This is a genomic window from Clostridium sp. UBA7791, assembly GCF_002480755.1.
GTDB lineage: Bacteria > Bacillota > Clostridia > Clostridiales > Clostridiaceae > Clostridium_J > Clostridium_J sulfidigenes.
Window position 1 is genome coordinate 414,560 of sequence record NZ_DLCT01000013.1, and the last position, 57,671, is coordinate 472,230.

General features: G+C 31.4%; 57 protein-coding genes and 4 pseudogenes (2 of these 61 running past the window's edge). 8 read left to right on the top strand and 53 right to left on the bottom strand.

Annotation, left to right across the window (positions count from 1 at the left end; translation table 11 throughout):
* Together B3Z56_RS17350 and rsgA are read right to left on the bottom strand one after the other, a co-directional pair.
* On the bottom strand, positions 1-858 hold the 5' portion of the coding sequence (locus tag B3Z56_RS17350; protein ID WP_346879269.1) for a GNAT family N-acetyltransferase. It extends 291 nt beyond the left edge of the window; the window shows 858 of its 1,149 coding nt (coding positions 1-858); its start codon is at positions 856-858; its stop codon lies off the left edge, out of view.
* Positions 815-1,888: a ribosome small subunit-dependent GTPase A gene (gene rsgA / locus B3Z56_RS17355; protein ID WP_346879270.1), complete on the bottom strand. Its 1,074-nt coding sequence runs from the start codon at positions 1,886-1,888 to the stop codon at positions 815-817. The genes B3Z56_RS17350 and rsgA overlap by 44 nt, the downstream gene beginning before the upstream one ends.
* A gap of 825 nt (positions 1,889-2,713) precedes the next feature.
* On the opposite strand from rsgA, the gene B3Z56_RS17360 reads away from it, so the two are divergent.
* Positions 2,714-3,577: an AraC family transcriptional regulator gene (locus B3Z56_RS17360; RefSeq protein WP_346879271.1), complete on the top strand. Its 864-nt coding sequence runs from the start codon at positions 2,714-2,716 to the stop codon at positions 3,575-3,577.
* 400 nt (positions 3,578-3,977) lie between these two features.
* Here the strand turns inward: B3Z56_RS17360 and B3Z56_RS17365 are convergent, their stop codons facing one another.
* Positions 3,978-4,262 (bottom strand): hypothetical protein, encoded by a 285-nt coding sequence (locus B3Z56_RS17365; RefSeq protein ID WP_346879272.1) that lies wholly within the window; start codon positions 4,260-4,262, stop codon positions 3,978-3,980.
* Between the two features lie 637 nt (positions 4,263-4,899).
* On the opposite strand from B3Z56_RS17365, the gene B3Z56_RS17370 reads away from it, so the two are divergent.
* The gene (locus B3Z56_RS17370; RefSeq protein ID WP_346879273.1) at positions 4,900-5,400 is read left to right on the top strand and encodes a DUF4489 domain-containing protein; all 501 of its coding nucleotides are present in this window, start codon (positions 4,900-4,902) and stop codon (positions 5,398-5,400) included.
* Positions 5,401-5,896: 496 nt separating this feature from the next.
* On the opposite strand, the gene B3Z56_RS17375 is transcribed toward B3Z56_RS17370, so the two are convergent.
* Together B3Z56_RS17375 and B3Z56_RS17380 are read right to left on the bottom strand one after the other, a co-directional pair.
* Entirely contained in the window at positions 5,897-6,241 is a 345-nt protein-coding gene (locus B3Z56_RS17375) for a DUF1048 domain-containing protein (protein ID WP_346877193.1), read from the bottom strand.
* Positions 6,221-6,435, bottom strand: a pseudogene (locus B3Z56_RS17380) (DUF1048 domain-containing protein); the annotation flags it as partial. The gene B3Z56_RS17375 and the pseudogene B3Z56_RS17380, both read right to left, overlap by 21 nt.
* Before the next feature lie 463 nt (positions 6,436-6,898).
* On the opposite strand from B3Z56_RS17380, the gene B3Z56_RS17385 reads away from it, so the two are divergent.
* Positions 6,899-7,441 carry a nitroreductase family protein gene (locus B3Z56_RS17385; protein ID WP_346877070.1) on the top strand — a complete coding sequence of 181 codons (543 nt, stop codon included), beginning with the start codon at positions 6,899-6,901 and terminating at the stop codon, positions 7,439-7,441.
* A 75-nt stretch (positions 7,442-7,516) separates the two neighbouring features.
* On the opposite strand, the gene B3Z56_RS17390 is transcribed toward B3Z56_RS17385, so the two are convergent.
* Entirely contained in the window at positions 7,517-8,731 is a 1,215-nt protein-coding gene (locus B3Z56_RS17390; protein WP_346879274.1) for an FAD-dependent oxidoreductase, read from the bottom strand.
* A 543-nt stretch (positions 8,732-9,274) separates the two neighbouring features.
* Here B3Z56_RS17390 and B3Z56_RS17395 point away from each other — a divergent pair.
* Positions 9,275-9,766: pseudogene (locus tag B3Z56_RS17395) on the top strand (cupin domain-containing protein); the annotation flags it as partial.
* Between the two features lie 270 nt (positions 9,767-10,036).
* Here B3Z56_RS17395 and B3Z56_RS17400 read toward each other — a convergent pair.
* Positions 10,037-11,407 (bottom strand): hypothetical protein, encoded by a 1,371-nt coding sequence (locus B3Z56_RS17400; protein ID WP_346879275.1) that lies wholly within the window; start codon positions 11,405-11,407, stop codon positions 10,037-10,039.
* Between the two features lie 16 nt (positions 11,408-11,423).
* Positions 11,424-11,798, bottom strand: coding sequence for a hypothetical protein (locus B3Z56_RS17405; RefSeq protein WP_346846369.1), 375 nt, complete (start codon positions 11,796-11,798; stop codon positions 11,424-11,426).
* Between the two features lie 244 nt (positions 11,799-12,042).
* On the opposite strand from B3Z56_RS17405, the gene B3Z56_RS17410 reads away from it, so the two are divergent.
* Positions 12,043-13,920, top strand: a complete 1,878-nt coding sequence (locus B3Z56_RS17410) for a S8 family peptidase (protein WP_346846368.1) — start codon at positions 12,043-12,045, stop codon at positions 13,918-13,920.
* Between the two features lie 168 nt (positions 13,921-14,088).
* Here B3Z56_RS17410 and B3Z56_RS17415 read toward each other — a convergent pair whose 3' ends face one another.
* The 3 genes from B3Z56_RS17415 to B3Z56_RS17425 form a co-directional block, all read right to left on the bottom strand.
* Positions 14,089-14,250: a hypothetical protein gene (locus B3Z56_RS17415; protein ID WP_346877074.1), complete on the bottom strand. Its 162-nt coding sequence runs from the start codon at positions 14,248-14,250 to the stop codon at positions 14,089-14,091.
* 157 nt (positions 14,251-14,407) lie between these two features.
* Positions 14,408-16,021, bottom strand: coding sequence for a tetronasin resistance protein (locus B3Z56_RS17420; RefSeq protein ID WP_346879276.1), 1,614 nt, complete (start codon positions 16,019-16,021; stop codon positions 14,408-14,410).
* Between the two features lie 22 nt (positions 16,022-16,043).
* On the bottom strand, positions 16,044-16,925 hold the full coding sequence (locus tag B3Z56_RS17425) for an ABC transporter ATP-binding protein (RefSeq protein ID WP_346879277.1): 882 nt from the start codon (positions 16,923-16,925) through the stop codon (positions 16,044-16,046).
* Positions 16,926-17,250: 325 nt separating this feature from the next.
* On the opposite strand from B3Z56_RS17425, the gene B3Z56_RS17430 reads away from it, so the two are divergent.
* Positions 17,251-17,847: a TetR/AcrR family transcriptional regulator gene (locus tag B3Z56_RS17430; RefSeq protein WP_346879278.1), complete on the top strand. Its 597-nt coding sequence runs from the start codon at positions 17,251-17,253 to the stop codon at positions 17,845-17,847.
* A 334-nt stretch (positions 17,848-18,181) separates the two neighbouring features.
* Here B3Z56_RS17430 and B3Z56_RS17435 read toward each other — a convergent pair whose 3' ends face one another.
* The 6 genes from B3Z56_RS17435 to B3Z56_RS17455 form a co-directional block, all read right to left on the bottom strand.
* Positions 18,182-18,532 (bottom strand): DUF1048 domain-containing protein, encoded by a 351-nt coding sequence (locus B3Z56_RS17435; RefSeq protein ID WP_312061154.1) that lies wholly within the window; start codon positions 18,530-18,532, stop codon positions 18,182-18,184.
* A gap of 9 nt (positions 18,533-18,541) precedes the next feature.
* The gene (locus B3Z56_RS17440) at positions 18,542-18,889 is read right to left on the bottom strand and encodes a DUF1048 domain-containing protein (RefSeq protein WP_346879279.1); all 348 of its coding nucleotides are present in this window, start codon (positions 18,887-18,889) and stop codon (positions 18,542-18,544) included.
* On the bottom strand, positions 18,889-19,212 hold the full coding sequence (locus B3Z56_RS17445) for a PadR family transcriptional regulator (RefSeq protein ID WP_346877078.1): 324 nt from the start codon (positions 19,210-19,212) through the stop codon (positions 18,889-18,891). Before B3Z56_RS17445 ends, B3Z56_RS17440 begins: the two co-directional genes overlap by 1 nt.
* A gap of 188 nt (positions 19,213-19,400) precedes the next feature.
* Entirely contained in the window at positions 19,401-19,598 is a 198-nt protein-coding gene (locus B3Z56_RS18050) for a helicase-related protein (RefSeq protein WP_414632292.1), read from the bottom strand.
* A 159-nt stretch (positions 19,599-19,757) separates the two neighbouring features.
* A complete protein-coding gene (locus B3Z56_RS17450) occupies positions 19,758-19,934 on the bottom strand; it encodes a (2Fe-2S)-binding protein (RefSeq protein WP_346879360.1) in 177 nt (58 codons plus the stop codon).
* A 106-nt stretch (positions 19,935-20,040) separates the two neighbouring features.
* A complete protein-coding gene (locus B3Z56_RS17455; RefSeq protein WP_346879280.1) occupies positions 20,041-21,027 on the bottom strand; it encodes a DNA/RNA non-specific endonuclease in 987 nt (328 codons plus the stop codon).
* A 238-nt stretch (positions 21,028-21,265) separates the two neighbouring features.
* Here B3Z56_RS17455 and B3Z56_RS17460 point away from each other — a divergent pair, with 238 nt between their 5' ends.
* Positions 21,266-22,228 (top strand): hypothetical protein, encoded by a 963-nt coding sequence (locus B3Z56_RS17460; RefSeq protein WP_346879281.1) that lies wholly within the window; start codon positions 21,266-21,268, stop codon positions 22,226-22,228.
* 216 nt (positions 22,229-22,444) lie between these two features.
* Here the strand turns inward: B3Z56_RS17460 and B3Z56_RS18055 are convergent.
* From B3Z56_RS18055 to B3Z56_RS17500, 8 genes and pseudogenes are all read right to left on the bottom strand, one after another.
* A pseudogene (locus tag B3Z56_RS18055) lies at positions 22,445-22,561 on the bottom strand (recombinase); the annotation flags it as partial.
* Positions 22,562-22,822: 261 nt separating this feature from the next.
* Complete coding sequence (locus tag B3Z56_RS17465) at positions 22,823-23,857, bottom strand: Cfr family 23S rRNA (adenine(2503)-C(8))-methyltransferase (RefSeq protein ID WP_346879282.1); 1,035 nt, start codon at positions 23,855-23,857, stop codon at positions 22,823-22,825.
* 162 nt (positions 23,858-24,019) lie between these two features.
* On the bottom strand, positions 24,020-25,498 hold the full coding sequence (locus tag B3Z56_RS17470; RefSeq protein ID WP_346879361.1) for an Lsa family ABC-F type ribosomal protection protein: 1,479 nt from the start codon (positions 25,496-25,498) through the stop codon (positions 24,020-24,022).
* Positions 25,499-25,998: 500 nt separating this feature from the next.
* On the bottom strand, positions 25,999-26,214 hold the full coding sequence (locus B3Z56_RS17475) for a hypothetical protein (protein ID WP_346879283.1): 216 nt from the start codon (positions 26,212-26,214) through the stop codon (positions 25,999-26,001).
* A 287-nt stretch (positions 26,215-26,501) separates the two neighbouring features.
* Positions 26,502-27,062: a DUF1801 domain-containing protein gene (locus B3Z56_RS17480; RefSeq protein ID WP_346879284.1), complete on the bottom strand. Its 561-nt coding sequence runs from the start codon at positions 27,060-27,062 to the stop codon at positions 26,502-26,504.
* A gap of 144 nt (positions 27,063-27,206) precedes the next feature.
* A complete protein-coding gene (locus B3Z56_RS17485) occupies positions 27,207-27,791 on the bottom strand; it encodes a sugar O-acetyltransferase (RefSeq protein WP_346879285.1) in 585 nt (194 codons plus the stop codon).
* 286 nt (positions 27,792-28,077) lie between these two features.
* The gene (locus B3Z56_RS17490) at positions 28,078-29,196 is read right to left on the bottom strand and encodes a hypothetical protein (protein ID WP_346879286.1); all 1,119 of its coding nucleotides are present in this window, start codon (positions 29,194-29,196) and stop codon (positions 28,078-28,080) included.
* 314 nt (positions 29,197-29,510) lie between these two features.
* Positions 29,511-32,701: pseudogene (locus B3Z56_RS17500) on the bottom strand (type I restriction endonuclease subunit R).
* A gap of 541 nt (positions 32,702-33,242) precedes the next feature.
* On the opposite strand from B3Z56_RS17500, the gene B3Z56_RS17505 reads away from it, so the two are divergent.
* Positions 33,243-33,578: a helix-turn-helix domain-containing protein gene (locus B3Z56_RS17505; RefSeq protein ID WP_346879289.1), complete on the top strand. Its 336-nt coding sequence runs from the start codon at positions 33,243-33,245 to the stop codon at positions 33,576-33,578.
* Positions 33,579-33,597: 19 nt separating this feature from the next.
* Here the strand turns inward: B3Z56_RS17505 and B3Z56_RS17510 are convergent, their stop codons facing one another.
* The 28 genes from B3Z56_RS17510 to B3Z56_RS17645 all read right to left on the bottom strand — a co-directional run.
* A complete protein-coding gene (locus B3Z56_RS17510; protein WP_346879290.1) occupies positions 33,598-33,789 on the bottom strand; it encodes a hypothetical protein in 192 nt (63 codons plus the stop codon).
* 2 nt (positions 33,790-33,791) lie between these two features.
* Positions 33,792-33,962 carry a hypothetical protein gene (locus tag B3Z56_RS17515; RefSeq protein ID WP_346877102.1) on the bottom strand — a complete coding sequence of 57 codons (171 nt, stop codon included), beginning with the start codon at positions 33,960-33,962 and terminating at the stop codon, positions 33,792-33,794.
* Between the two features lie 580 nt (positions 33,963-34,542).
* Complete coding sequence (locus tag B3Z56_RS17520; protein WP_346879291.1) at positions 34,543-35,178, bottom strand: hypothetical protein; 636 nt, start codon at positions 35,176-35,178, stop codon at positions 34,543-34,545.
* 318 nt (positions 35,179-35,496) lie between these two features.
* Positions 35,497-36,039, bottom strand: a complete 543-nt coding sequence (locus B3Z56_RS17525) for a hypothetical protein (RefSeq protein WP_346879292.1) — start codon at positions 36,037-36,039, stop codon at positions 35,497-35,499.
* A gap of 31 nt (positions 36,040-36,070) precedes the next feature.
* Positions 36,071-37,054, bottom strand: coding sequence for a DUF6731 family protein (locus tag B3Z56_RS17530; RefSeq protein WP_346879293.1), 984 nt, complete (start codon positions 37,052-37,054; stop codon positions 36,071-36,073).
* Positions 37,055-37,280: 226 nt separating this feature from the next.
* Complete coding sequence (locus tag B3Z56_RS17535) at positions 37,281-37,454, bottom strand: hypothetical protein (RefSeq protein WP_346879294.1); 174 nt, start codon at positions 37,452-37,454, stop codon at positions 37,281-37,283.
* 74 nt (positions 37,455-37,528) lie between these two features.
* Positions 37,529-38,302 (bottom strand): N-acetylmuramoyl-L-alanine amidase, encoded by a 774-nt coding sequence (locus B3Z56_RS17540; protein WP_346879295.1) that lies wholly within the window; start codon positions 38,300-38,302, stop codon positions 37,529-37,531.
* Positions 38,303-38,353: 51 nt separating this feature from the next.
* Positions 38,354-38,635 carry a phage holin family protein gene (locus B3Z56_RS17545; RefSeq protein WP_150844902.1) on the bottom strand — a complete coding sequence of 94 codons (282 nt, stop codon included), beginning with the start codon at positions 38,633-38,635 and terminating at the stop codon, positions 38,354-38,356.
* A 15-nt stretch (positions 38,636-38,650) separates the two neighbouring features.
* The gene (locus B3Z56_RS17550) at positions 38,651-38,881 is read right to left on the bottom strand and encodes a hemolysin XhlA family protein (RefSeq protein ID WP_150844901.1); all 231 of its coding nucleotides are present in this window, start codon (positions 38,879-38,881) and stop codon (positions 38,651-38,653) included.
* An 88-nt stretch (positions 38,882-38,969) separates the two neighbouring features.
* Entirely contained in the window at positions 38,970-39,494 is a 525-nt protein-coding gene (locus tag B3Z56_RS17555) for a hypothetical protein (RefSeq protein WP_346848483.1), read from the bottom strand.
* 178 nt (positions 39,495-39,672) lie between these two features.
* The gene (locus tag B3Z56_RS17560; RefSeq protein ID WP_346879296.1) at positions 39,673-45,426 is read right to left on the bottom strand and encodes a hypothetical protein; all 5,754 of its coding nucleotides are present in this window, start codon (positions 45,424-45,426) and stop codon (positions 39,673-39,675) included.
* A 37-nt stretch (positions 45,427-45,463) separates the two neighbouring features.
* Entirely contained in the window at positions 45,464-45,847 is a 384-nt protein-coding gene (locus tag B3Z56_RS17565; protein ID WP_346879297.1) for a hypothetical protein, read from the bottom strand.
* Positions 45,837-46,082: a hypothetical protein gene (locus B3Z56_RS17570; protein ID WP_346879298.1), complete on the bottom strand. Its 246-nt coding sequence runs from the start codon at positions 46,080-46,082 to the stop codon at positions 45,837-45,839. Before B3Z56_RS17570 ends, B3Z56_RS17565 begins: the two co-directional genes overlap by 11 nt.
* Positions 46,083-46,096: 14 nt before the next feature.
* Positions 46,097-46,441 carry a DUF6711 family protein gene (locus B3Z56_RS17575; protein ID WP_346879299.1) on the bottom strand — a complete coding sequence of 115 codons (345 nt, stop codon included), beginning with the start codon at positions 46,439-46,441 and terminating at the stop codon, positions 46,097-46,099.
* Positions 46,442-46,454: 13 nt separating this feature from the next.
* Positions 46,455-50,693, bottom strand: coding sequence for a hypothetical protein (locus tag B3Z56_RS17580; protein WP_346879300.1), 4,239 nt, complete (start codon positions 50,691-50,693; stop codon positions 46,455-46,457).
* The gene (locus B3Z56_RS17585; protein WP_346879301.1) at positions 50,690-50,998 is read right to left on the bottom strand and encodes a hypothetical protein; all 309 of its coding nucleotides are present in this window, start codon (positions 50,996-50,998) and stop codon (positions 50,690-50,692) included. The genes B3Z56_RS17580 and B3Z56_RS17585 overlap by 4 nt, the downstream gene beginning before the upstream one ends.
* A gap of 128 nt (positions 50,999-51,126) precedes the next feature.
* Positions 51,127-51,522: a DUF6096 family protein gene (locus tag B3Z56_RS17590; RefSeq protein WP_346879302.1), complete on the bottom strand. Its 396-nt coding sequence runs from the start codon at positions 51,520-51,522 to the stop codon at positions 51,127-51,129.
* Between the two features lie 63 nt (positions 51,523-51,585).
* Complete coding sequence (locus tag B3Z56_RS17595; protein WP_346879303.1) at positions 51,586-52,002, bottom strand: phage tail tube protein; 417 nt, start codon at positions 52,000-52,002, stop codon at positions 51,586-51,588.
* Positions 52,003-52,018: 16 nt separating this feature from the next.
* Positions 52,019-52,375, bottom strand: coding sequence for a hypothetical protein (locus B3Z56_RS17600; RefSeq protein ID WP_346879304.1), 357 nt, complete (start codon positions 52,373-52,375; stop codon positions 52,019-52,021).
* Entirely contained in the window at positions 52,372-52,842 is a 471-nt protein-coding gene (locus B3Z56_RS17605; protein ID WP_346879305.1) for an HK97-gp10 family putative phage morphogenesis protein, read from the bottom strand. The genes B3Z56_RS17600 and B3Z56_RS17605 overlap by 4 nt, the downstream gene beginning before the upstream one ends.
* Positions 52,839-53,204, bottom strand: coding sequence for a hypothetical protein (locus tag B3Z56_RS17610; protein WP_346879306.1), 366 nt, complete (start codon positions 53,202-53,204; stop codon positions 52,839-52,841). Before B3Z56_RS17610 ends, B3Z56_RS17605 begins: the two co-directional genes overlap by 4 nt.
* Complete coding sequence (locus B3Z56_RS17615; protein WP_346879307.1) at positions 53,188-53,493, bottom strand: phage head-tail connector protein; 306 nt, start codon at positions 53,491-53,493, stop codon at positions 53,188-53,190. The genes B3Z56_RS17610 and B3Z56_RS17615 overlap by 17 nt, the downstream gene beginning before the upstream one ends.
* A gap of 25 nt (positions 53,494-53,518) precedes the next feature.
* Positions 53,519-53,791: a Rho termination factor N-terminal domain-containing protein gene (locus tag B3Z56_RS17620; RefSeq protein ID WP_346879308.1), complete on the bottom strand. Its 273-nt coding sequence runs from the start codon at positions 53,789-53,791 to the stop codon at positions 53,519-53,521.
* Positions 53,792-53,804: 13 nt separating this feature from the next.
* Positions 53,805-54,779, bottom strand: a complete 975-nt coding sequence (locus tag B3Z56_RS17625; RefSeq protein WP_346877123.1) for a major capsid protein — start codon at positions 54,777-54,779, stop codon at positions 53,805-53,807.
* A gap of 20 nt (positions 54,780-54,799) precedes the next feature.
* Positions 54,800-55,435 carry a DUF4355 domain-containing protein gene (locus tag B3Z56_RS17630; protein ID WP_346879309.1) on the bottom strand — a complete coding sequence of 212 codons (636 nt, stop codon included), beginning with the start codon at positions 55,433-55,435 and terminating at the stop codon, positions 54,800-54,802.
* A gap of 168 nt (positions 55,436-55,603) precedes the next feature.
* Complete coding sequence (locus B3Z56_RS17635) at positions 55,604-56,317, bottom strand: hypothetical protein (protein WP_346879310.1); 714 nt, start codon at positions 56,315-56,317, stop codon at positions 55,604-55,606.
* Between the two features lie 89 nt (positions 56,318-56,406).
* Entirely contained in the window at positions 56,407-56,571 is a 165-nt protein-coding gene (locus tag B3Z56_RS17640; protein WP_346879311.1) for a hypothetical protein, read from the bottom strand.
* On the bottom strand, positions 56,564-57,671 hold the 3' portion of the coding sequence (locus tag B3Z56_RS17645; RefSeq protein ID WP_346879312.1) for a minor capsid protein. 449 nt of this gene lie beyond the right edge of the window; only the last 1,108 of its 1,557 coding nucleotides appear in the window; its start codon lies off the right edge, out of view; its stop codon occupies positions 56,564-56,566. The genes B3Z56_RS17640 and B3Z56_RS17645 overlap by 8 nt, the downstream gene beginning before the upstream one ends.

The following is a 57,671-nucleotide window of genomic DNA, read 5'->3' on the forward strand; positions in this document are numbered from 1 at the left end:
GTATAAATCATACCACCCAAAATATACTTTAATATTCTTTTTTTGCTGGAATCCAACTTTTTCAGCTAATTTATAGGATTGAATATTATTATCCCAACAGTGCCAACCTACATTTTTTATATTGTTATTTTTACAATGATTTAAAGCAGCAATAACCACTTGTGTGCAATATCCTTTTTTTCTATAATCCTCTTCTGTTTCTACTCCTAGTTCACATCTCTCTTCAACTACACAGTCAGCTATACATCTGCTTACAACACCACCATCAATTATATATACATACCCAAATCCCTTTTCTAAAAAATTATCAATGGAAGACCAGTTTTCAATTATACTTTCTCTTACATCATCAATTTCTTTCAAATTACTATCTAGCAACATTTCTCTATCTATTTTTTTTACCTTTTCCGATACTTCCACATTATGAAATTTATCTATTTCTAGTTCTAGGTATCTTCTATCATCCTCCATTGGATATAGAGAATTAAATATATCTTTAAATGAATTTTTCCATTCCTTTGAAGAATAAAAAACTATATAATCTACCTTACTTTTTTCTAATGCTTTTTTAAAAATATCATCTTTCAATACATTATTTAACTCACAATTAAAGTCATCATCTTTTGCATTTCCTGCGAAATACATACCCTCGGGACTTATTATTAATGCTGTTGTTGGATTGTCCACATTGTTAACAAAAATCCTGCCTGGATTGATTTTATTTATAACACTGAAAATTGATAAATTATATTCTAAATCTATAAATAAATCCGTAACCTTATTAAAATCAGCTCTATTAAGTTCTACTACCATACTACATACATCCCCTCTTACTTTTCCTACTTTTAAATATTTCATATTGCCTTTTTTCTTTACTTAACCTTTTTATCTCACCTAACTGCTTCATATAACTTTCAAATCTTTCTTGACTTATGATACCATCTTCTATAGCTTGTTTTATTGCACAGCCTGGCTCTTTATCATGGTTGCAATTCTTAAACTTGCAATTTTCTGATAACCTAGCTACATCCTTAAAACTCTCTTCAACTCCATTTTGATCACCCCAAAGCTGAAGCTCTCTAAGCCCTGGAGTATCAATTATCATTGCACCAGAATCATGATAAAATAGTTCCTTGCTAGTTGTTGTATGTCTACCTTTTCCATTAGCTGAACTAACAGAGCCTGTTTTCTGTTTTTCTTCTCCAAGTAAATAATTAATAATAGTTGATTTTCCTACTCCTGAAGAACCAAAGAATACTACTGTTTTACCATATGATAGGTACTCCTTAAAAACCTCCATGCCTATATTACTTATAGCACTAATGCAGTAAATAGGTATTCCTATTGCAATATCATTTACTTTTGTTTTATATTCATCAATTTTATTACATGCATCTGCTTTATTTAGAATGATTACTGGATTTACTCCACTGTTATATGCTAATGTAATATATCTTTCTATTCTTGTGATATTAAAGTTTCCATCAAGCCCACTTACAATGAAAGCTGTATCTATATTTGAAGCTACAACCTGCTCCTCAATGTGCCCTCCTACTATTATTCCATTTCTAATCTTTCTTCCACCAGATATAGGTTGTTTTCTTGCAAAACAATTCTTTCTAGGCAAAACACCTTGAATTATTCCTTTGGTGCTGCCTTCTATTAACTGAACAGCTACCCAATCACCAATTGCTGGCAAGTCTTTACTGTATGCTACATTATATCTAAATTTACCTGCAAGCTTTGCAGCTATTATACCTTTTTCATAATGTAGTAAATAGTTATTTTTCTGCTGTGAAACTATTCTTCCAGCAATAAGACCTTTATTAAAATACACTCTAAATTCTTCTTCAAAATAATTATTCCAACCTAATTTTTCTAAATTCATAAAATCTTCCTTTCATCACAATAACTTATATCACTAAGCCTAATTCGTAAATTATTACAATATCACGGCTTTATTGAACCTTCATTTATTTTAATTCCATAATATAAAACATTATTATAAGTGTTAGAACAAATTAGTTTGATCCGTCTTCTAAAAAAGGATACAAAAATCCCGCAAAGAGAATAGACCTCCTGCGGGATAATAAATTTATAGGCATAAAAAAAACACGATAACCTGCATCGCGTTAACCACCAAAATTATTTAGGCCGAACGGTTATACTCATAACATCAGCAAAAGGCAACATGAATAAATGGCATCTTCATCCATTTTAAAAACCCTTTTGCTCTATATTTAATTAGTTCAAAACCACCTCAAATACTGCTGTCATAATAACACTCCCTTCGACTTCATATTAAATTAAGCTATAGTAAAATATTAATTCATTATTTTTCCAATGTCAATACAATTTTTATATAAAGGTAATATTTAGTAATTTTTCAATCTAACAGTAAACTGTGATTTATGCCGATGACAAGGTGCTAATTGGGTATAAAGTTACTTGATTCATAAATATGCTGTACCTAATACAAATGTATAATACTTCTCATTGATCTTGGGAATCAATATATTTATAGTCAATTTCAACAAATGATAGCAGATAAAAAAATATTCATTCCTTTATCAGTAAAATCAACCCTTATGATAGTGCATGTTTCTATGACTTAGTTATTGATATAGGTCCAATTCGATATTTTTTATGTAAAAAAAGTCGAGCATGAAAAAAGCAGCTTTGATATTATGTAGATATGGAAGGTGAGAAGATAATGTTAAAAGATTTAAATAAAGTAATTGATTATATTGAAGATCATTTAACTGATGACCTATCTCTTGAAATAATTTCTATTTATGCTGGTGTTTCTGATTATCATTTTAGGAAAATTTTCTTTTATCTTTCAGAGATGACGCTTAGTGAATATATTAAAAATCGAAAGTTATCTGAAGCTAGTATGAATTTATTACATGGAGAAAAAGTTACTGATGTTGCTTTAAAATACGGTTATCAATCAATAGATGGTTTTACTCGAGCCTTTAAAAAATGGTGTGGTTTTTTACCCTCAGAAGTTATGAAAAATGGTATCAGTAAAACTTTCCCTAAACTTTCATTTATTATAACAGTTAAAGGAGGAATTAATATGGAATTTAGAATTGAAGACAAACCCGCATTTAATTTAGTAGGTGTAAGCAAAAGAATCCCTATGCAATTTGAAGGTGTTAATAATGAAATTGTGAAGCTTGCACAAAGCATCACTGAAGAACAAAGGAAAGAAATGCATTCTCTTCAAAACATTGAGCCCTATGAAATAGTCAATGCTTCTTATGAGGCTGACGCTAATTTCTTAAAAGAAGAAGGAGATTTAACTCACTTGATAGGTGTTTTAACAACTACAAATCAAGTGAGTGATCAATTAGAAAAAGTGCCTGTAGATGCATATACTTGGGCAATCTTCCCAAACGAAGGTCCATTTCCATCGACTCTACAAAATACAATGGCAAAAGTATACTCTGAATGGCTTCTATCATCCGATTATGAAGTAATTAATGCCCCTACATTTTCTTTTACTAAAATGGATAGAGACAAAAAAGATTATGCTTATAGTGAAGTTTGGATTCCTGTTCGGAAGAGATAAAAACTAAAAAATTTAAAATCTATCCTATCAACTACCCTATTACATTCAGGGTAGTTGATATATTACCGCTCGGATTCTTTGGGAGCCCTTGCATGGGTGGTTGTAAAAAATATTATTATTCTTAAAAAAGGCTTACGATTAAAAGTAAGCGTTTTTACTATTAAATAACAATGAATGTTATTTATGAAATTATGACCTAATAAAATTAGTTTTATTATCAATAGAAGTCATGCAATAAAGTATTTATTTCAGCTATCCTATCTCTTACTAATTTTAAATCCTTTAAGTATTTAGGTTGTCTCATTCCTAAAACGTTTAAAAACATTAATTTTTCAAATGATATTATTAAAAATTCATCTTTTTCAATTGCGTCCTCTGAAAGAAACTTATAATCAAACAATCAAATACTTTTCCACATTTCAAATTCATATTTACAAACTCCAAAGTCATCGTATATTTCCTTTACATTATTAGGATACTTAAATGATAGTAATTCATAATCTTCTTGTGTTATGACAAAATCAATGTCTTTACCTGATTCTCTTATCTTATAATATTCCTTAGCTTTTCCACCTATCAATAAAGGATTTGATGAAAACTGAAAGTTTAGCTTATTAAGATTAATATCTAAATCCTCTATATTTAAACAATTTTCTAATAATACTCTTGTAAAATCATTTTTCATAATTGTTTAATACCCCCTGTATTTTGCCTTGATTCATTATAAGAGCGATTATATAGATTAAGTAATTTAATTTCAAATGATAAAAGTATGCTGAACTACTCCATGAATTTATCAGCTTCAACATTGGTTATATTTCACATTTCTTCTAAAGATCTATTGACTATGTGATATTTTTAAGATAATATAAATTGCATCTTTAAAATATGAATTTAGTAAGTAATATTATCTTATAATGAAGACTTATTAACTAAAATAAATTATGAAACTTAACTATAAAACAAGAGCTTACATTTTGGAATAAATCATAACAAGTATCAAGAGCTTGCCCCTAACAATCTTTACAAGCGCCGCAGGTTATATTATTTTCCTTCGAAAATACTCACTACTTTTGCATATTTATATACCTCCATAAAAAATCCTCTTAGACTGTACTATTTAATTTTCAAAGAACATATTTAACTCAATTCGCTTACTAAAAGCAAATATTCATAAAAAATAATCACTATTATTCATTTATTTGATATCCTGTATTATAAGAATTTTCTAATAAATACTAAATCAGCCTACTCTTAAAAAATTCACATTAATTCTAAGTTGTATTATTAATATTTTTCAATATGCTAGGAGGAAATAATCTATGAATCCAATGTCAGAAGTTGATTTAAATTATGCTCAAAGTTGTAACTGTGACTCCCAATGTCCAGTTGATTTAAAATGCGGTGAACCTGGTCAAGTAGTACTACCTGGCTCACTAGTAGGAACTACCGCTACTGTTGCTACTCTCACCATAGATACTTCTAAATTCTGTAATCCATGTACAAAACTTGAATTTACAAGCAATCTAATTGGAGTAGGTTTTTCCGGAACCTTAATATTTCAATTATTTAAATTCTGTGATAATCAACAGCCACTCCCAATAGGAGGACCATTTTCTTTTACAGTAGCGACGCCATCTCTTATTGCTAGGACGTTCACATTCTTTTTATGTGATTGCGATTCATGTTTAAATGAATGTTGCACCTATGCTGTAATAGTTACAGTCGGTGAAGGTGATGAAGGTGCTATTACAGGTAATATTGGCGTTTTCGCTGCAAGACTATCATCCGTTACTGTAGATAATCCAAAACAAGACTGTTAACTAAATGTAAATTAGAACTTAAATAAATTTCTTTAATCTATTAAATCTATTACATGAAGTTTCCTTTTTATATCTTATGTGTATAATTTACATGATCACTTGCAGGCTAGATAATATACTTACGTATTGAATCTGACCTGCATTTTTAGTCATAATCTTAAATATCTCATCAAATTCCCTACATCTAAAATAATCTATATACATTTCATACAAAACTTATGGTGGCAAATCATATTTTTATTAATATTAAAACAACTTTAATTCGTAATTTGTATAGTCAGCTTAACAACACTTTCAACATGTGTTACCACATTATTCTTATACAATTATACAAAAGGTTATTAATATAATACTCTTTTAGATTAATCTATCCCTATGAGTAAGAACTATACTTAATACAAAGTTAAATTATAATTTTATATATATTCTCATGGCAAAGATATAAAATACAACTATTATCGTTATACATCAAGCAAGGGTAACCCATATCTCTCTTTTACTTTGTTTTATCCGTAACCTTTTTCATGACCTTGTTAACTTCTTGGTCAACAGATTCTTTATAGATGTCAGCGTAGGTTTTTGAATCTTTGATTAAATTGTCGCAGAAAGCCGCTACGTCACTGCCCGTCACTTCGATGATGCCTTTCCCAAAGGCCACACCCTCTTCAAAAAGATCAATAATCCCGGAGAGTAAATCTATCCCGTCGGTTAACTCAACAGGTCCAACCTTAAAAAGATATTTTTGAATCTCTTTATAAACAATCTGAAAATCTTTCGGTAGCGCTTTAACACGCGCTACGTGCACCCGCCACTCTTTTTTGCCTTTGATGTCGTCACCCAGAACATCTTTTACACTCCGACCGTCCACATCCGTTTCTTCGAGCAGGCCAAGCACACCGTCAAGAATTGGCATTAGGTTGCGACCAGTGAAATCCGAGTGTTGCCAAAGATTAACCTTATTTTTTCCCATGCCTCTTGATAATTAGCCGGTAGCTTTTTAGCTCTCGATTCAAAAATTTTCATTTCTTTAGTCATGTTGTTTCCCGTAATATTTTCCAAATAAATCACCTCTTAACTATCTAGTATTACTGATATTTTGTATTACTTACTACCACTATGTAGTATCACGCAGTAGTAGTGTCAATATGATATTTTATTTTTTGTGTTTATTTTTACGAGTGAGATTTAAAATAGTACTAAGATAAATTCCATCTTAAATTTATATCAGCGTCTAAAATTTCTAATCTAACTGCTAAGGACAATTCTGCCTAGCATTATTTATCAACATATTATAATTTTAGCTACATAAGTTATACCATTTTTTTCAATAACCTAAATACTATCTGTAGTTCTTTTATTATTTATAGTTTTACTTAAAGTATAAAAAGTACATATTCACACATACTAAAATACATAAGGACGGCTCTTTTCATAAATTCGAGCTTTAGATTATCATTTTGTAAATTTAAAATTATTGTAATAAGGAAGGTGAATAATAATGGACTTTTATAAAGTAATTGAAAACAGAACAAGCAATAAGAGCTACAAGTCAACTCCTATACCCACAGAAAAATTAGATAAAATTATCAATGCTGCTTTAATGGCACCTTCATGGAAAAATAAAACTTGTTATCGATTTATTTTTATCAATGAACAAAATTTAAGAGAGCAAATCTCCAATACAATTATAAACAAAACTGACAAAACATCAAATGCACTTAAACAAGCGCCAATCATTGCTGTTATAGTTGCAGACCCATCGGAAAGTGGTGATGTTGATAATAAATCATATTTTATGTTGGATTGCGGTATTGCTATGGAACATCTGGTATTGGCAGCAACAAATGAAGGTTATGGAACTTGCTGGGTAGGTTCTTTCGAGGAAGAAGCAGTGCGTAAGATTTTAGATATTCCTGAAAAATTCAAAGTAGTTGCAATGACTCCAATTGGTGAAACCAATGAAGATGATGAACATTATCCACCAAAGGATATCTCACAACATATTTATTACAACAGCTGGAATAATACAAACAGGCAATAATACATTCTTTTCTTTCATAGAAATAGTTTGTGCAACGCCTATTACAAGTTCTGCATCAATAGGGTTGCACAAATTTTAATGTTCAAATCTATCTACTTTAAACAGGTTCAGATCTTTATCTACTTCTCCAGAATATAATTTACTTAACATCATTCCACCTAGCATAGCAAATAATATTCCATTCGCCCCATAACCCAAATAATACCATAATTTAGAATTAGTAGGCTCTTCACCTATAAAACCCAAATTATCTTGAGTAGATGCAAATGCTCCACAATATTTATATTCTATATCTATATTTAAGTTTGGAAATAAGCTTTTTAGTCTTTGTTCTAATATTTCATAACTTTTACTACATAACTTTTCATTATATATATCTGGTATAAAGTTTATATCCTCTCCTCCAATTATTAACCTGTTATCTCTAGTTGTTCTAAAGTAATTATAAGGAACTCTGTTATCTCTAATAACTATGTCTTTATAAATTTCCTCAATGTTATCTATTGGCCTAGTTGCAATATTAAATGTAGTAGTCTTAGTTCCAAATGTCCTTTTAGTGAAAAGTTCTGTATTATACCCTGTAGCTATAATAACAATTTTCCCTTTAACTTTATAACCGTATACAGTTTCTACGGTAACACTATCATTACTATATTTAGCATCTATAACCTCTGTGTTTTCATATGCTCTTAATCCCTCTTTACAACTGACCTCAATTAGATGATGAGTAAATTTATAGGGATCAAATACAGCTCCTCCACCTTTACCTAATACACCTGCCTTTACATCAAATAAAAAAGGATTATTATCTTCATCAATAAATTCTACGGGTAATCCAACCTCTTTTCTAATATAATACTCTTCTTCCATCTCCTTCTTTTCTAATTTCTTAGCTGTATATAAAAAACTATCTACTCTTTTATAATCACACCTATTACCATATCTATCTATAAACTCTTGAATTTCATCCAATGCCTTTAGTCCTAACTTATATGATTTTATTATATTCTCCATACTCGTATATGCCTTTAGCTCCATAGCATTACTATCAAGCTCATATTCAAGTAATGAGGTTGTTATACTAGTACTGCCGTGACCTATTCTTGATTTCTCTAAAATAACACAATTAATATTACTTTTACTAAAATAGTATCCTAAAATTGCCCCTGTGACTCCTCCACCTATTATTATTACTTCTGTCTCTATATCCTCTGTTAAATACTCATACTGTTTTATCGTTTTATTAATTCTTGTAAATATACAATCTCCTTGGACATATTGTGTATTCATAATAACCACCTATCTCTTACATATAATTTTAATTGATATTTTTTAATCCACTCCTCATTTTTTCGTAAATAATCTTCTAATTTTTTTAATATCTCTATATTTTCAGAAACATGAATAATTCATATAACTAACTATAAAATAACGTATTTTATTAGACATACTACAATCCTTTCTTAACCATTCATACTTTGTAGCCTTATTATTTCCTAAAGTTTATGCTTATATCCAAGAAATACTAAGCATATATGACAAATTTAGTTTTAAAATTTGTTAATCAAAGTATACTCTCCTCAGATAGTAAAATAGTTGTAGTAGAGAAAAAGTAACGATATTCTCGTACAAGAGATATATTAATGAGAAGTAAATTATGACAAGAAAAAAAATACAACTAATAGAAAATATACATAATCAGAAATTCATGAACTTTCTAATTTTAGTGCTATGACCTTGTTGCATAGTATTCCTGTGAATCAAGCACATTTTCCAAACTTGGAGAATACTATAATGTTATAGTTCTATGAAAGGAATAAAAATATGTATCCTAATGAATATATCCCTTATACTGATGAAATTGATTATGAATCAAGATTTAATTTTTTAAGATCTGAATATACTAATAGTTTTATTGAATTGAAGGATTATGGACCAGAACCCTTTGTAGTAAATATTGATGAGGCTACTAAGCAAAATGATACTTTTCGTACTGCTTTATGGACTGGAACTCATTTGCAACTTACCTTGATGAGTATTCCTATTGGAGGAGAAATAGGTTTAGAGATTCACCCTAATCTTGATCAATTCATACGTATTGAAGAAGGTGAAGGACTTGTTAAAATGGGCGACAGAAAAGATAACTTAGATTTTCAAAAAGAGGTCTATGATGATTTTGCCTTCATCATACCAGCTGGTAAATGGCATAATCTAATCAATACAGGTAATACACCAATTAAATTGTACTCTATTTATGCTCCACCTCAGCATCCACGTGATACAGTTCATATAACTAAAGCTGATGCAGACGCTGCTGAAAAGTAAAACAATAACTCCCTTAAAGAGAGACAAAGAAACCTTAGGCTAATCAGAAATTTATCTTAAGTGAGCTTTCTCAGTATACTTGCACAATGGGAAAACCCGCTTGCTTATATAAGTAAACTGGCAAAGTTTTTCAAAACTTGGATACTTAAAAGTAGGCATAAAACCATATATAAACAAAATGCGGTAACTCATTTTTATTGAGCTATCGCATTTAACTTAAATTATCTTATTTAACCAATATTTCTATTGAAATAACTAAGTAGTAAAATATTAATTCATCTTCATAGAAATATTTTTACCATTAGCTAGTAATGTTTTTTCATTAACAGCTATATATAGAACTTCATTATCTAAGTTCTTATCTTCAACAATTTCTATAGATTTTTCTTCTTTATGTGCCATCATCAATGTTTTATCTTTTACAATAAAGTATTTCAATATATGGTCATTTAGATTGTCATCTATAAAATTCTTTTCACTTATATTTGATATATCTAATGTGTCCACAATAGGCCTATATTCATCAATGCTATCCTTTATATTATTTAATGCAAGTGACATTAACCATTTAAGAAATTCTTCAACATCCCATGTTAAGTTATAAGCTCTAACATCAAATACAACATTATTAACTACCCATAAATATGTAGAGTAATATTTAGTTTTAAACATAGCAGAATATTGTCCTAAAAATTCTGGTCCTTTTTCAAAAGGATTTTCACATAATTCTGTAACTGAACCTAATGATAGAAATCTATTTAAAGATATATTATTATCTTTACTTGAAACAAAAACTCTAACCATTATGTTTTCTTTGTCATTACTTATTTTCCATAGCTTAACTACCTCATCTAATCCAGGTAACAAGTCTTCATAATCCAATTTCCAATTTTGTTCCTTTAAGTATGGATACTCACATGGATTAGGCCATTCACAAACAACAAATTTATCTAACATTTCATTATTTCCCTTATGAACATATCCTATTTTTTCTGAAAACTCTCTAGTAAACTGTAAATCAGTAATCTCATCTATTCCCGTATTGTAGCCTAATCTTTTTACACCATCATAATAGGCTATATTTCTTGTATCTCCATGTGCTTTTGTTTGATCAATTGACTTTAGAATATATTTATTAACATCTTCATTTCCAGTATGTGGACCAGCACAGCAATCTCCTATGTTTTTGCTTGATTCTATATAGCAAAAAGCATGATTTCCAAAGGATGTTCTCCTAGGGTCATTAGAATTTAGAATTTTAGCATCACCAGTACTCCCATAAAACGGATTATTACACATTCCTCTTCCTTTTAAATTTGTTTCATTTATATATCCAAAAGGATTCATAAAACAATATTTTGAGTTATAACCATATTGCTTCAAATTACACTGAAGGTAAGCAGCCTCATCATAACAATTACTTATAGAATACATATCATTATGAGCTTTTTGATAAGCATTATAATGAAAAGTGATATCATTAAAATCTCCGTTCACATAAATAAAGTGTGGCGCACCACTATAAATATCATAGCTAGGTGGAGAACTGAAACAACATCTAACCACATCCTCTACTGTTACAGCGGATATATTACTTGATAAAGTAGATTCTTTTTCTTTTATATCTGAATTTATTTTCATTGAGTTTCCACACCCTTTATTCCTTTTTTAAAGAACACTTGCATCCACTTGAATGTGAGAAGTTAACATACATTTGTTCATCATCACCATTTAATTTTATAGTAACATAACCATTATCATCACTATCAACAGAGCAATAGAAGTTATCCTTGCATGTAAATGTAACTCCTGCTGAGGTAACAAATTTAATCCACCAATAATCAAATGGAGAAGCAGCTCCGGTTGTATATGTAAAGTCCATATTTTCAGTCTTTTCATTATTAGGTATGTTAATAAAAGTAGTAGATTCTTCCTTACTTTCTTCATTACCTCTCCTATGTCTTAAAAAAATTGATGCGATAGGAGTCCCCCATTTGTTTTCAACCTTAACGTGTCCTGTATGATCTGTCATTTAAAAATACCTCCTTATATCTCTTTATAAAATTTAGTTTTAAAGGTCTATACTACATAAAAATATATCTTGTTACTTCCTTATATTTTTATAACCCATGAGTGTAGCATTACTATCTTCTGCTATAGTTAAATTTTTATTCAATAATCTTATATTAACTCTATATTTATTTAATTTGTAACTACTTTAAGTCTCATTGAATAATATGAATAGATAGATATTTGGGGGAGTTGTAATTTTATAAATGAATACTCTAAGTACATCCAGAGAAATTAATCTGTGTAGAGAGGCCTACATTAGCGAAGATTATGTAACTTTATTCATTAAGTATACAGGAGACTTTAATACCCTGGTTAAAGAACTAGAATACGTATGCGCTGTTAAAGTATCTGAGGGTGCCTACATTGCTTCTGTGAGAACTGCTAATTATACTGACTTCATAAATAGATTTAATAATATACTTAACATAGATTTTAGTTTTCCTTACACCTTGTCAGCTATAGAACCAGTAGAAGCTGCTAATATAACCCAATTTCACGGAGAAACCTATTTAAATCTTACAGGGAAAGGTACAGTAGCTGCAATTATAGATACGGGTATAGATTATTTAAATCCTCAATTTCAAAACCCTGATGGAACTACAAGAATTATAGGTATATGGGATCAAACTATTGAAAGTAATAATAATGATGACCCTATAGCATTTTTTGGCACTGTTTATAGCCAAAATGAAATTAATAGAGCTATTCAAGTATCAAATCAAGGTGGGAATCCTTATGATATAGTTCCTTCAAGAGATGAGTTAGGACATGGTACAAATGTAGCTGGTTTAGTTGGTGCGAGAGGGTTAAATAATGTTATAGGCAGTGCTCCTGAATGTGAATTTTTAATTGTAAAACTTAAGGAATTTAAAACTAGTAATCTTAAATTAGCGGGAATCAATGATAGAAGAAGCACACCGATTTTTGAAGGTATTGATATTTATATTGCAATGAGGTTTGTAATAAATTACAATCCATCACCTTCGACAAAACCTATGAGTATTCTGATCTCTGCAGGAACAAATTGGGGTGGACATGAAGGTATTACATCCATAGAAGAAGATATTAACTTTTTTTCAACAAGAAAGGGACTTATCTTCGTAACTAACACTGGTAATCAAGGAGCTAGCTTAACACATGGTTATGGTAGATTTCTAAAAAGTAATACAATTCAAAACTTGGAGATTATTGTAGGTTCTAATGAAAATAATTTAGTTCTCATGTTCTGGGTTCAAAGACCTGATGTAATATCTATTGAAATAATTTCTCCTAGTGGTGAAATTGCAAAGCCTATACAATCTGGACTTGTTTCTAGTAAGTTTGAGCAAGTTAATTTAATTCTTGAAAATAGTATAATTAACATCGCTTTTTTTAACCCTGAATTTGCTAGTGGAAATGAATCTATATATATAACTATTAAAAATGCCAAAGCTGGACTTTGGCAGTTAAGACTCAAAGGAGATTATATAGTTAATGGAGTATATAATCTGTGGTTGCCTCAAAGGCCACTTATACAATTAACTACTAGAGTAATAAATCCTAACCCATACATCACACTTCAAGCACCAGCTAATGCCCAAAAATCTATAACTACCTCTTTCTATAATCAAAATAATAATACTATAGCTGCAGAATCAGGTCGAGGATTTACTGCGGATAATAGAGTAAAACCTAACTTAACTACAGGTGGAGTTATGGCTTTAACTACAGGACTAAATAATGAAACCATCTTACTTTCTGGTGGCTCTGTAGCTGGTGCTGTACTGTGCGGTGCCACACTTCTTCTACTAGAATGGGGAATCATCCTGGGAAATGACCCTAACATATATGGCCCTACCTCTATTTCTTATTTCACAAGGGGTACTAGTAAAAGGTCTGGTGATATATATCCTAATCCTCAATGGGGCTATGGCATATTAAATCTTCAAGGCTCTTTCGAAAACCTTAGATCATCTCCATTAATTAGACCTTATGATGCACTCAATACTCAAAACGAGAATAACCTGCCATCTGATTTTTATATAAGAATGCCTAAAGAATTATATGTAAGAATAGATGATTCTATAGACATTATAGAGTAAGCGGTGAAACCACTAGATCTTAAAAAGCTAAAAAGACCGCTAACTAAGAATATTAAATTACTCAGTTAGCGGTCAAACCTTAATATCTATTCAATTACAACTTCTATCTCAGTCTACTCAACCAAACTTACATTAAATCATCTTTTAAACACTTACTCTCTTATTAATTTAATGCAAGTAACTAATTGCTCTTTCTCCAACAATAGTATTCTCTATCAAAATTGCATGTATATCTTTTACAATACTTTCATCTAGAGGCCTATTTTCTGAAATATATGTTTTCACATATCCATTTGCCTTCTTATGATTAACTACTTCATAAGTTTCCACATGTGTTTTGATAGAAATATGATACTAATACGCATTAATATTGATTTTGTATAAAGATATACCCCATAAGGTGTAGGGGGTATGAGGTTATACTGATTGATACCATTACGCAATTATCATTTTATTTTTTTGAGAGTATTCAGAACAACATTAAGTGTTAAGCTCCTTCAACCATATCCCGTGTGTGATATCCAATATACCCTAATATCATCAATGCAATACTAATCAAAGTCATAGTAATAAAGATTACTCCATCAAACTGATCTACCGGCATTCGTGGAATCCAACTTTGCACGGCTGTTTTTGAAAACCATTTCGGTAAATTTAATATTCCGCCAAAGTAGTTTAGTGCAAACGAATAGCCAAGATACATATAAATAGCTTTACCTAGTTTTGGTACCCAACCTAAAACCAAAGCTGCAAGCCCGATAAAGAACAAAACAGAAGGCAGAAAGTTATACCCTGCGATTATAAATTGTTGCAAATTCATAGTTGAGCCATCTCCCATTGCAAAAATTGCTGTACCACCAAGACTGCCTGCAGCCAGCAAAATCCCAACTACTCCAGTAACCACTGCCAAAATGACACTTACCCAATAGAGCTGAGCACGAGTCACTTTTGTAGCATAAAGCTGACTCAAATGTAGTCTTACTTCTTCCGAGTAAAGTTTATTAACAATGGCTATTGGTAAAACAGAAACCAATCCAATCATTACCATCATAATGGTCCCAGTAAATGATTCTTCTAACGAAACATCTGCTAGAGTAAACATTTGCTTCATCACTTCATTGCTGCTTAGAAAGGTTTGCATATCTCCATAAATCGAACCGTAGGCTGCCCCCATGATTACGAAAGCAACTAACCAGCTAATCATTACACCTTTGTTAATCTTGATGTACAAACCAGGTACAGACAGCAATGATTTTTTCGCTGACTCCCGTCCCTCTCTTACAGGTAAGTAACCAGCTCCCATATCACGTCCGCCTTCAAGGACAAAAGCAACGATCACTGCAATGATACAAAAGACTACTGCAAGAATCAGAGGAACCCAATTGTTTTTAGTAAAAGGATATGTCAGATAAGTCCATCCCATAGGATTAAACATTGAGAGATCAACATTTGACACATCGGTACCAGCACGTAAAATATAGAGTAATCCAAGAATTCCAAGAGACGAACCGGTTGCACCGGAAGAGATTGGCATAATTTGTGCCATAACTAATGCAACAACCCCACCAATGATACCAGCCATCCCTATCGATGCACCAAACAAGAATGATCCTTTGGCAGTAATCGTATCTGCACCAAAGCTAGTCATAACCACGCTAATAAAAATTGCTAATAAAACATTGATAAGTACTATTTCGGTAATCACAGCAAAAGAATTAGCTTGACGACCTACCTGGAAGGAGCGTACTAATTCAGTAAGCCCATGATCTTCTTCCTTACGAGTATGGCTGACAACATGTAAAGCAGCCATGATCATCGCAAACAAACCACAGAATAACAGCATTTCATGGGTATACATAGCTCCTAACGTATAATCCGCTGCCGACTTTACTGGTGTCGGACCAACCATGGAAATCATGGCAGGATTTTTGAGGGTTTCATACATTCCCATCAAACCTTGCCCCTTACCGATTTCTTCGAAAGCTGGAACAAAACCACCTGAAAATAAGCCCAGACCCAAAATCCAGACAATAATTTTTTTCCAATCACGTTTCAGATATAGCTTAAATAATACACCCCAACGCGCAAATTTTTCATTCATAATAATTTCCTCCGTTCCGACTCTAGACTTCGTAATGACGCATGAATAAGTCTTCAAGGGTAGGTGGCACAGATTCAAACTTCTTAACACCTAATTTTGATGCTTTTGACAAAATATCATTGATATATTCATTATCTGCAGAGAAGGTAGCTTGGGTACCTTTTTGCTTGAAGTCATGAACACCTTTAACTGATGCCATCTCAGCCACATTCCCTTCCGTCATCAAAGTAACCGTAGAACGAGTCAAGTGACGCAATTCATCCAATGTCCCAGTCTCAACGACTTTTCCTTGACGTATAATTACCACCTTGTCTGCTAAACGTTCTACTTCACTTAAAATATGTGAGGATAGTAAAATTGCTTTTCCTGCATGCTTAATGTTTTCAATTTCCTCTTGGAAAACGGCTTCCATCAAAGGATCAAGACCAGAAGTAGGTTCATCAAGAATATACAAATCGGAGTCCACTGACAATGCCGCAATCAATCCGACTTTTTGTCGATTCCCTTTTGAATAGCCTTTTGCCTTTTTCTTAGGATCTAATTCAAAACGCTTAATCAAATAGTCACGTTTATTCTTATCCCCACCGCCATGTAGGTTTATAAATAAATCAATAATTTCTCCACCTGTTAAGCTACCCCAAAGAGCCACATCTCCCGGAACATATGAAATGCGCTTATGAATCTCAAGGCTATCCTTCCATACATCTTTACCAAAGATTTTCACATCCCCAGCATCACGTTTTATAATTCCCAGTAAAATACGAAGCGTTGTTGATTTACCCGCGCCATTTGGCCCAATAAACCCTACAACTTCCCCTCCATTTACCGTGAAGTTCACATCATGCAATGCTTTAAATTTACCGAATCTTTTCTGCAACCCTTGCACTTTTACAATTTCTTTCATAATAAAACTCCTTCTTAGAATATTTTGAAATAGTCTTATAACGTGCTTTCCGGTTTAAACCAAAGTTCAAAATACAGAGCATAATATGAACTATATTGTCGATAAAAGTCCATATACTATATTTTTTAACTATGTTTTAAACTAAAGTTCATTTATAAGTTCCATTATAGATCTTTTTATCCGCTATGTCAATAAAAACCACTACATTTTGGACTATTATTCATTTGATAATCCAAAACGTTTACTATATAATATAAAAAGAAAACGATAATCATAAGCTTTTTAAATATTGTTTAGTCATACTCGATAGAAAGAAGGTTATTGAATGAATGGTTATGAGAAAAGGACACAGCATAAAAAAAATCAAGTTTTAGAAGCAACTCTTGATTTGATGAGCAACTACACCGGCATAGAAAATTTAACTATGGATGAGATTGCTAAAAACGCCAATGTGGGTAAAACTTCAATTTTTAAGTATTTTGGTAGTAAAGAAAATCTTATCCACGAGGTTTTTAGGCATTTTTTAGATAAGATAGGAAATACAGCCAGAGAAATTATGGCGGAAAATAATCCTTTCGAAGAAACACTCATTGCCATGAGTCAGAACAAAATTAATTATTTAGAAAAAATCGACAAGCAGTTCTATTTGGATTTGATGGATTTTGTAACCAAAAAGGGGGACGACGGTTTATCCTTGATGATGCAACAATATGTCAAAGAAAGCTACAGTATCATGCTGGATTTATTCCACCGTGGACGTAAAGAAGGCAAGGTTGATCTGAAATATTCAGATGAATTTCTTTTGACTTATTTTCAAGCCCTTGTTGAAGGTATCTCAAGTCCTCACATCTACCCAAAGATTCTCCCTTATACGGCCCAATGGACAGAATTGTTCATTAAAGGTATTGCACCAAGTAAATAGAATTATAGCCAAAACACCTGAAGATAATACTAAGCCCATTTTTCACTTAAACTTTTACCCCCGATAGTTCCCATGAACGTATATCCAGGGTATATTGGGGGTGAACAGATTTACTTTTATTTTTCATATCTTATAGGACATAGTGTTTTATAGCTTTTCGCACTTTAATTTCTTAACATTAACACTACACACTCAACGTGCGTGAGAACATAATATCTATACAATTACACAAAAGGTTATTGACATAATAACCTTTTGTGTAATCTAACCCTATAGGTGAGTAACTGCACCTGGGACAAAATAATTGGAAGTTTTCAATCCAGATATCTCCCTTTTACTTTGTTTTATCCGTAACCTTTTTCATGGCCTTGTTAACTTCTTGATCAACAGATTCTTGATAGATGTCAGCGTAAGTTTTTGAATCTTTGATTAGCTCGTCACAAAAAGCTGCTATGTCACTACCCGTCACTTCGAGTACGCCTTTCCCCAAGACTGCTCCCTCTTCAAAAAGATCGATAATCCCCGAGAGCAAACCTATACCGTTGGTTAGTTCAACAGGACCAACCTTAAAGAGATATTTTTGAATCTCTTTATAAACAATCTGATAATCTTTTGGGAGCACTTTGACACGCGCCACGTGCGCTCGCCACTCTTTTTTGCCTTCGATGATATCTTGTATTCTCATTGTATCCTCCTATTTACCTAATTTTTTAGTGATATTATTGTTGAGTTGCTTGCGCCACTTGTCACGAAAAGACTTTGCCCCTTCTTCGCCGACCAGCGCTGAACAGAAGCCTTTGATATCGTCACCCAAAACCTCTTGTACACTCTGACCGTCTGCAGCAGTTTCTTCGAGCAGGCCAAGCACACCGTCAAGAATTGTCATGAGGTTGCGACCTGTGAAATCTGAGTGTGTCCAAAGATTAGCATTAATTTTTTCCCATGCTGTTTGATAGTCATCCGGTAGCTTTTGGGCTCGCAATTCAAAAGTTTTCAATTCTTTAGTTATATCGCTTCCCGTAATTTTCTCCCAAAAATTCATCATTTCCCCTCCTTTAATTCATTAATTTTCAATGATACAAACTCCCATTTTTCCCAGAACTTCTGTAGTTCCTTGCGCCCCGCGTCGTTGAGTGCGAAAAACTTTCGCGGCGGCCCCATATCGGATGGCTTTTTCGTAATTTCCACTAATCCGTTTTTCTCAAGCCGCACCAAGATGGTATATACCGTCCCATCCACAATGTCCGAAAAACCGAGAGCGTTCAGTCGCCGCGTGATCTCGTACCCGTAGGTTTCCTTGTGTCTGATGATTTCAAGAACACAGCCTTCCAGCACACCTTTGAGCATTTCTGTAAGATTCTCCACTGTAACTCCTCCTTGCTATTCTGTATGACCAGTATTCAGTACTACTTATTACTAGTATATAGTATCACGCAGTAGTATTGGTGTCAATATAATAGCCTATAAAGAAAAAACTCCCACAGGAGTTTTTAAATTATTAATCTTTAATTTGGCTGTCTGCGACAGGTTCATACAAAGTTCATATTATTCTTCTACATTGCCTTTATAAAGATGTTTTTCTTTAATATTAATTTTAAAGCTCTTTTCATGCATCTTACTATATTTTTTTCTCTATTATCGATTAAAGAAAATACTTCCCCTATTTCTCTCGCTCTTCCAACTTTTCCAGCTCTATGTAAATAATCACTAAGATTTTTAGATATATCTAGGTTAATAACATGGCTAATAATAGGTTATTCATTTATTGTAATTAGGTATTCTAATAAAAAAATTGTTCGTCAATTTTCTTTAACTAATCGACGAACAACTTCTAGCTACCCATTATTAAATTTAACTTGTCTACCAAGTTCAATTATATTTGCAATAAGTACCTTACATCTTACGCAACCTTATCCCGTACCTGTTCCTGTAATTTCACCAACTTTTTCTACAGTATTAGCACCATTTTTAACAGCACCAACTACAGTTTTAAGTGAAACACCCTTGCATCCACAAACAGAAGAAAGAATTTGCTCAAGCTCACTTTTGCACCCTTCACAAATAGTACAAACACCTGTCTTTTCAATGAATTTTTTAACATCTTCCTCTTAAACTATCTTTAGTTTACAATAAGTAAATGAAACAAGCTTTCAATATCAAAATCCTGTCTAAATATCTAAACATCTATAAAAACTAATGACATCTATCACATGGGTCATTCTTTCCACTTTCTTGTATTGTTCCCTCTAAAATAGTTTTACTTCTAGATAAAGTAGAACAACCCTTTGTAGTATGATAGCTATTTCCATTAGGTGTCCAATATACTTTCCCTGTACTGCTTGTACTACCTGAATTATTGATAGTAGTATTTGTATTATTACTAGAATTTGAGTTGTTAGTTGAAGTATTCGTTTCTAAACTTGCATTATATTCATCAGGATTCACATTATCAAATTCATCATTAATTACATTCCCATTAATTGTATAAGTGTAGCTATAGTGACTTGGTATCTGAGTAGTTGTATCTGGATAAGTTATTATTGCAACAAACTCTGTACAACCTCCAGCATCTCGAATAACCTTTTCCATATAAGCTTGGTCACCATGCCTATTAAGGATACTATTCTGAGGAGTTATATTGTATGCATTAGAAACTCCACCAAGTGAATCTGCTATAACATGTCCCTCATCCAAGGTCCTACTTTCAACTCCTGGCACTTTCGCTTCATCTTGATAATATCTTCCACTTGAATTAACAGGCTCTGTTGAATCATCTTGCAAGATTATCTCCTTTGCTATTACCTTAACAAGCTGACCGTATTCATTTGTAAAAGCATAATATTCTCTATCTCCAAATCCTATGTCAACTACAACATTAGGTTCTCTGTGTCCAGATAGATTTCCACCATCAACTACTATCAGCTTATATCCTGAAAATATATCTTCTGTGATAACAGCTGAAGTTTCTTTTTTTGATTCTTCCTTTAAATTACTTGCAGTTTCCTTAACTGCTTCAGTTGATTCATCCACTGAACTATCTTCAATTTTCTTCTCTTCTTTAGCTTCAATTTTATTACTTGCAATATTTTGTTGATTTTTTGTGTCTTTTGGCATCATGGTCATGCCAAAAATTAAAACAGCAAATACTATTCCAATTAAGCTTGACAAAAATTTCTTCATTTCTTAAAAATTCCCCCTAATCATCTTCAGTTCTCTATTATTTTACCATCCAGGCATGGATAAAGCTACTTACATTAGTTTTCTTATGTTAAGGTTATCTCTATTTATCTACATAAACTGCATAACTTATGAATATGTTACACTTACAACCAACCTTTCCATATACCTGTAATCCCTTATCTGTTATAATTAACCTATTGGCAATATTTTAAATAAATATTAATTAAAGGAGATTCCTATGAATTATAGAAATTTTTATGAATTTGAAGAATACTATTCAATACTCTTCTCTGAAAAAAAGTATGATGAAGTTTTAAATATACTCCTTCATGCAAATGAACTTTTACCAAAGGATGAATATGAAGAAAATCTATTTGAACTTATAATCGATGAATCTAGGGTATATACTCAAACCAATAATAGTGAGAGCTGTATTAATATTATAGAAAAATCACTTGAAAAAGGTTATACATTTCCCCTACACTGGCCAAACTTTGATTTATTAAGAAACCACCCTGAATATGAGTCTCTTAATAATTTAAATACAAAGCTACTTCACCAAGCTAAAGAAAATTCTAAGCTACAATATGAAGTTCACCTTCCAAAACCCTATGATCCAACAAAAAAATATCCATTATTCTTTTGTTTACATGGTGATGGATTTCATTGCAATATAAAAAATACTAGCTGGTATTGGAAGCCTGATGCACTTTTAGAAAAAGGATACATAGTTGTATATCCTCAATCATCACAAATGTATTTCCATAATAGCTTTGGCTGGCTTACTGATCCCACTCTATCAAGAAAAGAACTGATAGATTGCTATGAGCAATTATTATTAGACTATTCTATTGATGAAACTTGTGTATTATTTGGAGGTTTCTCTGGTGGTGCAACTACCTCTATTGATATGGCTTTTAATAACACTATTCCAATAAAAGGAGTTATTGCATTATGCCCTGGTGATTACTTAGATATCATTGGACTTGAAGATACAAAGAAATTAGCAGAAAGAAAAACAAAAATAGTTATTCTTGAAGGGGATCAGGACACTGACCCAGTTGTTCAGCATCTCTTAAAAATATTTAAGGAAGTTGGACTTGCTCATGAATACCATATTAATAAAGGAATTGGGCACTGGTACCCAGAAGATTTAGATGAGAAAACTTTAAAGGCAGTGGAGTTTATAGTTAATAATTAATTTGGGGTGTGTCTATATCTTGTGGTGCTTATATTAATTTATATAATATGGTTAGCGCAAGCTTTAAGCAGGTGGTGATGACCATCACCTGTATCAGGCTTTTGTTGCCTTCTTATTCATAATCATTTCAATTTGATTTTCTAAAAGCTGTAAATACAATTAATCAATTCTATGTCTGCCTCCTTATTTTTTTCTTTGAGATCTAAATTTATCCTAATTTAAGCTATTCTTAAATCCTGTTTTGTAGACAAATGTAATTTGTGTAGCGTCTTTATTTCCATATTCATCAATTCCACCTATAATAATTTTTTCTACTATACTTTCAAAAACATATATAAATTATAAATCAAGAAGAGAATTAATTTTTTATCGAAGGCTTTTAATGATCTTAAGATACCGCATAAACTTCAATACAAATAGATCTAATTACACAAACATCTCTAATCTTGCACAAAAGTTTACCCATCCTAACCAAAACGTCCCTCAAATCTAAAGTTTGAGGGACATACAACACTCTTCAATATATAATTAAAAATCTTCAATATCATTTAAATTAAACTTTTTATTTGTTTAAGTGGATATTTTTAACTAGCATCATAATTCATTTTCATAACACAACTGTCCGCAAGCAGCACTAATTTCAGAACCAAATTGTGCTCTAACAGTTACACTAATACCTGCTTTCTTTAGTATACTACAAAATTGCTTGATAGCACTTGAAGGTTGAAATTTAAAAGTTGTTTTGTCCGTAGAATTATAAGGTATCAAATCAATGTGATATAAATTCTCCCATGAACCACGATTTTTCAATAAACCTATAACTGCCCCTGCATGTTCTTTGGAATCATTAATTCCTTCAAGCATAATATAAGCAATAAACACTCGTCGTCCCGTATGAATGATATGTTCATCTAATGTCTTCATTACCTCATTCAATGGAAATCTTTTATTTATAGGCATTAAATCGCTTCGTTGACTTTCAAATGGTGAGTGAAGTGAAAAAGCCAGATTCACTTGTGGAAATTCTTTGGTCAATCTTTGAATTCCTGGTATAATGCCAATTGTTGAAATAGTAATTCTTCGTTGACTTAACCCAAATAAACTTTGATCAGTTAAAATTTTTACTGCATCAAACAACTCTGGATTTGCAAGAGCCTCACCCATTCCCATAAATGAAATACTATTCAATCTATGGTCATTAAAATAGAAATAAAGTAATTGGTCAGTTATCTCATCGGCAGTAAGATTGCGTTTAAATCCAGCACTTCCTGTTGCGCAAAAACCACATCCAAAGCCACATCCACATTGGGAAGAAATACAAAACGATTCCCACCCCTGTTTATACTTTAGTCCAACAGCTTCTATTCTTTCTCCATCAGTCAATTCGAATAACAATTTTTGAGCTTGCTTAGAATCTTGTGAAAAAACAGGTATTACACTAGATACATTACTTCCAAACTCATTTACTAAAGCTATCCTTAACACTTTTGGTAGTATATGCATATCATCAAAACTATCTATTTTTTGATGGAAAATAGCTTTTGTAAGCTGCTCATATCTATAATCAGGTAATTTTAGATTTGATATTATTTGTTTCATTTTTCCATACTTTGTTTTTGTATATTTCATATAGGCCTCCTCCTCACTATTAATAGTTAAGAAGCAAAGCCAGTATAATTAGCGACTTATACTACTCCATGCAAGCGTCACTCAAAACATCTGGCTTTGCATGGAGCCTATTGTGTGTTACTTGTATATTCCCATTAAACATATTAATTTCCATTTCTACTTTTACAATTTTATTATTTTTGTTGCAACATTTTCAGAAAATACACTATCATGCTCAACAAACAAAATTGTAGGTTCATGTTCAATTAACAATTTCTCAATCTGCATACGAGAAATGACATCAATAAAGTTCAATGGTTCATCCCAAATATACAAATGTGCCCGTTCACACAAACTTTTAGCAAGCAATACCTTTTTCTTCTGTCCTCCACTAAAATCCTCGATATTCTTTTCGAACTGTTCTCTTGAAAAATCAAGTTTTCTAAGCATCGCTTTAAATAAACTCTCGTCAATACAGTGTTTATTTGCATAATCAGATAAGTTACCATATAAATCTGAAGTATCTTGGGAAACATAGGAAATGATTAACTTATTATTCTTTCTTACAATTCCACTATGGGGGATGTCTTCTCCATAAATTAATTTCAATATACTTGATTTTCCGCTGCCATTCTTTCCTTGAATAGCAATTCTTTCACCTTGCTCTATAGTGAAGTTTACTCCTTCACAGACAATTCTATCATCATATTCAATTGCAACACCTGTAAGTTCTACAAGCTTTTTATCATGGAAAGTAAGCGGTACTATTTTTAAGCTTTCATTAGATTCAATATTTTTAAGAAGCTTTGATTTTTCCTCAATCATGTCTTGTTGTCTAGCTTCTATATTTTTAGCACGCTTCATCATTTTTGCAGCTTTATGTCCAACATATCCTTTATCTAATTTGCTCCCAGAATTAGTAGTTCCATACTTGCTGCTTTCAACGCTATCTGACCACGTAGATGTACGTTTTGCTGAGCTAGAAAGTCTGTTAATATCCTTTTTCAATTTTTCGTTTTCTGCTAACTCAAAACCATCTTGTAATTCTTTGTTTCTCCACCATGAAGAAAAGTTTCCTTTTTGTATTTCAATATTAGTTTTATTAATAGACAAGATATGGTCAACACAATTATCCAAAAAAGACCTATCATGTGAAATCAGAATAAATCCTTTCTTTTTTTTCAAGTAATTACTTAGTTTTTGCCTAGCTTCAGCATCCAAATGATTGGTAGGTTCATCAATAAGTAAGAAGGAGTTCTCTTTCAAAAACATAGCAGCCAACAATGTTTTTGTCTGCTCTCCTTTAGATAGTGTATAAAACTGTCTATATAAAGCATCGTAGTCCATATCTAACAAAGATAATTCTTTTACTATTTCCCAATCCATTGAATTTGGACTAATCCCCCTTATGACATCTATGGTGAAATTGCTTTGCTCCTGCACCTCATAAGGAAAATATTCAAAAGTCACATCAGCCGAAATGATTCCATTATATTCATATTTTCCAAGCAAAAGATTTAGAAAAGTAGTCTTTCCCCTTCCATTTCTCCCAGTAAATCCCAATTTCCAATCAGTATCAATTTGAAAACTTACATTTTCAAAAATATTATCATAGCTACCTTCATAAGCAAAGGTTAGGTTTGTAACATTTATTAAAGACATATTTTTGTCCTCCTCTGTATTTAATAGTATAAATAACAAAATCGGAACAATAGGCGACCTTGTTATTACTCCATATAAGTGTCGCCTGCAGTATCCGACTCTATATGGAGATTATCATGTGTTAGCAAAGTGTCTTTATTTATCATAATATTATTTATCCTCCTTATTCGAATTATTTATAAAAAAAGTAAGAGCCGCAAGAATTAATTATTCTTACAGCTCATAAATATACGTAGTTAAGCTAATCATTATAGCATAACACAAGTGTATATATTAAGAGAAAAAAGAATAACTTTCTTGCATAAGTACAACAAAACAAACAGAATGCACCTGTTTATCTTTGTATTAAATGTACTTTAAATATTAGCAAGAAAAATTAATCATTTTTTCACCTCAAATTTCAATTTTTTTATCATTATACTATTATACATCTAAAAAGTCAATCAAGAGTGAATTAAGAAAATTTATTTTTTCTCTATCTTCACTACGGTCTCAACACTTTAGTTTTCTTCATACTTTTCTAAAACTTCCTTAAACCATTTAGGGGCATTGAGCTCTTTCCATATAAGCTTCCCACCACTAAAAAAGGCTATTTCCTTGAATATTTCAGTATTATCGTAAATATTTACTTCGTTACATACCGCTATAATTTCTTTTAAATTTTTTATTGACTCATAGTATCTTCTATTAATTATATCAGATGGTATACATGCCAACGATTTTCAACTCTATGCTTAACTCTAGCCTGCGCAATTTCATGTGTTTCTACCCCTATTTCCAGCTCCATTAACGCCAGCAAATATTGTATAACTAGGTATACTAATTACCAATTATCCTTCTCTGTTCTCTTTGTAACACTACATTAGCTAAATTCATGTAAAAATCTTGTTCTTCTCTTGTTTTAGCTTTTTTAAATAATTCTTTTAACTCCCCCATATGAATAGGTTAGAAATATATCATATAAAGTTTCCTTTTCTGTATTCATTTCAATTTCTTCTATTCTTTAATTACTTTCAACATAACGTGCCACTTGCTCTCCACATTTTTTGCATTTTCCTTTTAAGATAATGCCATATGGACCATCATCATGAATTATGAATCCATCTTTTAAAATAGTTACACCACAATTAGGACAAAATACATTGGCCATTAATATATTTCTTCCATGTTCAGGAATAGCTTTCCACTTCTTAATTGCACTTAAGTTCGAAACAGTACCTTTTTTAGTATCTCTGTTCATCACTATAATTTCCTTTATAATATGCATCATTACATTTACAGCATCTTGCTCTTTATATTTAATTCTAGCACAACTTTTGCCTAGTGATGTAGAAGGTATTTCTGCTTTAAAGATTTCTAGGACTCTTACTTCATCTGTATAAAAAGAAAAATAATTTTTCTGCGATGCAAAAGCAATATAAAAATTATGACCCTTATAGGTTAGCATCTTGTAATCAAAACACTCTTGTAATTGAGTTTCTTCTCTCATAAATATTACAAGCTTCTCTAGCCATTCCCTTTTTATACCCTGAAATTGATTAACATATTCATATATTGTATTCATTATATTACCCCATATCTCTGATTAGTATTTATCTCATTGTATACTAAACTAATCATAATTTAAACCTTCATCTAACACATCATGATTCAATTAACACTACTATTATTCAAGATAAATCTAATCTATAAATTGGAATTTGTCTTTCTAAATATTTTCCCTAGCCACTCTGCATGGATTACCATATGCAACCTTATTAGATGGAATATCTTTTGTAACAACACTTCCTGCACCTATTACAACATTATCTCCAATTTTTACTCCTGGCATTATGATTGCTCCACCACCAATCCAAACATTGTTGCCTATAGTGACAGGTGCTGTTTGCGTTTTACAAAATTGAAAAGCCCCATCTTCTTTAGGCTCACCAAAACGTTCTCTTGCATTTACAGGATGAAATGCCGTATATATCTGAACATTTGGCGCAATCAATGCATTGTCTCCAATAATAATTTTATTATCATCTAAAAAAGTACAATTCATATTAACTTCGCAATTATTTCCAAAATAAATATTATTTCCATAGTCAACAAAAAAAGGTGCAGTAATCCAAAGATTTTTTCCTTTACTACCAAGCAAATTATCAAGAATATTGTTTTTTGTATATGCATCCTCAGACATAGTATTATTGTATTGTCTAATCAAGTTTTTTGCTTTATGCCATTGTGTAATCAACTCCATATCTCCACAATCATAAAGCTGACCAGCTAACATCTTTTCTCTTTCTGTCAAATACTCACCTCTTCAAATTACTATTTATCGACTTGCTCTATAATTTCAATTCACTATAAAAAAAATTATACAATTAACATTACCAATTTTATAATTCCTTGTAGTATAATTTATTATTTTTATCTATCCCCTAAATTTACAAATGGACTTAGTACATTGGCACCATTGTAAGGTATTATTAGTTTATTCTTGTAAGGCATTCCATTAAAATTATAAATGAATCTAAATATCTGCTCATCATAAAGGAATCTTACATGAATAGAAACCTTGGGTATACGTCAACCTATCAATCCCTGTAAATAAACACATCCTCATCTCCTAGATAATTGTCTACCACTCTCCATTTAACAGTTTCAGCTTTTATCCAAGTAACATCATTATATTCATATAGTTCACGATAATCATCTTTGAAATCATCGCAATCAAACCATATAAACTTTCCATCTTGGATTACCATATATGCACCATATATAATCCCATCATAATCTTCATTACGTGGATTTAATGTCATACATTCTACTCCCTCAAACACCATTTCAACAACCGATGGGTTTTTCCATTGACGTTGAAAAATAGCATATATATTTCTTTCTGAATTGAGGGGATACATGCTTAAATCTTTATTAACATACTCACCAGATAAATACCTCAATTCCTTGAGGCATCCATCATGAAACCCTCCAAAGTCATACATTAGTTTATCAATATCTTCTTGATTTCTAATCTCAGTCCACATATTTTCCTTAAGTTTTTTATCCAACACACTATGTATATAACTTTTATTTTCTTCAGCATTATTAAATTTCGTTACATTAAAATCATCATCAGTACATTTTTTGATAATATATTTTGTCTTTTCAATCGGAAATGGTGCATCCTCTTCAGAGAAATACTCAATATTAACAATTTCTACGACAGGAGCTTTGGGTTTTATTTTGGAAACCCGATGATAGTTCATATTAATTTTCTCAATTCTATCCGGTTTATAGTTTCCATCAAAAACAAACAAGTTTTCACTTCCCAATATATCGCGTATAAGATCAGATAGATCATCTCCATTTACTTCAAGAGAATTACAGAGAGAACCACTATAAGTTCGTTCCCCATCATCACCAGTAATAACTAAATCCCATGTTCCGATATCGGTTGTAAACACATCTACAGAATTACTCTCAAAATATATGCCAATAGCATTTAAGATTATGTAAGCATTTTCTTCTGTAATGCTAATTTTTTTTCTACTGCTCAATTCATATTTTCCAGGTTCTTGACCATAATTATATCTAGAAAGTACTACTCGTCCATTTGCTGATATAGTTAAATGTTGTTCCACTTCATCTTTTTGAGAAGGTTCCGGACCATAACAGATATTGTTAGATATAATTCTTATTTTTTGTATACGCATATAATATCTTCTCCTCTCTTATCAACAATTATCATTTTTTTCAATGCTCCGCTTTTTCTGGTACAGTACTACTAAGTATGTCTAGCCATTTCATATGTTGCAAAAATATTAGTGCTATAAAAATCATTTAGTTAAGTATTTATAGGAAGCTTCATTGGAGCTTATCAACGACATCTCCATCTAAAATTCTAATGTAATTCAGAATAATCTGCCTTCTGATAATGTAATAAAACTGCCTATCAACTAAATTATTTCTATTTGATAGGCAGTTCTGTAGTTCTAATAATTTAATATCCTTACTTCTATATCTATATTTAGCTATTATATATTCCGTAATCTCCTTTACTTTCAGCAACTCTATCACAAATTATCTCATCCATATCAACATTTCCACACATAAGCTCTGCCTGTCTCATAACTACTTCTAAGGCATGCTTTGCTTGTTCTGGTGGATAATCATATTTCTTTAACAATCTCTTTATTATTCTTCTCATACCTGCTTGGGCACTTTCCTTACACTCCAATCTATAGTAATATTATTTTTTATAGACATTGTTAGCTCATGGGCTATTTTCTTTAGTGTATCATCATCCATAAATTCTTTAATTATATCATCAGCAGTTAAAGCATCGTAGAAAGCTATTTCATCATCATTAAGTCCTAAATCTTTTTCTTTATCTTTCATTGCTTTTATTTCTTGAGCCATTTTAATAAGCTCTTCTATTACCTCTGCATTAGTTATAGCTTGATTTCTATATTTATTAAGAGCTTTCTTTAGTTTTTCTGAGAACTTTTCAGACTTAACTAAATTTCTTTTCTCCATGGATTTTAAATTTCCTTCAAGAAGTTTTTTAAGCATTTCAACAGCTAAATTTTTATATTTAATAGTTTTTACTTCTTCTAAGAACTCTTCTGAGAGAATTGAAATTTCTGGTCTTTTAATACCAAGTGTGTCAAAAACATCAATGACTTCTTCTGATATAATGGATCTTTCAAGCATCTGATTAACTCTTGCTTCAATTTCTTTTTTTGATTTTTTCATAACATTTTTTGAGTCAAGTTTTGCTAAACTTGCTTTAACAGCCTTAAAGTAAGCTACTTCTAAAGCTAAAGCTTTACCGACCTCTGTTGCTACACATAAAGAATGAGCTTTCGCTAGTTCAATTGCATACTGTTTAAATTCCTTTTGCTGCTTTTCTTCCATACCTAGAACTAAATTCATACCACTAGTTATAGCTCTAATTCTAGCAGCTTGAGAACTACCCATATATGCTGAGTAATCTAGTCCATGAACCATATCACGAAGAATTTCAAGTTTTTCAATCATTACAGCTATTGCAGCTGATGTATCTATACCTGTATTTTGCTTATCATTATCTGTATATTGCTTCAGTGCTTTTTTTAAGCTCTCAAGAATTCCAAGATAATCAACTACAACACCACCTGATTTATCTTTGAAAACTCTGTTTACTCTCGCTATTGCTTGCATTAAATTATGTCCTTGCATTGGCTTGTCTATATACATAGTATGCATTGAAGGAACATCAAAACCTGTAAGCCACATATCTCTAACAATAACTATTTTTAGCTCATCATTATTATCTTTCATTCTTTTAGCTAAAGTATCACGTCTTTGCTTTCCACCTATATGCTTTTGAAGTCTTTCACTATCAGCTGCACTACCAGTCATTACAACCTTTATTTTACCTTTATTAACATCATCACTATGCCAATCTGGTCTAAGCTTTATGACTTCGTCATAAAGGTTTACAGCTATTCTTCTACTCATACATACAACCATAGCTTTACCATCAATAGTTTTAGCTTTTTCTTCATAGTGATTAACTATATCTTCTGCAAGCTTCTTAACTCTGTTAGGTGAACCTACAACAGCTTCTAATCTTGACCACTTTGACTTGTATTTTTCTCTGTCATTATCCTCTTGTCCTTCTGTAATTTCTTCAAATTCTTCATCTATTTTTTTAAGTTCTTCATCATCAGTTTCTAATTTAATAATTCTATTTTCGTAGTATATTTTAACAGTAGCTTCATCTTCAACAGCTCTTGTCATATCATAAGTATCAATACATTCACCAAATACAGATGTAGTAGATCTATCCTCTAAATCTATTGGTGTACCTGTAAATCCTATAAATGAAGCATTAGGAAGAGCATCTCTTAGATATTTTGCATAACCATACTTAACTTCACCAGTTTTAGTGCCAGTTTTTGCTTCTAAACCATACTGACTTCTATGCGCTTCATCTGCAATGATAATAACATTTCTTCTATCCGTAAGTGCTGGCATTTCACCATCTTCTGGATTAAACTTTTGAATAGTAGTAAAGATGATTCCACCTGATTCTCTTTCATTTAAGAGATCAAATAATCCATTTACTTCTTTAGAGTTCTCCTTGGTCTGTGCCTTTTTTTGATCATCTGTAAGCTTTCTTACATGTGCTTGCTTTGGAGTCTGTCTTAGAATATCTGCTGATTTAGAAAATGTTCCAAATAATTGATCATCTAAATCATTTCTATCAGTTAATATAACAAGGGTAGGATTATTAAGTTCTTTTACAAGGCTCGCTGCATAGAATACCATAGAAAAGCTCTTACCTGACCCTTGGGTATGCCAAATAACTCCTATCTTCTTATCACCTTGTTCACTGGTTGCAATTTTGGTCTTTTCCACTGCCTTTTTAACGGCAAAATATTGATGATAACCAGCTAATATTTTAATAGTAGTTTTCTTATCTCCTATTTTATTATCATCAACATCATACTCTGCCTTAGTTGATTCTTGGAATAATAAAAAGTTTTCAACTATATCTAAAATTCTTTCTTTTTGTAGCATTCCCCTAAGCACTACTTCATATTGAGGTACATCTAAGCTAGCAACATCTATGCCATCAATACTTCTCCAGTTCATGAATCTTTCTTCATTTGAAGTGATTGTTCCAACCTTAGCATTTATTCCATCTGATAAAATACAGAAGGCATTATAGTTGAATAATGATGGAATGTCTTGTTTATATGTTTGTATTTGATTATATGCACTATCTATTCCTACATTCTCATCCGTAGCTGATTTTAACTCTATAACTACTAAAGGAATGCCATTAACAAATATTATTAAATCAGGTCTTCTTTCTTCATTTTCAATTATAGTAAACTGATTAGCTACTAAGAAATCATTCTTTTTAGGATTTTTAAAATCTATGATATAAGCCTTTTCAGTTTTAGGCTGACCGTCTTTTCTAAAAGATACATCTATACCTTCAACTAAGAGTTTATGAAATTCCTTATTATTCTCCTCTAATATTGGACTATTAAAGGTAATTATCTTTCTATAAGCTTCATCTAACGCTTCTTCTGGAAGATGTCTATTAAGATTAAACAAAGCATCCTTAACTCTTTGCTCCAAAATAACATCCCTATAATTTTTTCTTTCTGGATATTCCCCATCATGACCAATATCTGGTCCAAAGCTATAGTTATACTCCATCTCCCGAAGTATCTCTATAGCTGCCTCTTCTAATAGGTCTTCTGTAAAATTCTCAAATAAACTCAAAACACATCCCCCTTTTAACCCAAATTATTAATTCTCTTTAAGCTCTATTGGTACATCCTTTATATTCATGGCATTTTTATTTCCTGATACTAAAACTCTTAGTAAGCTTAACAACCGCCTCAGCAGTAGTCTCCTACCAATCATCCGTCGCTTCGCTCGGATTCTTGGGGAGCCCTTGCATGGGTGGCACTCTTAAAACTTCCTAATTCGCTTTGCTCTTAGTAAGTTTTGTGACCACCTCAACATGCGGAGTATGCCACCATAAAAATATATTTTCGTAAATTAGAATATCTTTTAGTTTCTTAAAGAAGGTATACTAGCTACTCTTAAGGAAATAAAAATATTTAATAACAAATATCCGAATATTACACAATGTTTCAAATGTTGTACGTTGGTGGCAAATAGACGACATTGTCGTCACAGTAACTTAGTATAAACTATATGTTCTAATAAATATTATAATGAGGTGATAAATTTGTACTCTTTCAATATTAATGTTCAAATATCAGATATAGAATTAAAAAATATAATAGACAATATTAATAAATCACGTAGTCTACCACCTACAAAAGTGATTCATGTTAATGAAAGTTCTACCAATTCATCTAGTAAAGAAATACTTTATACTGTTCCTGAAATAGCAAAAATTTTAAAAGTTGACCAACATAAAGTATATGAACTTATTGAGAAAAAAGTATTGATAGGTTTGAAATTAGGAAGACTTAAAGTCACTAGAGCAGAACTATTACGCTTTCTTAATGAATATACTGGAAAAGATCTATCTGATTTAGATAACATAAAAGATTTATAGATGAAGTAAAAGCCTAGATTTATTCTAGGCTTTTTAATTGCTCTCTTCTTTCTTCAATTAAGTTTTTTAGTTCTTCTAAGTCCTCTAGTGTAGCTTTGTTTTTTATAAAGCTTCTAGATGTACTTCTACTTTTCAAATAATTAGAGTATTCTTTATTTTTTTGCTGCCATTTCTTATTAGCTTCAGTTTGTGTTGATGTTTTATTATTCATACTTATTCACCTTTCTTAATAAATTTAATGATCATTAATATTACCATTACTACAGCTAATGCTAACCCAATATACTGCAGAGTGGTTAAATCGGAGAAACTCAAGTCTGAAATCCATATGGCTGTTATTACTAATACAATTATGTCGATACTAAGATTAATTTTGTTCTTCATATTTTTCTAAGGTGCTGGTATAATATATATAAGGATGGAAGAGGGAAGTTGCATTTCCCTCTGTCCTTTGTTTAGCGTTTCCTTTGGTGGGGGCGCTTTTTCTTTTGTCTTTTTTTCTTTGGTTTTAATTCTTTTAGAAGTTTTACTATTGTTAGTGTTAAAACCACTATTTCTAATATGTCTTTCAGCACCTTACTACCTCCTTTCTATACTTTAATTATACTACGGATAGTATAAGGTGTCAACCTTTTTTTATATGTTTTTCTAAAAATTATCATAATATATGTTTAAATATTATATTTTTGTCTATAATCTAAATACATCTTAAACCATGTGCTTATACAAAAGAAAAATAAGGTAGAAAGTAATACTGTATTGCTTTCTACCTTTTAATTTAATTATATATCATTTTAAAATTTTTAACTTTAGGATCTATACTTGGGATATTATCTTTCTTTATGGTGTTAGTATTAATGTTTATAATAAAATAGATAAGGCCTGAAATTAATTCAGGCTCTTTAATTACTTTCTATTTTAATAATCTTTTTCTATTTTAAATATAGATTTTATTATTTACATATTACAATGATAACATAACACCTTGTCCACCATTCATGTTCATAATATCTGTTAACATCATCATTACCTTATCATTGTTCATAAGATTTTTAATCTTATCACTTGATTGTAAACTCACATCACCATTTAACTTAATTTTATTATTTTCATCAAAACTTATTTTAACAGAACCATGTCTTTCTGATTTAGATTTATGTTTTTCTCTTTCCTTATCAGCTTCATCTAACATCTCAACAAGTCCCTTTCTAAGTCTTCTACGAAGTTCTTTTTCCTCTTCGCTAAGTGGGCATTCAAACCGTTGCCCATTAACAACAATCCACCTTTTCTCATCATCAATACCTAATTCTTCCCACTGACATGCTGGATTATTAGTAGTATAATTCATTATTTGATTAAAAGAAGCCCTATCAACATATAAAGTTGTATTTGCTGCGGTTCCTTTATCTATAGTTATTCCTCCAATATCATTTGTCCTTAAAATATTTTTTCTTGATGTGGAAATATCTAAAATGTCCTTAAACTCTGAAGATTTTCCTACACTATTTTTTGATGAATATACACCTTTAATTTCAGAGTTCTTCATTGATAAACTATTTAAATATCCACCATAATTTCCTGTGATATTATTAATGCTCATATAGATACCTTCTTTCTTTAATAATATTATCTTCGTTTGAAGTTGCTTCCTACTTTAATTATTTGCATCTACCGTATTATTACATAAACATACATATTTTTCTTTAATAAATGCACGAAAGTGTCTTTTTTGAACCTAACTTTCCAATATTATCATTGATTTTATATAACTAATTGTTGATTATTTTACATTTAATGTATATAATTAATGCTAAGTGTCTATAATTTATTTGAGTTCACTCTCAGCTATGTGCTTATACAAAAGAAAAACAGGCTAGTAAGGATTTTATTCCCTACTAGCCTTTTAAGTGGTTATATATTAAAAACAATCATCATCAAACTCTATCTTTTTCCGTTCTCCCTCTTCATTCTTAATATCAATTCCTTCGGTATCTTCATGAAAAACTTCTTTCAGAATTATAAATGTTAAAAATAACACTCGAATTGTAGCTGTAAGAAAATATATTAATACCATTATCCACAAAGTAGAAATTATTTTAAGGATTGTTATATTTGTCAATATATTTTCATCAAATAAATTACTTAATACTAAGCAGACTACTACTAAAATAATACCTGCAAAAATAGGTTTTTTAAAATATGTAATTAGTATTTTATCTGCATTTTTAGATTTTATTCTTTTTATTACATATTTACTTGCAAATCCTAGTATCAAACCTACTAAAGTCATTAACATACCAATGAAAATAGAGGAGAAACTTATTGTGTTAGAAAACAATTTATTATAATCATGTAATAAATCTATTCTAAATCCTGTTGCCAATGCCATTAATGAACCTGCAAGTGAAATTATTATAGGTAAGGCCCTCTCCAAAAGAGCTATAATATTGTTTTTTTTCATATAATTTCTCCTCCTTTCTTATATTGATATTTTATTTTATTATACCATCTGTTTTCTTCTTTTTTATATTATATGAAGTTAATAATTTAATTATAACATCTGCATACAATATTGGTTCACTTCTAGAATATCCTACTGTAAATTTATCTTTAATTTTATTATTTATTAAATCTATTGTCTCTACTTTTGTGTCTGCATTTTCTTTTGATGAAATTTCAACTTTATTTAAATTTTCAATTCCTGATTCCATTAATTTGTATCCTGTCTTTTTTACAAGTTGATTATTCATACTTATATTTTTAGGCTCATCACCCATCGTTAGCTCTATTTTAATGTTGCAATAACCATATCCATCAAAGCCATTTATCGCATTATATACAGCAGGTATATTAACTTTTAAGTATGATTTGTCCTTATCATTTAAAGTGGACATATCTTTCATACCAATAACAAGTTTTCTATATATACAGCTTTTTTTACTTTTCAAATTAGTATTATTAGGCAAAATCGCATAATTAAGATGTTGATTATTCAAGATCTTCTTAAAAAATTCTAGAATTGCACTTGGAAGTACTGCATCTCTATTTCTCGCAATTACAAATAAATTCTTTTCTCCATCATATAAACATGCCGTACTTTCAGCTAAATACTGATTATCATCTAACTTTTCTGTTAAAAGCTTTTCATCATATTCTCCATCAGGTGTTGCTATGCCAGATATAGAATTAGTTTTTATTCTTATAAAATGCAATTCCCACAAATCTTTGCACTTTTTCAAGTTATCTGTAGGTTCCTGTATCTTCTCGATGCTTTGAAGTCTTATAACTTCATTGTTATAATTCTTAACCCTCTTTTTAACCTCAATTTCAGATATATCATTAAAATATAAACTTAAGTTAAATGGTGAATTTGTTATTATTTCATCTTTTGAGTTTATTTTTTCCTCGAATATCCTTAAGTAATCAACTTGAAATTCTCTTTGTTTCTTAACTACTCTTTTTGCACCTTTTTTCATATATCCTCCATAATTATTGCACTTATAATTCTATTCCTGTATAATGGAGGTATAAAGTATAAATGCATATTTAGTTTTAAACCACTGTTGATTTAGCCGTCATAGTGGTTTATTTTTATTTTATCATATATTGACAACTTGTCCATATATTTAACAAAATAGGTATAAAAAATAAGGGCAGCAACCGAAGTCACTACCCTTTAAATCACTATATACCTAAAAATCTTTAAATAGAACAGAGAAATATTGAAATTCCCCATAATACTATTATTGAAATTATACACCAAGATGTATTTTCACTTGTATGTCCATCTATTCGTATCTTTTTTAATATAGATACAAAATTATTGAAGAAAACTATTATACAAACAACCCCAATTGCTAATAGTAAACCTATCATATCTAATCCCCCCCTTATAAACGCTTATACTGATATTATGGATTAGATTATAAGTAAATTCAACATATTATCTCCTATAAATACTTATTAGCCGCATTTTTCATAGACATATATCTATTAGTATCATTTGCATTGCCACCTATCTGAATTACTTGCTCTGCCTTTAATCCACTAGCTTTAAAATCATTAACTCGCATTAATGGGCAAGATAATTTTTGAGCCACCATTACTGCGGCAAATAGATCTGCATCCCCTAAATAAGTTACTATCTTTTTCATATCATATTCCTCCTTAATAATTGGCTTTTGTGGCTTAGATATATTTAAACTCACTCTATTATCAATTCCATTGGCAATAGCTCTTGCTAATTCATCAGTTTTATTTTTAAATAATTCGGCATCTTGACTACTATCACAGAATAAACTTTCTACTATTATAGATTCCATACTACTGGCATTTAAATCATGATAACCTGTACTGTATTTAACCCCTCTATTTAGAGTGCCTAGTTTCGATATATTAGCACATATTTTATTTCCTATAGTTATTGCAGTTTTACTATTAGTATCATATACCCAACACTCAACACCTTTTGCTTTACCATTAAATGAGTTCATGTGTATGGTAATGTATATATCTACTTTCGTATTATTTGCTTTATTAGTACCTTCACTTAATTCTGAATTTACATTATTAGCATTGCTATTACAATCTATAACTGTATGTCCTTGTGCTTCTAGTAAAGCTTTAATCTTACCATAAAGAATCCTACAACTATCTACTTCGTCGATTTTTCCTCTAGCACCTCTACAATTAATAGAGTGTCCATATCTTAATCCTATTTTCATAAACCATTCCTCCTTAAAAATAAAAGAGTGGAATTGCTCCCACTCTGTAAACTATTCTTGCTTATTAATTTGTTTATAAGTTTGATTAATACCTACACTAACGCCCCAACATAGGATACCTTGTAAAATAGCATTTACTATAGCATCAAACATTCTTTTGTATTCTGCATTTACTAAAGTTAGCAGTATGGCAAAGGTAATACAAAATACCATTAAAGCTATAGTTATATACTTGTCTTGGAAATTCTCAATTTTCTTTAAGAACACTCCTACTACATAAGTAGCTACAATTAAAATAAGTAAATGTTCTGGTACAAAAGTCATTAAATCCATAATTATCTCTCCTTCTTATTTAAAATTAATTAAAAAAGCAATTACTGCACTTATTAAAGCTCCAGCAACTGCTCTCCATAACCATCTATTAGCATCTTCTAAATCTGAAATTCTATTGTTTGCAACCTTTAACTTTTCCTCAAAGTTTTTAAGTTTAAGTTCATTGGTATCATTCATATTTTTAAGCAAGCCTTTTATCTCTATTAAACTCTCTCTCACCTCTTGTATTGCATCAGCTTCACTCATCTTACACCTTCCTTTTGCATAATAAAATACCGCATATTCATTTGAATAATACGGTATATAAAAATCTTAATTTACATATAAATATAATTTATTCTAGAGAAAAATTATCTTTGCCTTCTTCCTTTAACCACCTCTTAGCTTGTTTTCTTATATTTCCACTCAATCCAGCAGAATATTCAGTATCATATAAGGCTTTTTTTACATATTCATTAGGGAACATATTCATTATAGATTCTTCATAGTTAATACCATACTCAGACTCTTTAAATTCAACAACACTATACTTGTCATTATTTTTCTTTAAAGTCATGAATACTGGATGTGAGTATTGCCCTCTCATATAAAACTTTTTATTACTTAATGAGTATCCTCTGCATAATGAATACATATACACATTAATTATATTCTCTTTTTCTTCAATACCATAAATTTTATGTGCTTCAAATTCTTTATAACCAGCATCAAATTTATCAAGAATATAATCTGATATTGCTTTATCTAGTTTTTCATCTACGTTAACTGATTGTTTGGAAGTGAGATATCCCATATAAATAATAAATAATACTACTATCACTATAACTAATCGAATATGCTTTTTAAGAAATTGTTTCACTCTTAATTCCCCCCTAGATTATCTTATAACAATATAACTTATGTTAAATTATACCACATAATACATTCCAAAATAATCAATTTTTATCGCAATACTATTACTTTAATGTAGTTTAATATTTTATTCATATTACACCTTCCTTTTTACATAATAAAAGAGACTAGATTTCTCTAATCTCTTAACCAACTACTTGATAATATTGTTCTTCATACCCAATACGATATCCTATTATTCTAAAATCAACTTTTCCGGTATATCCTTGTACATAAAAGCTAGTTCTATCTTTAAAAACTATATTAACACTAGGATTACTGCAGAATACTGCATAAGTAGATATAGTCTTAATGAATGTACTGTCTAGTAATACTGTAGTTCCTTCTTCTTGTATATCTATATCAAATAATACATCTTCTAATAATACCTTTGGACTATCTATTGGAGACATTCCAAGTGTAGCTCCATCTACAACTATAGTTCCTCCAGCTTTCGTTCCATTTGTGTTAAATACATGTCTAGGTGTTCCGGCAATCATAAAACTAATAGTCCCATCTGGTGATATTCTTATTCCTGTATCTACGCTTTTAGAAATGTAGAATCTAAATGTACCAGAACTAGCATCTATTTTACATTGGTCTGCAAAGTAAATAGTTGGTGGTTTACAATCCAAGTAATTAGGATAAAATCTAAACCTAGCAATACCATTTTGGTATATATCTGTAGAACCTTTATCAATACGAATATAGCTATTTTCATCCCATTTAAGCCTTACTGCACTTCCTACACCTTGTTCATTGTTATATGTCGCATCAATGGAGCATCCACCAAACAAGTGTAAAATTGGGTTTGCTGGATCTGCATAAAGATTACCTCTGACCATTAAGTTTCCATTTGCATCACCTTTTAAAACAGAATTACCTGCTCTATTCTTAACGTCTATTGCCCCATTGTAAATAGTTACTCCATTGGCATCAATTTCTGTAGAACCACTAATAACTTCATTTTGCCTTGCTGTATAAGAACCATTATCACCCTTAGATAGACAAGGTAGTCCAATACTAAACACTCTATATCCAGTAGTACCAGCTTTAGGTTTTACCTCTATATATAATAAGAAGGTATCATAATTAATATCTTTTGTCGTAAAGGTTACAGAATATCGGTTAATATTATAGCCAGTTTTAAGATTGATGACTTGATTAGCTACATAGCTGGCTCCTAACTTATAATCTATATATAGCCTAAATGTTTCTATATTACTTTCTGTTATGCTGCTAAGAGAAAAAGTATACTGTGAATTTCTTTTAGGTAATCTTTCGCCTATCATACCTTTTTGATATAAGAGTCCCCTATCGCTAGTTAAGCTGAAAGCTCTCCACCCATCTGTGGGCATAAAGAAATTAGCATTACCAGTATATAATCCGATACCACTCATATTCCAGCCTGTAGTTTCTCTATTAGAAAAACTTGAATTGCTTAAAAGATTTATTATATCTATAGAGAAAAAATCTAATTTCAATTGATTTGCTGTGAGCTCCATACTTGCTTTAGTAGCATAAGTATTAAGTGCATCATTCTTGGATAGATAAGTATTACTTACTGTAGAAATTATTGCACTGTCTGTTATTTTCTGTTCTGCAGTATTCATCCTTGTGCTAAGAGAAGTTACTTTGCCATCTATAGTTGTAGTAGTCTGTTCTACAGTTCCAACTCTACTAGTAATTTCTGTTAAGTCAGTTTCTATTGTAGACACTCTGTCAGATACTGTAGTGATTTGTTCATGGATATTCTCTTCTATTTTTATATTTCTAAGCCTATATGGTGCTACATATGGATATTGACCAAGCCCCATTTCCATTTTAAAAGCATTTAATGGTACCTCTAATATAAATTTAAACTTACCGTTTTCTACCGCAACATTTACATTCCTTTGACCTTGTATACTAGTGCCATCCTCATTGTAGAAAGCATAGTAAGGTGTTAATGTAGTCAAATTTGTTTCGCCACTTATGATAATTTTATTTTTAATATTATAAATTGTACATCCTAATAAATCAGAAGGATTTCCAATTATATTAAAAGTATAGTTTTCAATAACAATATTAGTTGTATCTCCTATATTATTATGAGAGCCTTTATATCTTCCTACATTTTTTATAACAAATAAATTACTTCCACCAATTTGTTCTACGGCGCCATTAACTATATTATTAACTTCTGTTGCTTCAACTTTTAATGCTATCTGATTTTGCAATTGACTAATACTGCTACTTTGTGTGCTAACAGTGGAATTAAGTCCACTAATCTGTGTAGTATGATTACTAACTGTTGCTACTGTACTATCTAAAGTTCTTTTTATGTCATTGGTCTTGGTATCTACACTAGTTATTTGACCTGTTAAATTATTTATACTACTAGTGTGGCTACTAATTACACTACTAATAGAATCTACTGTTGCTACTGTGGAGTTATACGCATCTTTAAGTTGTATATTCTGTCCATCTTTAACTATTGTAGTGTTAGAGATAAGAGTACTTATCTTTCCTTGTTGAATGTTTAGAGCTGTAGTATTGCTCTCTGTAACTTCTTTCATGGTAGACAATGCACTTGCAAGACTTGTAGAGTACTCTAATTCTACAGTTGGATTTATTAGACTACCCTCAGTTAAGAAATATCCATCTTTGAATTGCTTCATATACTGCTCCACACTAATAGGTTCTTTCACTGGTATTGCAAGTTGATAATATATTGTAACTGGGTTAGCTTGTAGCCACGCTTTTAATTTAACTGTCTTCTGTATTCTGTCATCAGTGTCGGTTATCCCTGTTTTATTCCTTGATAATGAAATTCTTGTAACTGCATATGCGTTAGATGTGGATACGCCTTCTAATAATGCTGAACCTGTATAATAATCTGTAAGGGCTGGTAAGGTATCACATATTGTAGCTAAAACATTAGGTGAGCCTATGGGTACAGAAAAGTATCTTGTATAGAACTCGTCTAGGTTTGTACTAGCGTTGTATCTTTCCCAATTCCATGAGTCTACGTCGGCTAAATTCCCTTTACCTACATTCCTAGTAACCTCATTTTCTTTAGCAGTATCTCTCACCCCATTAGGTAAACCCCTTAATGGGTTAGTTAATGTTATAAGTTGTCTGTGCTCCTTATAAGGTTCATAAGGTTTAGACGTATTTCCTTCGGTTAATCTTAAATTAGAGTAAGTAACATTATTAATTTTAGCAGTAGTTGTAGTTGCATAAAGACCTATGATTATCTTAGAGTTATTTCCGGAGTTAAAAGTCCCACCTTTTATACCTAAATCTTTTAAAAATCCTAAAGGTGTATTTATATTTACAAACCCGTTAGTTGTATCTGAAATTTCAAAATCACAATAATAATCTGTATTAGGCTTTACTTTGCACTCTACAGAGCTTCTTAGCCACGCATATGCTTCAAATGAAGATACTGTTACAGTGTCACCTACAACATCTGATCTTGTCTTACCAGAATCTTTTATTTTATTTATATCTAATAAGTTCTCGCCTTTACTTACAATTTCCGAAGCCTCTCCATTTTCTGAGACACTTCTTATACCTTCAAAGTAAGGTATTTCTTTGTTAGTCCAATCTCCTTCCAACATCATGTAGTAACCACCAGTTTGTATATCAACAGAACCTTCTTTACCACCAAAAAACACACTAACTACCTTCTTTATATCAGAAGTGGTAGTATATTTAATTTTAAATATTTTGCCACTATCCGTAGAAGTTAAAGTTTGATAATGAACACCTTTATTAACATCAGAAGTATTTGTATAATTCATGGCTAAGTAAAAATAACTTAATGTAAGGTTTGTATAATTAGCTTTAAAAATTAAAGTATACTCTGTATTTGGTTTAACATTAAACACTTCAGGTGCTTCACTTATTAATCCAACATTAACAGTACTTGTTGTACTATAGGTTTTAATAGCATCCAGGAATATTACTTTAGGTAAAATATTCTGTAATGTCCGTCCACTAATACTATTAATCTTCAACATTCCATCTATAGCACCTTCTAACTTGGTTGTAGAACTATCTGTAGTTATACTCGGAGGAGCACTATCCACCTTAGTTGTAAGAGTATTAAAAGCTACATTTAAAGTCTGTGCAGTACCATCTAAGAGTACTTTGCTACTATTAATAGTTGTAGCTCCATTATTAATACTTGTTACTACACTAGATATATTAAGCTTATTACCCTGGATATTTGCATTATCAGATACCATATCATCTCTGATTATCTTTTGTTTTATACCATCTGCTTTTAATCCTGTGGCATCAAACATTAGCTTTCCTGTAGAATCCCATACATACATGGAATAATCATTGCTCGCATCTTTTCCTATCTGGACTCTAACCCTTGTACTATCCTTAATCTGTATAGTGTTATCGAATATTAGAAGATTTCCACTATCACTTTTTATTCTGAACTTATTTACAGATATATCTCCGGCATTAATTTTACTAACATCTAAATTCTCAATCATGGCATTTTTTATAAAACCATTTACTACAGTTACTTTATCACTAGTTAGGATTAAAGATTGAATATTGTTAGATGTAAGATTTCCATTTACAAGGGTTTGTATATCTCCTACACTACTTTCTAATATCTCTATTCTTCCTACGCTGGCTGTAAGGTCTGTTATGTTAGCTTTCCCTATAATAGCCTGGCCCATAGTTGCATCTGCAGCTATTAACTTTTCTATATTAGCATTAATTGCAGTTAAATCACTCACATGAGATACATCTATAATTGCAACTTCTATTGCTGCAGTTTTAGCTTCAATAGTTTGTGTTCTTATAGATACAGCCTCTAAATCTTGAATGTTAGCTTTATTAATTAATGCTTCATTAACTATCAACAGCTCAGTTACAACTCTATCAAGCTTATTTGAGCCACTTCCACTAGAATTAAAACTATTTTTATTCTTAGTTTCCCCCTTGGCTCCTATTTCAGCAGTTAAGCCACCATTATAGGTAAACTTTTGAGATAGAATAGGTATTTTCCTTACTGCTCCTTTAATATCTGTACAAGTAACTATATCTCCTACATCTAAAGAGATATCACCTTGCCATTTCATTGTATAACCTAAGTACTCAAACCCATTTAGCTTAGTATAAATATCATTAAGAATACTATCCGTTACCCATGGATTTTCAAACTTAACTTCCATAGAATCTATACCTAAGGACCCTTTATTTAATTCCTTATCTACAACTTTACAACTAACTTTACCTATCTTGTATTTAACTTCTTCTCTTTTATAATCAATATAGTTATCTGGAGTAATAGAGTAATCTATATCCTTAGTTGTAACTATAGTAAACTTTCCAGCTCTAGTTATAAGAGCATTGCCCCCACATAAAGAAGATACATATCCAAGTATTTCTCTACAAGTAAAGCCCTCCAACTTTTTAACTGTATAAGCTGGAAGGCTTCCTGTAAATTGTACTCCTGTTTTAGTTGCAAGTTCATTAACTACTTGTTGTAAATTAGCTGGATAAGTCAAATTACTAAAGTATGGAGTTTCAAACTTTATCATGTTATCATATGCTGTTATTTTAGTTGTATAGTCAGTCTTTTCTATATCATCAATATTAAATAGCCCCATTAATATATATTCTATTGTAGCTCCTATTTTAAGGCCTATTTCTACTTTTACATGGCTAGTAGAGTAAATAATATCACCCCTATTTAGTAGTGTTAAATCTAAAGTTTGTGAAGGTGTATTACCAATACTAAACCCTTCTCCTGGTTGTATAGTTTCTAGAATAATATCCACTATATCATCATTGGTATATATATTATTACCTATAGTTATTTTACATTCAAAGGATCTACTCGGTTTCTTTATTTCTAATTTATAATCTGTACTTATTGTCTGCATAATTAACCTCCTTTCTCTATAGTAAGAGCCATGGAGATTACTCCTCTATCATATAATCTATTAACAGTAGCTCTGCTGGACTCATATCACACTTAGAGTTTATAAGTTCATCTATATGGAACTTGTGGATATCAATCTCATTCTCTATTGCTAGAAGTTCCTTAATATTTACGTTCCAATCTTCAACATGTTCTGGTGCAATCCTTATATTATTATCTTCTATTAATGGTTTTCCTTCTTCATCTTTCACCGAATACTTTTCTATAAGCTTTTGTCTTTCTTTATTGTAGACTTTAATCTCCGCTTCAATCTTTGCTATATTTTTAGCTATAGCATAAGAAACTTTTATAGGTAAATTCTTTTGGGATATTGCTCCTAAAACTGCTGCATCATTTACTATTCTTTCATTACTAAGCTTCATTTACAGTACCTCCTACTAATTCATCTTCTATTGCATAGAGTTGCTTATCAAATGCATCCATATCGGCTCTTACTTCAACTTTATTAGCATTATACAATTCTTGGTTTTGTATGCTCCTTGTTACACTCCCAACATTTCCTCCATTAGTACTTATAGTTGCATTCATGTATGCTACTTGTTTATCTTCTATAATGCTATATCCTGTTAGTGTAATACTTTTATTTGTTTTTAACATTTAAATCATCCTTTCTATTTTTCAATAAAGTTCATTTTAAGTCCACTCCACTTTGCTTCTCCATTTTTATATTGATACGCTGGAGCAGTTCTATCTCCTACATACATTGTCCTTGTTATCATCCCTTGTTGTGGATCCGGAAAAGTAACCGTAAAAAAAACACTACTTACTGCATTTAGTAGTGTTGATATTTTCCCCTGGCTTAATGGTGGCCATTCTAAATTAATTTTTCTTTTTACTGCTATCCTATCTCTAACCATATACCCTGCTGCAACTCTGTTACTTTCTCCGTCTAAGTCTTGAATTGTCACTTCATAAGCACTAGGAGCAGCAATAGCCACTCCATTAATCTTAAGCATATTACCACTCCTTCTATGTTGGTATTAGTGTTAAGTTTCCTTGTCTTTGCATCTTTCTAAGTTGTTTTAGTGCTACCTTACCAATTACTGATCCATCTATCTGAAGAATTAAATCTCCATCACCAAATCCATTATTACTATCACTTTGTGGCATTCTATCCGATACCTTCTGTGCTAAATCTGTTATCCATGCGGTATTGTTTTCTAAAGGCATTATAGCTTCTTTCCCGTCTTCTCCAAATATTCCTAATGTTGCTCTATCAACTACTCCACCTTTAGCAAAATAATTAACTCCAACTTTAGGAACTTCTTTAGTCCCTAAATTAAAATCACCATACATATAGAAATGAGGAACTTTAACTCTAAGCGTTGCATTAAAGTTATTAAATAAAGCCTTAATTTTACTAATAGAATTAGCTACATTCCTATACGCCTCATTCATATTGTTAGTTATATTATTTTTTATATTTAAAAATATACTATTTGATGAAACCTTTATACTTTGAAACCCTTTTGACATTAATATAACTAGGTTACTTGTAATATTAGCAATGTTGGTAGAAGCAGATCTGTATATAGATATCATAGTATTAAGCATACTGGCTGTAGTATGTGATATAGCATTTAATGAACTTCTAACTGTACTAGACATATTAGAAAATGATGCTCTAATAATATTACAACATTGGTTCATATTACTATAAATAATTGATGATATATTAGAAAATGCACTAGCTATTGATTTCCTTATACTTGATGTTGTATTCCCTACTACAGCCCTTATTCTATTAAGCGTAATGTTTATAATATTGCTAGCATTGGTAAACTCACTAGATATCTTAGCCCCTACACCATTAAATGAACTCTTTAATTTATTCGCTAATGAAGATACCTCATTAGAAAATGATTGTATATTCTTCTTAGCTCCATCTATACTCTTATTTACTGAAGTCATAGATTCTTCTGCTGTAGTGGCTACATTTTTATAGGCTTCTTCTTGTGCTGTAGCACTATCTTGATTAGCCTGTGCCATGGCATCTGTAGCACCTTCTACAGTAGTAACTTGATTATCATAACTAGTTTTAGTTATTTCATCTATATGTGCCCTATCTGCATCAATTGCTTCTCTTAGCTGATCCTCATAGATTCTTCCTTGAGTTGTAGTATTTCCATGGGTAGATAACAGTTCATCAAGTGCAGCTTGTTTTGATGCAATACTCTCTTGATATTTTGCTACCTCACTATCAATACTAGCTTGGAAATCTGCATTGGCTTGATCTAATTTAGCTTTCTTTTCTTGATAAGATAAACTTTCATCTGATTCTATAGTAGCTAAATAAGCTGCATGTCTAGAAACTCTTTCATCATAGGTTAAACCCTCATAACTAAGCATGTCTTCATTTATTCCTTTAAGAATACCATACTGTTTCATGAACTCATTCTTTTCTGCTTCAGTTAAATCTGCATACATAGCTTTAACTTCTTCGTTATAAACTGATTGGTTTTCTCCCATTTCATTGAGTTTTTCTTGATCGTGATTAACTATAGCATCTAAATACTCTTGAGCACTTTGAGATAACATACCAAACTTTTCAGTAGCTGTTTTAGTAGCTTCATCAACTTCTTCTGCAAGTCTAGTAGCATTAAAATGAATACTATCCAAGTATCTATTTACATTAGATGTAGCAGTTCCAAAGGCATCATCTGTAGTTTTAGCAGTTTCTTCTGCCACAGTTCCAACTTCTTCTATATTTTCTTTAACTTCTGGTTCTGTATCCCAACCAAAGAAACCTGCTATTTTATCCCACAACCAACCTAATTTTTCTTTAACCCAATCTATTACTGGACTTATTGCCTCCATAATAGCCTTCCACCAACCAAATTTATCACCTATTTTTTTTACTACTATAATTAATCCAGCAATGAGGCTTACAAGTAATAATATAGGGCATGCATCCACAGCTAAATTAAAAGCTAATTGAGCTGCTGTTGCTCCACTAGTAGCCATAGTATGAGCTTTTGTTGCTATTGTATTCGTAACTTTACCTGCTGTATCTGCAATCCATTTAGCTGTACTTTGAACTAATTTAACAGTTTGCTCTTTTAATGCTAAAACTGACTTTGTAATCCATACCCCTAAATCTTTCATGCTCTTTACTGGATGAAGTAATATATTTTTGCCCCACCTAATAAATTCTCCAGTGCTTGTTCTTATTTTACTACTAAGTGTAATTATTTTAGCAGTCCCATTTATTAATATTGCATTACCTAATTTTCCACATGCTGATATTGCTTTAATTAATCCTCCTTGAATCCACCTACCAAAATCAGCTATATTAGTAATTATGCTTGCGCTTAGCATTATTATTTTTTCTAGGAATTTACCTAAAGCATTTGTACCAAGCATAGCTCCTTCTATCACATGTTTAAACTTCCATGCTCCCCATAATATTAGAAAAGCCTCTAATACATAACGACATTGTTCTATAACTATTAGTACTGCCTTAATTGCTCCTGCTACTATATTTAATGTTAAGGCCACGGTACCAATAATTACACTACCAGCCCAACTATTCATAAATGCAGTTATAAAATTAATTGCATCTCTCATAATCTCAGCTAATATAGTTCCAACTAGCATAACTATATCACCTATAACATTAATAAACGCCTGGCCTCCTAATTCTAAGAACTTACCAAACCAATTACCAGCACTTATAATAAAATCCCTTGCTGCTATTGCTAGGCTATTCATAGCATCTATAAACTTTCTAGTATAAGGATTATTATCCGGATTAAGATGGTTCCACAAGTTACCTAATGCTACAAGTATATCTCCTCCAATTTGTAGAGCTACACCACCTACTACTATTCCTATTTCAGCCATGTGTTGTACAAACTCTTTTCCTCCATGGTTCCATACAGATACTAAGAAACTTTTTAATACATCACAACTATATCCAAATGCTTGCTTAAAATAATCCCATTTAGATAAAAACCAATCTCCATAATTATCCCATGCCTTTTTAAGTGGACTTAACAATTCAGATAAGATTTTATTAACTTTATCATTTAAAGCTGTAAGAGAATCTTCTGTTGCTGATGTGTCAATTGCAGGGCTACTTATTGTACCTACTCCTCCTGCACCACCACCAGCTCCTCCGCCAGAACCCCCATCTGAATCATCATTGGACTTTAATTTATTAATTTCATCAATGCCCATTAATGCTTCTAACTGTTTCTTTGCTTTATCAGCTTTTTTACCTACTTTATCAGTAGCACCACCTAAATTATTCATAGCACCAGTGGCATCATCAATTCCTCCTGTAGCTCCTCCAAAATCAATTGCTCCTGCTCCACCAGAACCTCCAGAACCACCACTTATATTAAATCCTATTGCACTAAGAACTGAATTGAATGTATTCGCCATTTGCACTAATTTAGCCATAATAGTATTTATAACATTAATAACTGGTGTTAGTACTGCAATCAAACCTTGACCTATGCTTGCCTTTAATGATTGATATTGTAGGCTTAACAATCTAACTTGATTGGCCCAACTTCCACTTGTTCTAGCAAAATCGCCATTAGCTGCACTCAATGTTTGTGTAACATACGCAAGCCTCAATGCAACTTTTTCTTGTTGATTCATAGCCTCTGTAGTTTTCCCATATCCGTTAGCTAAAGCATATTGATTAAGATTCTCTTGTGTCATTACAACACCAAGTTCTTTTAAACTTTCAGTCTCACCAGTAAATACACTCTTTAACTTTGTATAGGCTTCATTTTGACTTATATTATAAAAGGAAGCTACATCACCAGAAAGATTAGTAAGGGTTTCAGCCATTTCCTCCGCTTGATCTACCGCAAACCCCATTGATTTAGACATAGCTCCGAAGTTACCCATATACTGTTTAGCCATAGTTTCGGATAGTCCCACTGTCCTCATAGCATTTTTAGCAAATTCATTTACTTTAGTATTCATTGACCCAAAAGTAACATCAACAACGTTTTGAACTTCTGTAAGATTAGATCCTAACTCCAAACATGATTTAGTAAATCTAGCTATTGAAGCAATCGCAAAAACACTAGCTAACACCTTACCAAGTTTATCAAATGTACCACTCATTCCATTAACACTATTATTGACTCTACTGGCCATACTATCAACTTTTGTTTGAACTTGGGCTACTTGATTATTAAACTGTTTAGCATTAGCACTAATAACTACTTGTAATTCTTCTAATGTCAATTATTCTCACCTCCAATCTCTGTTTTCAGTGAGTTTACTCTTTGTGCAAACTCTTTCATGTGTTGCTTATTTATTTCCATTTGTACCTTTATTTTATTTTCTTCATTAATCTTACTTTCTTCTTCAAATAAGTCTGCAAACATATCTAAGAATTGAATTGGCTGATTATCCTTACTTATTATGCATGCCGTACCATTGGTAATTAATGTAGAAAGCCTATAAACCATATCAGCTGTATCTTTTCTTCTTATCTCCCTTTTTCTTAGAAAAGAATCTCTTACTTTGGTTATTTCTTCAATTGTCATATCGTAAAAATCACTTACACTTATTCCACAATCTAAAGCGTCATCAAGTAAGTACTTTTCAATAAACTCTGTGTATGTCCCAGGTGCTTTCTTTAGAAATGGGGAAGTGGTACTTTCACCCTCTTCCCCTACTTTAAATTTTCTACCTTTTCCTCTGGATTTCCTAATACTCCACCCTCAGTTAATAGCTCCATTACTTCACTAAATAAATCCATTTGCGACTTTCCATTTTCAATATACTCATCTACTAGGTCACAAACCTTATCAAATGTCATACCATGTTGATATTTTTGAAGTGAACCCCAAAGAACTGTTACAAGATACTTCAAGGATGGTAAAGGTATTTTATTCATCTTCTTCATGTTAATATTACCTTTGCCATCTACTGGTGCTGTTGCGCTCATTTCCATTATTGGGTCTAATATATTTCCACCCAGTTTATCCTCTATAAGTATAGTTGAATTAGTTGTTAATTTTAATTTATATTCTTTTTCTCCTACTGTTAATACTTTATATAATGACATATAAATCTCTCCTTACTTCTCTTAAAATAATAAAGGACATACACTTAAGTATGCCCTCATGAACTACGGTGTTACTGTTGGGTCCGTTACTGTAATATCACTTTGTAATGCTAATGATAGAGTAAAGTCAATTGCTCCATTAACTCCACCGCCGCCAAGTTTTACACTGCATTGAGCTTTAAATACAAACTTAGTTCCATCTGGATAAGCTTGTTCAAAATCAATAACTTTCTTTTCATCTGCTAATGCTCTTAGTACTCTGTATGGACTGTCTACTGCATCATTAGCATATTTAAATTTATACGCTAGATCTCCATAATCTCCTATTCCAAACTCATATTGTTTTGTTGTATCCTCTAAGGTTGTATTTTCTACCTTCTCCGGATCATTACCCATTTCAGGAACTTCTTTTAATCCTTTTAATTTTATAAAAGTACTTCCTGTAGATTTATAACTTAATGTAATTCCATTTGCTAACATTTAACATCATCCTCTCTTAATCTTGATATACAAACTCTGTTGAGGTATCTATAATACCTTCATACCTCATAACCTTGTGTTTTAATCCGCTGGTATCTGAAACATCTTGGCAAAATGTACGTTGTAACCCTAGCTTTGATAATTTCTTATCTACCTCTAGTGCTGAACTTGATGTGCTTCTATTGTGCCATATATCAACTCTATATCTTAGATATGATTTTGACTCTTCCCCATCTACCCATTCAGCTACTTTATTATCTTCTTCTGTATATTGTATAGCTGGGAACGTTGCCCAATCCGCGGGATAACTGTCACTTACATTAGAAGATATATCTTTAATAGCTGAATATACTTGATCCTTAACATTTATCATTTACCTGCCACCTCCCTTATCTTCTTCTCTAAATCACTTGCTATATTCTTTTTTACAAGTTCTTCATTGTTCTTTAATGCCGGATACATAAACGGTTGAGCTGGTTGACCTTCAATCCATCTTGGACCTACGTCTGGAATATTAACTAACCATTTATCTTCCTTATAACTTAATGGTCCAGGATATTTATCTCCACCAGATTCCTCTCCCTTTTTTCCTGTTCCAAATTCAACATAAGCTGCATATTCAACATTAGTAAAGACTTTTCCTATAACTTTGCTTTGTTGTGATTTAACATCTGTATATATACGTTGTTGTAAATCTCCACTATCTACTGGGCATAAGTCTTTAGCTTCGCCTTGAACTAACTTAGTCTGCTTTGCGATACTTGTTTCCAGCACCTTATTAGCATTTCCACCAAGAGCATTAAGCTTCTTCATTAAAGAATCTACTCCATTTATACTCATAGTATCTTCTCCAGTTCTATCACTAGATGTGAGTATGGCTTTATACTTATAATCTTATAATCTGGTTCACTTTCTTTAGATACATAAACACATATACCATATCCTTCACATAGCTCTATGTCATTAACTACATATAAAGTTATATTATCTTTTACTATTACTTTATAGGGTCCATCATAAAGCATATTTAGAATATAATTAAGTCTTTCTCCGTAGATTTCAGCTTGTAGCTTTCCATTTGCAGGAGATATATTTGCTTTTATTTCTATTGGTTCAGAATACCCTGGATATTTACCGCCCTCATTATCCTCAATGATAGTTTTTTTCTTAAGATAATAAGTTTTCTTATTCTTTACTCTCAATCATACTCACCGCCTTAAGTCTTCTAAAAGCTTTAAGTCTATTCTTAATACCTTCAGGCATTTCATAGCTAACAGATATACCACCTTCACTTCTGGAAGCTTCACCTTCAGAGCCTAGCCTGTTGTAATAGATTATAGATAACTCTCTTTGTAATCCTTCCATTTTAGGTAATAAGACATTTCTATTAGTGTAGTCCAATATATCAGCCTCAGCATCTTCAAGCAGTTGTGTAAGTAGATTATTATCTGCATCTGGTAATCTTACCTTCAACTTTTCTAACTGTGTCACATTAACACCACCTAAAAAGAGGACACTATTCAGCATCCTCTATCATTGTAATTATTTCATCCTTTTTAGCTTTTGAAGGTATTTCAATTCCCTTTTCTATTGCTACTTCTTTTAACTGTTCAATAGTTAAATCACTTAAATCTATATCTGTATTATCAATTTTACTTACTATAAAACCTCTTCCTTCAAACCAGGTAGCAATCCAATTATCTTTAACTTTAGCCACGCCTTCAACAAACATAACTGGTCCATATTCACCAGTGTAGTTATTATCATCTTTAAATTTTACTTCATACATTTACATTCACCCCTTACTGTACTTTTATGTTACGAAGAACTCCTGCTGCTCTAGTCTTTTTAAGAACTGTTGCTGCAACCATTTCAACTTCACCTTTTTTAACTGCTCCAGCTGTTTTAAAGTCTGGTAGCCATGTTTTTATTAGTTTACCACCAGTTGGAGATGCTGCATGAAGTCCATCTAAAGCAAATCTAGCTCCGTATAGGTCAGTTAGTCCTGTTGCACTCGTACCTACTGTTCTTGCAACTATCGGAACCGTAGGTTTTGTAGCAGAACCATCATGGAAATACTGTAAATCCACAAGAGGAATACCATTGTATGAATCAACACTTCTACCAAATCCATCAACGCCCTTTTCTAAATACCCTGCTCTTCTAGCTGCTTGTTTAATACGTGTAATTAACTTTCCATTACCCATTAATGCATCTGGTATTCCATCCATTTCAGCTAAAAATTCATCTAATAGATCTAATAGCAACTTATAATTTGTATCCAACGCCGAAGCACTTGATAAATCTATAACTGACTCTGTATTGATCTCTGTAGATGAACCTACTAACATTTTATCTAATCCATCAAATCCCTTAACAGATTTATCTCCATTGATTACTGCATTGTGGAATAAATTGATTGTAGCTTTTACCTTCTCCTTAAGTTGAAAGTCAACTTCATTTACCGCACCAGAAGTATCTGCTATTACTCTATCAATATCAAATGTTCCACCGAATACCTTAAGCTCTACTGACTTTGTTTGTCTATCTGCAACCTGTGGAGTGTACTCTGTGTTGATATCTCTGAATCCTGCTGTTGCTGGAGTCTTTAATTGAGTATATCCGTAAACAAGTGTACTTCCTCCAGTTCCTGGTGATACTGTATCATCAAATATTAATTTATCCATAAGGATAGATCCTCTTCTAAATTCGTCTATAACTTGTTGGTCTACTTTATTTGCCATTCCTACTTTTGCTTGTGCTAATGTTATTGCCACTTTTACATCATCCTCTCTTTTTAACCTTTATAAAATTCTGCAAGTGCACCTGTTAGTGTGTTATCACTTGTATTTTTTCCTCCAAGCTTAGGAGTATCTTTACCTCTTAACTTTTCATTTACAGCTTTCTCTACTGCAGATTGAAAAGCTTTTTCTACTGCTTCAATGCTTGCATTACAAGTTTCAGCATCTGAATAATTAAGTATCTCTACTAACTCCTTAGGTAGCCCCTTCTCTGCTAGTGTCTCATAAGCTTGTGCTTTAAGTTCTCTAGTAGTTATATCTTTTTCTCTCTTTTCTAGTTCTGCTATTCTTTTTTCTTCCGCATACTTTGCCTTTTGTTCAGTATTCATCTTAGCTAGTTTCTCTGCTTCTGTCTTTGCATTTTCTAATTCAGTAGCCTTATCTGTTTCCCACTTAGATTTTGCAGTTTCAAGAGCTTTAGCAACTCGTTTATCAAATTCAGATTGATATTTCTTATCTTTAAGAACATCATCAAAATTCTTATCTTCTTTACCTCCCTTGGTTTCTTCTGTTCCAGTATTATCTGTTCCAGTTTCACCAGTTTCGGTAGTTCCCCCATCAACTCCAGTATCCGGAGCTAACATAGGTTCAAATCTGCATAATCCTAAGTTTATTAATAATTTTGTATTCATAATTACCTCCTTGCCCACTACATTCAATTAAGCCCATAGCGTTCAATTATTTTATTCTAGCCTTTTAGAGCCTTGCTAAGGGCATAATAAAAAGCCTTAGTTTCCCAAGACTTAATTCTAAACATGATAAAAGCACCTACATAAGTAAGTGCTTAAAATTTATATATTTTATTTTTTACCTGGTTTCCATTGGTGCCCACACTTTAAACAGGTTACAATAATTTTATTCTTCCCATGCCCTGCAGCTATAGCTCCATATGCTCCTACAGTTGCTACACCTAAAGCACCTTTTGCTAAGCTAAATCCTTTTTTATTAGCTGTAATTGATGTGCTTCCACATTTAGGGCAATGAGCTACATTATCATGTGAACTTCTAGTAGTTGGTTGAAGCCTATTAGCAAATTCCGGATTTGAAGCCATTATTCTTCTTCTGCGTTCTTCTCTTCTCATCTCTCGTTCTTCTTTTTTTCTAGCTTTCTCTAATTCCTTTTCTTCTTCTTTACGTTTATTCTCTAATTCCTTCATTTTTTCACCATCTAATTTTTGAGGTGATAATCCTAACTTCTTTCTTAATACATTATAAGCTTGACTAAGTTTCTTTTCTTTATCTATTTCTATTTTTATCATTTCTTCATTACGTATATATATTTCCAATGTTACACCATCACATTTTACTTGCCTTAAATTTTCTAATGAAAAATATACCTTATTACCAAGTGTAAAATTAAAATATATACCGTTAGGGTATATATAAAAATTGCAAGTTTGTTCTTTTTTCAAATCTGGTCCATCTTTAATTTTAACTACTTCAGTAAACTCAAATCCCAATGACCCACCATCAGCTTTTATAAGCTCTTTATATTGTTTCTTATCTACAATCATGCTTATCCCCCTATCTTCCTTACTAATACAATAATATAACAAAAATAGGTAAAATAAAAGCACCTACTATCTATATAAGTAAGTGCCTATTAATTATCATGGTATTTGCATTCCTTACAAATCTCTCTCCACTCTTTTACCTTAACTACATTACCTGGTAACAAAGTATCCTTTGTACAACCTTCTGATATATCAACTATCAGTACACATTCCCCTATATCTATATCCTTATTAAGGATAGGACACTTAACCATCCTTTAACACCTCCATTAGCTTTTTAAATTTATCATCATACTCGTCACTTTTATATGATGTACTTACAATTTTATCTTTCAAATTAACAACACTGCAACCATCTTCTGATACATAAACAACCACTTGACCATTCCATCTACTGTATGCTGCTTTAGAACTATTTATAAAATCCTGAGTCATTTCCTTAGTAACACTGTGCTGTCTTTCATTATTAATATGATTGTAATCAAATTTATATTCTTTTAAATCAATTCTATCTATATTTTTAATTGGAGTTCCTTTTATATTTAAATTACCAGCTTCTTCAATTATTTTATTATATCTTTTCGTATCTATATAATTGATCTTTAAAGAATTCCATTCATTACTACCATTATACTTCAGTTCTCTGAAATCTGTAAATGATTTAGGAGCATCTTTACCAAGTATTTCTTTATACTTACTGTATTGTTTTCTATCAGATGCCTTATTCTTAATTATCTTCTCAAATACTTCTGTTTTATCTTTTCCATACTTATCAATTACAAACTTATCATACCATTCTTGATACTTCATATCTCCAGGTACTGTATAGGTTTTACCTGTCTCTGGGTCCCTTGCTCTTCTTTGTAGTCTTTCCATATTCTTAAAGTATGCTCTTGTTGTACTTCTACAGTATGGATGTAATGGAGGTAAATTACTTCCTGTTCTTAACTTATCTACTTTTATAATCTTACCGTCCATACTTCTACATATACTAGATGTTCTTAAATCTAATGTAGCAATAAATATTACTTTATCTATCCCACATTCTTTATAGCTTTCAACTTCTGCTGCATTTGTTATATAAGTGGTCTCTGTTCTTATAATTCTCTCACAAGCAAATTTCTCGTAATCAGTCATGTCTTGTAACTCTTGTGCCATTCTTCTGGAGCTTTTACCACTCATTAAACCACTTGTTATTACTTCTTCTAATTTCTCTGCTAATACATCTGTATTATTCCATATACGCTTACTATAGTGTTTCCCACTCCACTTATTCTTAAGTATCTCTTGTATTGTTCCTAATGGCATTTGAGCAACATTAAAGCCTACACCTAATCCTTTCTGAATATCGAAT

Excerpts from the sequence above, each read along its gene's own strand:
- B3Z56_RS17600 (WP_346879304.1), bottom strand. The coding sequence starts at position 52,375 with ATGATAAATGTTAAGGATCAAGTATATTCAGCTATTAAAGATATATCT.
- B3Z56_RS17605 (WP_346879305.1), bottom strand. The coding sequence starts at position 52,842 with ATGAGTATAAATGGAGTAGATTCTTTAATGAAGAAGCTTAATGCTCTT.
- B3Z56_RS17385 (WP_346877070.1), top strand. The coding sequence starts at position 6,899 with ATGGACTTTTATAAAGTAATTGAAAACAGAACAAGCAATAAGAGCTAC.
- B3Z56_RS17520 (WP_346879291.1), bottom strand. The coding sequence starts at position 35,178 with ATGAGCATTAATAATATCACAGGAAATTATGGTGGATATTTAAATAGT.
- B3Z56_RS17510 (WP_346879290.1), bottom strand. The coding sequence starts at position 33,789 with ATGAATAATAAAACATCAACACAAACTGAAGCTAATAAGAAATGGCAG.
- B3Z56_RS17420 (WP_346879276.1), bottom strand. The coding sequence starts at position 16,021 with ATGAATGAAAAATTTGCGCGTTGGGGTGTATTATTTAAGCTATATCTG.
- B3Z56_RS17515 (WP_346877102.1), bottom strand. The coding sequence starts at position 33,962 with ATGAAGAACAAAATTAATCTTAGTATCGACATAATTGTATTAGTAATA.
- B3Z56_RS17365 (WP_346879272.1), bottom strand. The coding sequence starts at position 4,262 with ATGAAAAATGATTTTACAAGAGTATTATTAGAAAATTGTTTAAATATA.
- B3Z56_RS17465 (WP_346879282.1), bottom strand. The coding sequence starts at position 23,857 with ATGAAATATACAAAAACAAAGTATGGAAAAATGAAACAAATAATATCA.
- B3Z56_RS17535 (WP_346879294.1), bottom strand. The coding sequence starts at position 37,454 with ATGATAGGTTTACTATTAGCAATTGGGGTTGTTTGTATAATAGTTTTC.
- B3Z56_RS17430 (WP_346879278.1), top strand. The coding sequence starts at position 17,251 with ATGAATGGTTATGAGAAAAGGACACAGCATAAAAAAAATCAAGTTTTA.
- B3Z56_RS17565 (WP_346879297.1), bottom strand. The coding sequence starts at position 45,847 with ATGAAGCTTAGTAATGAAAGAATAGTAAATGATGCAGCAGTTTTAGGA.
- B3Z56_RS17480 (WP_346879284.1), bottom strand. The coding sequence starts at position 27,062 with ATGAATACAATATATGAATATGTTAATCAATTTCAGGGTATAAAAAGG.
- B3Z56_RS17440 (WP_346879279.1), bottom strand. The coding sequence starts at position 18,889 with ATGAATTTTTGGGAGAAAATTACGGGAAGCGATATAACTAAAGAATTG.
- B3Z56_RS17390 (WP_346879274.1), bottom strand. The coding sequence starts at position 8,731 with ATGAATACACAATATGTCCAAGGAGATTGTATATTTACAAGAATTAAT.
- B3Z56_RS17490 (WP_346879286.1), bottom strand. The coding sequence starts at position 29,196 with ATGCGTATACAAAAAATAAGAATTATATCTAACAATATCTGTTATGGT.
- B3Z56_RS17575 (WP_346879299.1), bottom strand. The coding sequence starts at position 46,441 with ATGCTTAAGATTAATGGAGTGGCTATTGCTGCTCCTAGTGCTTATGAA.
- B3Z56_RS17455 (WP_346879280.1), bottom strand. The coding sequence starts at position 21,027 with ATGAAGAAATTTTTGTCAAGCTTAATTGGAATAGTATTTGCTGTTTTA.
- B3Z56_RS17590 (WP_346879302.1), bottom strand. The coding sequence starts at position 51,522 with ATGTCATTATATAAAGTATTAACAGTAGGAGAAAAAGAATATAAATTA.
- B3Z56_RS17400 (WP_346879275.1), bottom strand. The coding sequence starts at position 11,407 with ATGAAAATAAATTCAGATATAAAAGAAAAAGAATCTACTTTATCAAGT.
- B3Z56_RS17370 (WP_346879273.1), top strand. The coding sequence starts at position 4,900 with ATGAATCCAATGTCAGAAGTTGATTTAAATTATGCTCAAAGTTGTAAC.
- B3Z56_RS17550 (WP_150844901.1), bottom strand. The coding sequence starts at position 38,881 with ATGAGTGAAGCTGATGCAATACAAGAGGTGAGAGAGAGTTTAATAGAG.
- B3Z56_RS17360 (WP_346879271.1), top strand. The coding sequence starts at position 2,714 with ATGTTAAAAGATTTAAATAAAGTAATTGATTATATTGAAGATCATTTA.
- B3Z56_RS17545 (WP_150844902.1), bottom strand. The coding sequence starts at position 38,635 with ATGGATTTAATGACTTTTGTACCAGAACATTTACTTATTTTAATTGTA.
- B3Z56_RS17620 (WP_346879308.1), bottom strand. The coding sequence starts at position 53,791 with ATGTATGAAGTAAAATTTAAAGATGATAATAACTACACTGGTGAATAT.
- B3Z56_RS17460 (WP_346879281.1), top strand. The coding sequence starts at position 21,266 with ATGAATTATAGAAATTTTTATGAATTTGAAGAATACTATTCAATACTC.
- B3Z56_RS17595 (WP_346879303.1), bottom strand. The coding sequence starts at position 52,002 with ATGTTAGCAAATGGAATTACATTAAGTTATAAATCTACAGGAAGTACT.
- B3Z56_RS17435 (WP_312061154.1), bottom strand. The coding sequence starts at position 18,532 with ATGAGAATACAAGATATCATCGAAGGCAAAAAAGAGTGGCGAGCGCAC.
- B3Z56_RS17530 (WP_346879293.1), bottom strand. The coding sequence starts at position 37,054 with ATGAAAAAAGGTGCAAAAAGAGTAGTTAAGAAACAAAGAGAATTTCAA.
- B3Z56_RS17540 (WP_346879295.1), bottom strand. The coding sequence starts at position 38,302 with ATGAAAATAGGATTAAGATATGGACACTCTATTAATTGTAGAGGTGCT.
- B3Z56_RS17410 (WP_346846368.1), top strand. The coding sequence starts at position 12,043 with ATGAATACTCTAAGTACATCCAGAGAAATTAATCTGTGTAGAGAGGCC.
- B3Z56_RS17585 (WP_346879301.1), bottom strand. The coding sequence starts at position 50,998 with ATGACAATTGAAGAAATAACCAAAGTAAGAGATTCTTTTCTAAGAAAA.
- B3Z56_RS17570 (WP_346879298.1), bottom strand. The coding sequence starts at position 46,082 with ATGTTAAAAACAAATAAAAGTATTACACTAACAGGATATAGCATTATA.
- B3Z56_RS17405 (WP_346846369.1), bottom strand. The coding sequence starts at position 11,798 with ATGACAGATCATACAGGACACGTTAAGGTTGAAAACAAATGGGGGACT.
- B3Z56_RS17630 (WP_346879309.1), bottom strand. The coding sequence starts at position 55,435 with ATGAATACAAAATTATTAATAAACTTAGGATTATGCAGATTTGAACCT.
- rsgA (WP_346879270.1), bottom strand. The coding sequence starts at position 1,888 with ATGAATTTAGAAAAATTAGGTTGGAATAATTATTTTGAAGAAGAATTT.
- B3Z56_RS17560 (WP_346879296.1), bottom strand. The coding sequence starts at position 45,426 with ATGCAGACAATAAGTACAGATTATAAATTAGAAATAAAGAAACCGAGT.
- B3Z56_RS17425 (WP_346879277.1), bottom strand. The coding sequence starts at position 16,925 with ATGAAAGAAATTGTAAAAGTGCAAGGGTTGCAGAAAAGATTCGGTAAA.
- B3Z56_RS17470 (WP_346879361.1), bottom strand. The coding sequence starts at position 25,498 with ATGTCTTTAATAAATGTTACAAACCTAACCTTTGCTTATGAAGGTAGC.
- B3Z56_RS17635 (WP_346879310.1), bottom strand. The coding sequence starts at position 56,317 with ATGATTGTAGATAAGAAACAATATAAAGAGCTTATAAAAGCTGATGGT.
- B3Z56_RS17525 (WP_346879292.1), bottom strand. The coding sequence starts at position 36,039 with ATGAAAAAAAACAATATTATAGCTCTTTTGGAGAGGGCCTTACCTATA.
- B3Z56_RS17640 (WP_346879311.1), bottom strand. The coding sequence starts at position 56,571 with ATGGTTAAGTGTCCTATCCTTAATAAGGATATAGATATAGGGGAATGT.